Annotated in this window: 50 protein-coding genes and 2 pseudogenes; 32 read left to right on the top strand and 20 right to left on the bottom strand. The window is 71.4% G+C overall.

Annotation, left to right across the window (positions count from 1 at the left end):
• Positions 1-141: 141 nt before the first annotated feature.
• The gene (locus G3I77_RS11215) at positions 142-2148 is read right to left on the bottom strand and encodes an ATP-binding protein (protein WP_248502763.1); all 2007 of its coding nucleotides are present in this window, start codon (positions 2146-2148) and stop codon (positions 142-144) included.
• A 29-nt stretch (positions 2149-2177) separates the two neighbouring features.
• Entirely contained in the window at positions 2178-3917 is a 1740-nt protein-coding gene (locus G3I77_RS11210; protein WP_282572830.1) for a cytochrome P450, cyclodipeptide synthase-associated, read from the bottom strand.
• A gap of 463 nt (positions 3918-4380) precedes the next feature.
• On the opposite strand from G3I77_RS11210, the gene G3I77_RS11205 reads away from it, so the two are divergent.
• Complete coding sequence (locus tag G3I77_RS11205) at positions 4381-4701, top strand: hypothetical protein (protein ID WP_248502762.1); 321 nt, start codon at positions 4381-4383, stop codon at positions 4699-4701.
• Positions 4702-4884: 183 nt separating this feature from the next.
• Here the strand turns inward: G3I77_RS11205 and G3I77_RS11200 are convergent, their stop codons facing one another.
• Positions 4885-5445 carry a VanZ family protein gene (locus tag G3I77_RS11200; RefSeq protein WP_248502761.1) on the bottom strand — a complete coding sequence of 187 codons (561 nt, stop codon included), beginning with the start codon at positions 5443-5445 and terminating at the stop codon, positions 4885-4887.
• Between the two features lie 153 nt (positions 5446-5598).
• Between G3I77_RS11200 and G3I77_RS11195 the strand changes: the two genes are divergently transcribed.
• From G3I77_RS11195 to G3I77_RS11185, 3 genes are all read left to right on the top strand, one after another.
• Positions 5599-6804, top strand: a complete 1206-nt coding sequence (locus G3I77_RS11195; RefSeq protein ID WP_248502759.1) for a sensor histidine kinase — start codon at positions 5599-5601, stop codon at positions 6802-6804.
• Entirely contained in the window at positions 6786-7451 is a 666-nt protein-coding gene (locus G3I77_RS11190; RefSeq protein WP_248502757.1) for a response regulator transcription factor, read from the top strand. The genes G3I77_RS11195 and G3I77_RS11190 overlap by 19 nt, the downstream gene beginning before the upstream one ends.
• A 208-nt stretch (positions 7452-7659) precedes the next feature.
• Positions 7660-8049 (top strand): nuclear transport factor 2 family protein, encoded by a 390-nt coding sequence (locus G3I77_RS11185; RefSeq protein WP_248502756.1) that lies wholly within the window; start codon positions 7660-7662, stop codon positions 8047-8049.
• A gap of 21 nt (positions 8050-8070) precedes the next feature.
• On the opposite strand, the gene G3I77_RS11180 is transcribed toward G3I77_RS11185, so the two are convergent.
• A complete protein-coding gene (locus G3I77_RS11180; protein WP_248502754.1) occupies positions 8071-9072 on the bottom strand; it encodes a TIGR00341 family protein in 1002 nt (333 codons plus the stop codon).
• 97 nt (positions 9073-9169) lie between these two features.
• The gene (locus G3I77_RS11175) at positions 9170-11824 is read right to left on the bottom strand and encodes an AMP-binding protein (protein WP_248502752.1); all 2655 of its coding nucleotides are present in this window, start codon (positions 11822-11824) and stop codon (positions 9170-9172) included.
• Positions 11825-12011: 187 nt separating this feature from the next.
• Here G3I77_RS11175 and G3I77_RS11170 point away from each other — a divergent pair, with 187 nt between their 5' ends.
• From G3I77_RS11170 to G3I77_RS11160, 3 genes are read left to right on the top strand one after another with little or no spacing between them, the layout of a single operon-like run.
• Positions 12012-13055: an iron ABC transporter substrate-binding protein gene (locus tag G3I77_RS11170; protein ID WP_248502751.1), complete on the top strand. Its 1044-nt coding sequence runs from the start codon at positions 12012-12014 to the stop codon at positions 13053-13055.
• A 6-nt stretch (positions 13056-13061) separates the two neighbouring features.
• Positions 13062-14699, top strand: a complete 1638-nt coding sequence (locus tag G3I77_RS11165) for an ABC transporter permease (protein ID WP_374385384.1) — start codon at positions 13062-13064, stop codon at positions 14697-14699.
• The gene (locus G3I77_RS11160) at positions 14696-15739 is read left to right on the top strand and encodes an ABC transporter ATP-binding protein (RefSeq protein ID WP_248502750.1); all 1044 of its coding nucleotides are present in this window, start codon (positions 14696-14698) and stop codon (positions 15737-15739) included. Before G3I77_RS11165 ends, G3I77_RS11160 begins: the two co-directional genes overlap by 4 nt.
• A gap of 78 nt (positions 15740-15817) precedes the next feature.
• On the opposite strand, the gene G3I77_RS11155 is transcribed toward G3I77_RS11160, so the two are convergent.
• Positions 15818-17374: a PH domain-containing protein gene (locus G3I77_RS11155; protein ID WP_248502749.1), complete on the bottom strand. Its 1557-nt coding sequence runs from the start codon at positions 17372-17374 to the stop codon at positions 15818-15820.
• A 261-nt stretch (positions 17375-17635) separates the two neighbouring features.
• Here G3I77_RS11155 and G3I77_RS11150 point away from each other — a divergent pair, with 261 nt between their 5' ends.
• Positions 17636-17992: a hypothetical protein gene (locus tag G3I77_RS11150; RefSeq protein ID WP_248502747.1), complete on the top strand. Its 357-nt coding sequence runs from the start codon at positions 17636-17638 to the stop codon at positions 17990-17992.
• Between the two features lie 92 nt (positions 17993-18084).
• Here the strand turns inward: G3I77_RS11150 and G3I77_RS11145 are convergent, their stop codons facing one another.
• Positions 18085-20403: a PAS domain S-box protein gene (locus G3I77_RS11145; RefSeq protein ID WP_282572817.1), complete on the bottom strand. Its 2319-nt coding sequence runs from the start codon at positions 20401-20403 to the stop codon at positions 18085-18087.
• A gap of 407 nt (positions 20404-20810) precedes the next feature.
• On the opposite strand from G3I77_RS11145, the gene G3I77_RS11140 reads away from it, so the two are divergent.
• Together G3I77_RS11140 and G3I77_RS11135 are read left to right on the top strand one after the other, a co-directional pair.
• Positions 20811-21077 (top strand): CopG family transcriptional regulator, encoded by a 267-nt coding sequence (locus G3I77_RS11140; protein WP_248502745.1) that lies wholly within the window; start codon positions 20811-20813, stop codon positions 21075-21077.
• Positions 21074-21517: a PIN domain-containing protein gene (locus tag G3I77_RS11135; protein ID WP_248502743.1), complete on the top strand. Its 444-nt coding sequence runs from the start codon at positions 21074-21076 to the stop codon at positions 21515-21517. The genes G3I77_RS11140 and G3I77_RS11135 overlap by 4 nt, the downstream gene beginning before the upstream one ends.
• A gap of 355 nt (positions 21518-21872) precedes the next feature.
• Here G3I77_RS11135 and G3I77_RS11125 read toward each other — a convergent pair whose 3' ends face one another.
• The 3 genes from G3I77_RS11125 to G3I77_RS11115 all read right to left on the bottom strand — a co-directional run bounded on the left by G3I77_RS11125 (position 21873) and on the right by G3I77_RS11115 (position 23791).
• On the bottom strand, positions 21873-22328 hold the full coding sequence (locus tag G3I77_RS11125) for a tellurite resistance TerB family protein (RefSeq protein ID WP_248502741.1): 456 nt from the start codon (positions 22326-22328) through the stop codon (positions 21873-21875).
• A 151-nt stretch (positions 22329-22479) separates the two neighbouring features.
• Positions 22480-23475: a sporulation protein gene (locus G3I77_RS11120; protein ID WP_248502739.1), complete on the bottom strand. Its 996-nt coding sequence runs from the start codon at positions 23473-23475 to the stop codon at positions 22480-22482.
• A gap of 97 nt (positions 23476-23572) precedes the next feature.
• Positions 23573-23791, bottom strand: coding sequence for a hypothetical protein (locus tag G3I77_RS11115; RefSeq protein ID WP_248502737.1), 219 nt, complete (start codon positions 23789-23791; stop codon positions 23573-23575).
• 285 nt (positions 23792-24076) lie between these two features.
• On the opposite strand from G3I77_RS11115, the gene G3I77_RS11110 reads away from it, so the two are divergent.
• Positions 24077-24964 (top strand): universal stress protein, encoded by an 888-nt coding sequence (locus tag G3I77_RS11110; protein ID WP_248502735.1) that lies wholly within the window; start codon positions 24077-24079, stop codon positions 24962-24964.
• Here the strand turns inward: G3I77_RS11110 and G3I77_RS11105 are convergent.
• Both G3I77_RS11105 and G3I77_RS11100 read right to left on the bottom strand, forming a co-directional pair.
• Positions 24958-26169, bottom strand: a complete 1212-nt coding sequence (locus G3I77_RS11105; protein ID WP_248502733.1) for a cation:proton antiporter — start codon at positions 26167-26169, stop codon at positions 24958-24960. The two genes, G3I77_RS11110 and G3I77_RS11105, sit on opposite strands and share 7 nt — an antisense overlap.
• 3 nt (positions 26170-26172) lie before the next feature.
• A complete protein-coding gene (locus tag G3I77_RS11100) occupies positions 26173-26658 on the bottom strand; it encodes a cation:proton antiporter regulatory subunit (protein ID WP_248502946.1) in 486 nt (161 codons plus the stop codon).
• Positions 26659-27039: 381 nt separating this feature from the next.
• On the opposite strand from G3I77_RS11100, the gene G3I77_RS11095 reads away from it, so the two are divergent.
• Complete coding sequence (locus G3I77_RS11095) at positions 27040-28377, top strand: hemolysin family protein (protein ID WP_248502731.1); 1338 nt, start codon at positions 27040-27042, stop codon at positions 28375-28377.
• Positions 28374-29399, top strand: coding sequence for a hemolysin family protein (locus G3I77_RS11090; RefSeq protein ID WP_248502729.1), 1026 nt, complete (start codon positions 28374-28376; stop codon positions 29397-29399). The genes G3I77_RS11095 and G3I77_RS11090 overlap by 4 nt, the downstream gene beginning before the upstream one ends.
• 96 nt (positions 29400-29495) lie before the next feature.
• Here G3I77_RS11090 and G3I77_RS11085 read toward each other — a convergent pair whose 3' ends face one another.
• From G3I77_RS11085 to G3I77_RS11075, 3 genes are all read right to left on the bottom strand, one after another.
• Positions 29496-30719, bottom strand: a complete 1224-nt coding sequence (locus G3I77_RS11085) for a sodium:proton antiporter (protein WP_248502728.1) — start codon at positions 30717-30719, stop codon at positions 29496-29498.
• A 163-nt stretch (positions 30720-30882) separates the two neighbouring features.
• Positions 30883-31404 (bottom strand): hypothetical protein, encoded by a 522-nt coding sequence (locus G3I77_RS11080; protein WP_248502726.1) that lies wholly within the window; start codon positions 31402-31404, stop codon positions 30883-30885.
• Between the two features lie 179 nt (positions 31405-31583).
• Entirely contained in the window at positions 31584-32105 is a 522-nt protein-coding gene (locus tag G3I77_RS11075) for a nitroreductase family deazaflavin-dependent oxidoreductase (protein ID WP_248502724.1), read from the bottom strand.
• Between the two features lie 171 nt (positions 32106-32276).
• Between G3I77_RS11075 and G3I77_RS11070 the strand changes: the two genes are divergently transcribed.
• The 3 genes from G3I77_RS11070 (at position 32277) to G3I77_RS11060 (ending at position 34833) form a co-directional block, all read left to right on the top strand.
• On the top strand, positions 32277-33365 hold the full coding sequence (locus tag G3I77_RS11070) for a PP2C family protein-serine/threonine phosphatase (RefSeq protein WP_248502722.1): 1089 nt from the start codon (positions 32277-32279) through the stop codon (positions 33363-33365).
• A gap of 34 nt (positions 33366-33399) precedes the next feature.
• On the top strand, positions 33400-33936 hold the full coding sequence (locus G3I77_RS11065) for a MarR family winged helix-turn-helix transcriptional regulator (protein WP_248502720.1): 537 nt from the start codon (positions 33400-33402) through the stop codon (positions 33934-33936).
• Between the two features lie 192 nt (positions 33937-34128).
• A complete protein-coding gene (locus G3I77_RS11060; RefSeq protein ID WP_248502718.1) occupies positions 34129-34833 on the top strand; it encodes a hypothetical protein in 705 nt (234 codons plus the stop codon).
• A 269-nt stretch (positions 34834-35102) separates the two neighbouring features.
• Here the strand turns inward: G3I77_RS11060 and G3I77_RS11055 are convergent, their stop codons facing one another.
• The 3 genes from G3I77_RS11055 to G3I77_RS11045 form a co-directional block, all read right to left on the bottom strand.
• Positions 35103-35855, bottom strand: a complete 753-nt coding sequence (locus G3I77_RS11055) for a DUF4142 domain-containing protein (protein WP_248502716.1) — start codon at positions 35853-35855, stop codon at positions 35103-35105.
• A gap of 580 nt (positions 35856-36435) precedes the next feature.
• Entirely contained in the window at positions 36436-37689 is a 1254-nt protein-coding gene (locus tag G3I77_RS11050; RefSeq protein WP_248502714.1) for a beta-propeller fold lactonase family protein, read from the bottom strand.
• 192 nt (positions 37690-37881) lie between these two features.
• Entirely contained in the window at positions 37882-38238 is a 357-nt protein-coding gene (locus tag G3I77_RS11045; RefSeq protein ID WP_248502712.1) for a hypothetical protein, read from the bottom strand.
• Between the two features lie 340 nt (positions 38239-38578).
• Here G3I77_RS11045 and G3I77_RS11040 point away from each other — a divergent pair, with 340 nt between their 5' ends.
• From G3I77_RS11040 to G3I77_RS11005, 8 genes are all read left to right on the top strand, one after another.
• Entirely contained in the window at positions 38579-39118 is a 540-nt protein-coding gene (locus tag G3I77_RS11040; protein WP_248502709.1) for an O-methyltransferase, read from the top strand.
• A gap of 30 nt (positions 39119-39148) precedes the next feature.
• Positions 39149-39415, top strand: coding sequence for a hypothetical protein (locus G3I77_RS11035; RefSeq protein WP_248502707.1), 267 nt, complete (start codon positions 39149-39151; stop codon positions 39413-39415).
• A gap of 55 nt (positions 39416-39470) precedes the next feature.
• Positions 39471-39839 carry a hypothetical protein gene (locus G3I77_RS11030; protein WP_248502705.1) on the top strand — a complete coding sequence of 123 codons (369 nt, stop codon included), beginning with the start codon at positions 39471-39473 and terminating at the stop codon, positions 39837-39839.
• Complete coding sequence (locus G3I77_RS11025; RefSeq protein ID WP_248502703.1) at positions 39839-41290, top strand: FAD-binding oxidoreductase; 1452 nt, start codon at positions 39839-39841, stop codon at positions 41288-41290. The genes G3I77_RS11030 and G3I77_RS11025 overlap by 1 nt, the downstream gene beginning before the upstream one ends.
• Positions 41287-42060 carry an SDR family NAD(P)-dependent oxidoreductase gene (locus tag G3I77_RS11020; protein ID WP_248502702.1) on the top strand — a complete coding sequence of 258 codons (774 nt, stop codon included), beginning with the start codon at positions 41287-41289 and terminating at the stop codon, positions 42058-42060. The genes G3I77_RS11025 and G3I77_RS11020 overlap by 4 nt, the downstream gene beginning before the upstream one ends.
• Before the next feature lie 150 nt (positions 42061-42210).
• A complete protein-coding gene (locus G3I77_RS11015) occupies positions 42211-43173 on the top strand; it encodes a GNAT family N-acetyltransferase (protein WP_248502701.1) in 963 nt (320 codons plus the stop codon).
• A 55-nt stretch (positions 43174-43228) separates the two neighbouring features.
• Entirely contained in the window at positions 43229-44068 is an 840-nt protein-coding gene (locus G3I77_RS11010) for an ester cyclase family protein (protein ID WP_248502700.1), read from the top strand.
• Positions 44069-44112: 44 nt separating this feature from the next.
• The gene (locus G3I77_RS11005) at positions 44113-45762 is read left to right on the top strand and encodes an FAD-dependent oxidoreductase (RefSeq protein WP_248502698.1); all 1650 of its coding nucleotides are present in this window, start codon (positions 44113-44115) and stop codon (positions 45760-45762) included.
• Between the two features lie 102 nt (positions 45763-45864).
• On the opposite strand, the gene G3I77_RS11000 is transcribed toward G3I77_RS11005, so the two are convergent.
• Positions 45865-46353 (bottom strand): MarR family winged helix-turn-helix transcriptional regulator, encoded by a 489-nt coding sequence (locus G3I77_RS11000; protein ID WP_248502695.1) that lies wholly within the window; start codon positions 46351-46353, stop codon positions 45865-45867.
• Between the two features lie 121 nt (positions 46354-46474).
• Here G3I77_RS11000 and G3I77_RS10995 point away from each other — a divergent pair, with 121 nt between their 5' ends.
• The 8 genes and pseudogenes from G3I77_RS10995 to G3I77_RS10960 all read left to right on the top strand — a co-directional run.
• Positions 46475-48019: an FAD-dependent monooxygenase gene (locus G3I77_RS10995; protein ID WP_248502693.1), complete on the top strand. Its 1545-nt coding sequence runs from the start codon at positions 46475-46477 to the stop codon at positions 48017-48019.
• 65 nt (positions 48020-48084) lie between these two features.
• Positions 48085-49101 carry a methyltransferase gene (locus tag G3I77_RS10990; RefSeq protein ID WP_248502691.1) on the top strand — a complete coding sequence of 339 codons (1017 nt, stop codon included), beginning with the start codon at positions 48085-48087 and terminating at the stop codon, positions 49099-49101.
• 62 nt (positions 49102-49163) lie between these two features.
• Positions 49164-50141: a zinc-binding dehydrogenase gene (locus G3I77_RS10985; protein ID WP_248502689.1), complete on the top strand. Its 978-nt coding sequence runs from the start codon at positions 49164-49166 to the stop codon at positions 50139-50141.
• Between the two features lie 165 nt (positions 50142-50306).
• Positions 50307-51284: a zinc-binding dehydrogenase gene (locus G3I77_RS10980; protein ID WP_248502687.1), complete on the top strand. Its 978-nt coding sequence runs from the start codon at positions 50307-50309 to the stop codon at positions 51282-51284.
• A 216-nt stretch (positions 51285-51500) separates the two neighbouring features.
• On the top strand, positions 51501-53066 hold the full coding sequence (locus G3I77_RS10975; RefSeq protein ID WP_248502685.1) for an MDR family MFS transporter: 1566 nt from the start codon (positions 51501-51503) through the stop codon (positions 53064-53066).
• A 164-nt stretch (positions 53067-53230) separates the two neighbouring features.
• Positions 53231-54271, top strand: coding sequence for an acetylserotonin O-methyltransferase (locus G3I77_RS10970; RefSeq protein WP_248502684.1), 1041 nt, complete (start codon positions 53231-53233; stop codon positions 54269-54271).
• Positions 54172-55884, top strand: a complete 1713-nt coding sequence (locus G3I77_RS10965; protein WP_374385386.1) for an FAD-dependent oxidoreductase — start codon at positions 54172-54174, stop codon at positions 55882-55884. Before G3I77_RS10970 ends, G3I77_RS10965 begins: the two co-directional genes overlap by 100 nt.
• A 40-nt stretch (positions 55885-55924) precedes the next feature.
• Positions 55925-56419 (top strand): annotated as a pseudogene (locus tag G3I77_RS10960) (transposase); the annotation flags it as partial.
• Here G3I77_RS10960 and G3I77_RS10955 read toward each other — a convergent pair.
• Positions 56367-56573 (bottom strand): annotated as a pseudogene (locus G3I77_RS10955) (IS110 family transposase); the annotation flags it as partial. The pseudogenes G3I77_RS10960 and G3I77_RS10955 overlap by 53 nt on opposite strands.

The following is a 56573-nucleotide window of genomic DNA, read 5'->3' as shown; positions in this document are numbered from 1 at the left end:
TTGTCCACTCCTGTCCGCACCTGTCCACTCAGGCGGGCCGAGCCGGTGCGCGGGCACCCGCGCGGCGGAGTTCACCGCATCACGGCAGGGCGGCAGTGCCCCGGGGGGCGGCGAATACGCTCCGCCCCGTTGTACGGAGTTCTAGCGGTGGTGGCCGTGTAGTTCCCGCTGCCACAAGGCGTCACAGAGCAGGTCCAGCCCCTGGCGCACATGGCGCCGGTAGGTGCCGTACGGCAGGCCGAGCCGACGGGCGGATGCCTCCTGAGTGGGCGCGCCGGAGAAGTAGCCCGCCGTCAGTGCCTCGCGGGCGCGCACTCCGCGCGGGTCACGGGCGAGTTCGTCGACGGCCCGGCGCAGCAGGTCGCGCAGCTCCATGACGGGCTCCGTGGAGTCGGCCGCCAGCCGGCTGCGCAGCAGCGCGCAGGCGGCGAAGGCGGAGGGGTCGCGCCAGTGCGTCAGCGCCTCGCGTACGGCTTGGTCGAACGCGGTGCGCGAGAGGGGCGACGGTCCCGGCGAGATCGGCGCGTCGGCGGTCGTGGAGATGAAGTGCCACAGCCACGTCTCCACGGGTGTGCGGCGCCAGTCCACGCTGAACAGTCCGTAGGTGTGTTCGCCGACGCGCGGGCGCCGGCCGGTGTCGTCGAGGGTGCCCTTGACGCGCTCGGCCCAGGTCTCGGCGTCCCGGTAGACGGCGAAGCCGTAGGCGCGTCCGCGGGCGCGGGCGGCTTCCGCCTGGGCCCGGGAGCTGCTCAGGTCGGTGACGCGCGAGGGGACCTGGTATCGCTCGGGGTAGACCGAGAAGCGGCTGATGCCGATGTGCTCGCCGGGGTTCACGGGCGTGGTGGCCTCGGTGTGCTGCCATGCGGCGGCGACCACGGGATCGGTGGCCAGATCCTGGGGGTCGGGCGGGGCGGGCAGCGTGAGGCGGGCGGTGAACGCCACCGTCCGGCCCGTGCTCACGAGGCGGTAGACACTGAACGCCTGCGGCTGGCGCCGTGCCCAGTAGCGGACCAGTGCGGTGGAGGCGGGGCCCTCGGTCTCTTCGGCCATGCCCAGCACCGTGTCGAGGTCGTCCGGGTGGAGGGGGCTGTCGTGGACCTCGTCCTCCCGGGACCATGTGCGCAGCCGGGCAAGGATCTTGCTCTCCCGGAAGAGGTGGAAGAGGTCGTCGGTGACGGTCCAGACCCGCTCCTCCGGCGCCTCGCGCAGGATGCGGAGGTATTCGTCCGCGAGGCGCCGGCGCATCGTCTCGAAGGTGTTGGGTGCCCGCCAGCGCAGGTCGGCGGCGAGCGTCTCCCGTGCGGCGTCGTGCGGGTGGAGCCCTCGGGCCGTGGACTCCATGAACGGCAGGTCTCGCAGCCAGGAAAAGAGCAGGTGGGTGTCCTCTTCGGGGAGCACAGCGGCGAGCAGTTCCTCGGACGTCGAGTGTGCCTGCGCCGCCACTTCCAGGGCGCGACGGTGGGCGGCCGTGGGCACCTCACCGATCAGCCCCGCCAGCAGGGTGCGCAGGACATCCGCCGACGGGGCCCAGAACTCCTCTCGGCCGCAGCCCTTCGATCCCGCCGCGGCCGCGAGGGAGAGGGCCAGCGGGTTGCCGCCGGCGAAGCGCAGCACCCGGTCGCGCAGTTCGGGCCGGATCTGTGCCGAGGCCAGCAGTCCACCGGCCTGTTCCTCGGTGAACGGCCCCAGTTCGGTGACGTGCAGGAGCCCGGACCACGCCGGGTCGGCGGTCCACTGCGGCTGCGGTGGGTGCCGGCCTGCCAGGACGACCAGGGCATCGTCCGCGGCGCGGGGCAGGAAGCGGTGCCGCAGCCAGCTCTCCAGCCACTGGCAGTGCTCGAAGGAGTCCACCAGCAGCACCGTTCCCGGAACGTCGAGAAAGGGTGCGGCGGCCCGCTCGAAGTCGGCCGGGTCCCGGCCGACGAACCGGCCGTCGAACTCGACGAGCGGTCGGCCCGCCGTACTGGCGTGATCCGCCAGGCGCCGGAGCAGCGTCGACTTCCCGATACCGCCCGGCCCGCACACGAAGAACGCGAACGGGGACCGCGGATCACCGGCCAGGGCTTGCCTGAAACGCTCGAGTTCCCTTTCCCGGCCGACGAACGCCTGCACGCGCGCTCGGCTCAGTCTCTCCCCGACAGATGCCATCCTGGCTCCCGGATCCCCTTGTGCCCGCGTTACTTGACGAGTCCGAGGTTGCCGTCGTCGGGGTGGCCAGAGACCAGGAGGGTGGTCTCCTCGACCCGCCGGAAGCGGCCGTCGGGGGCCATCTCGGCAAAGAGGTAGACCTCGGTGACGGAGACTCGGCCGTCGTTGTGGGTCAGAGTGACGGTGTGACGGTCGGCGTAGCGCAGTCCGTCGCGCAGTTCGTCGTGGACCTCCATGTGCCCGTCGCGGATGAGGGAACGCAGGCGTGCCATGTGCTGGGTGAAGGATTCCCGGTCGCTCCACACGCCGTTGGTGCGCTGACGGTAGTCGGGGGCGAAGTGCCGGTCGACGGCTTCGGCGAGGTCGAGGCCCGGGGTGAACAGCAGGTCGTTGATGGCTCTGGTGATGTCGGTCGATGTCATCGTCTCGATCGCCTGGAGAAGTGTGGGTGCGGGGCCCGGCTCTCGGGACAGGGCAGGGCACACGGTGTACCCGTCCCCGTCCGGGGCCGTCGTGCAAGACGGCGCTCGGTCCCCGCAGGTTCCACCTGCGGGGACGGGCGTGAAGTCCAGCTGCAGGGAGACGGGGCCGCGGGTGTAGAGGCCGGTCTCCCGGTAGCGGAAGCCGGGGCTGTAGCGGACCTGGTCGAGCAGCGGCAGGAGCAGTTCGGTGACGGTCTCGATCTCGGCGCGGGCGAAGGCCGCGCCGACGCACTGGTGGAGTCCGACGCCGAAGGCCAGGTGCTGGGCGGCCGCCGTGAAGGAACGGGCGGTGCCGAGGTCGGGGCGGTTGATGTCGAAGGTGTCCGGGTCGGTGAAGACGCCGGGATCGCGGTTGGCCGCGCCGATCATGCAGAACACCGTGGCGCCGGCCGGGACAGTGGTGCCGGCGATCACCGAGTCCTTCTCCGCCTGGCGGGGAACGAGCTGGACCGGCGGGGTGTGGCGCAGCGTCTCGGCGATCGCGGCGGGCAGCAGGGCCGGGTCCCGGCGCACCTGCGCCATCTGATCGGGGTGGTCGATCAGATGCTTGAAGAGTAGGGCGAGGGTCTTGTCGGCGGGCTCGGTGGCGGCGGCGAGCACATTGATGATCAGAGCGATGACGTCCCGGTCGCTCATGGCGACGCCGTCGAACTCCGCGGTGCACAGCCTCGATATCAGATCCGCGCCCGGGCGGCGACGCCGCAGTTCCACGACGGGGACGAGGTACGCCTCCAGTTGCCCGGCGCAGTCCATGCAGTGCTGGCGGCGCTCGGGGGTGAGGGCCAGGCTCGTGATGAACTCGGCGACCCCACTGTGCCAGGCGGCCACCTGCTGCCAGTCCTTCCTGTCCAGACCGAGGACGTCCAGCGTCACGTGGACGGCGAAAGGCTTGCCGAAGTCGTTGACCAGGTCCATCCTCCCCCTGGCCAGAAGGGGTGCCAGGAGTTCGGCGGCGTTGGCGCGGGCGGCGCGGACCTGGTCGCGCAGGGCCTCGCCGGTCACACCCCGGACGACGATCTTGCGCTTGGCTGTGTGCTCCGCCCCGGTCATCTGGGCAAGGACCGGGCCGCGCATCACCGGCTCTGCGCGCGCCTGCAGCGTCTTGGTGGTGAATGCCTGATGGTCGGTCAGCACCCGCCTGACGTCCTGATGGCGGGAGAGGAAGTAGCTGTCGATCGCCGGTTCGTAGTGCACCGGGGCCTGTTCCCGCAGCCGGGCGAAGTGGCGGTAAGGGTCGGCGGCGAACCCGTCCGACAGGACGCTGAAGCCAGGTTGTACCAGTGGCATGGCGGGGACCTCTCGTAGGGTGCCGCCAGGGCCGCTGCCAGCACCCGCGTTGGACCCGAGACAGGCTATCGGTTGTTCGTCAACTCGACTCTGTCGGGAATCTTGGTTGCGCCGTGAGGCGCTGTGCTTCGAGTGGAGGTGCAAGGCCGTCACCTCTGGCCTGTCGCAGCGGGTCGGCGTAGCTGAGGGCAGCCTGATCCGGGTGTGGTGCCGGGGAGGGCGGGAGCGGCCCTGACAAAGCCGGGACGTACCAGGCCTTGCCGTCGCAGGCGAGGTGGACCTTGGTGGTTCGTCCTCCGCGGGATCGGCCGAGGGCGTGATCGTCTGGTTCGTCTCGGCGATGCCGCCCCCGCCCGGGCCTGTGCGAAGACTGAGACTCATCAGGTGCTCGCTTCTGCAACCCACTTCGATTACCCAGCGTCCAACTCCATGACAGACGGCTGTCGATCACCTGGGAGAGCACGTGACGAAGAAGGATCAGAGGACGGACGCCGCGAGGGAGAAGGACCGCGAAAGGTGGATGGCGCGCTTCCAGGTGCGGCTGGCCATGCAGCCGGGCGTGGACCGGGCAGTGGTGCTCCAAGCGGTCAAGGATGTCACGGCCCACTGCGGGGAGACGGCAGAGCACCCGCGGACCGCCTTCGGCGACCCGGACAGCTATGCCGTACAGGCCGCAGCGCGGCTGGTGCCGGCAGACCGGGCGGCGCGCGCGAGGCAGCACAACGCTGTGGTGGACGCGCTCGACTCCGTGCTCAAGAGGGGCGGGGACGTCGCCGGTCTGTGACCGGTTGAAGCGTCCGCAACGGCCTTGCACACCGGTCATTTATGCGAACCCAGCGCTTGATGTACCGCTCGATCGGTTCTTCCGGGTTGCACGAGAACCACCGGTATCCGTGCAGCGATCCGGCCGCTGATCAGCCCTTGCCTGATGCGGCAAGAGCGAGGCCTGCGCCTCTCGCTGGCCGGGTCAGACGGTGCTGGGCGAGGGGGACAACTTGTTCAGTACGTCGCGTGCGGCAGCGGTGCGCTGCGCGGTGCGCAGGGCGGCGTAGCCGAGGAGGCCGCCGAGGGTGTTGGCGATCAGGTCGTTGATGTCGACGGCGCGTCCGTGGGCGAGGGCGATGTACTGAAGCAGTTGTGCGAGCTCGATCCCGAGGCTGGCGAGGGCGCAGACCGCGACGGTGCGACGACTGGTGAGTCGGTGGGAAAGCAGTGGCAGGAGGAAGCCGAGCGGGACGAACATGACGACGTTGGGGATCATGGAGATGTCGGCCGTGAGTAGCGGGATCGGCTGGATCTGGCTGGTCCAGGGTGCTTCGTTGCGGTATCCGCCGCCGTAGATCCACAGGGGGAAGCTCGTGACGGAGACGACCCCTGCCGCGTAGATTGCCGTGAGGGCCCGGAGTACCAGCGGCCCGCCGCGCCACCCGGGGACGTTGCCTCGTCGACGGGCGAGGGCGAACAGAGCGAAGATCAGGAGCGCCGGGCCGAGAATGGCAGCGGTGGGGACCTGGGTCTGGAAGTTCACGTTCTACTCCTTCGGCGAGCTTGTGCGGATCGTCTTGAACGATCGTGTCCGTGCGGGGTGCCGCTTTGGATCTGTCGAAGGACGGAAACCGGGCGGTGTCACTACGACTTTCGGCAGAGGGGCCTGAGGTGCCCGGTTCCGTAGGCTGCGGGCATGCGTTCCGTGCTCTTCGGCCGTCGTTCCTCATGGGTGCGCGGCGTGCTGGTCTGCCTCGGCGTCACCGCCGTGGGGGCCGTCCTGGTGCTGGCACTCGCTGTCGACTACCACAGGGGTGTTTACGGGTCCGCTCTCGCGCCGCAGGTCCGCCTCTCGGCTGCGGCGCCGTTCCTGGTGGTGCCGGTCTGGGTGCTGCGCCGGTCGCGAGTGGGGCCGTGGGTGTTGGCGGTGGCCGGTGGGATCGCGGGTGCTGTGTCTCTCGGGTGCAGTGCGTGGATGCACATCGCGGCGGGACAGCAGGGAACGTCGGCCGGGCGTGCCGACGCCTACACCCTGTTCGAGGTCAGCGCGCTCATCGTGGTGCTGGGTCTCACTGTCCGGCACGGCGCTGCCTGGCCGGCTGCCGCGGGGGCCGTTGTGCTGTGCGTGGCGGTGGTCGTGCGGCCGGTGGCCGTGGAGGTGAGCGAGAACAGCCTTCTGGTGGCGTTGTTCTGCGCGTTCGCCACGTGTGCCGCACTCGTGGGGGCGCTCGTGGCCCGGCTGGTGGCTGTCGAGCGCCGGCGTCACACCGAGCAGGTGCGCCTTGAGCAGCGGCTCGCTTTCGCCCGGGATCTGCACGACTTCGTGGCTCACCATGTGACGGGCATCGTCGTACAGGCGCAGGGGGCCCAGGTGGTCGCGGCGTCCCGGCCGGAGACGAGCGCGTCCGCGCTGGGGCAGATCGAACGGGCTGCGGCGGAGGCTCTCGGGGCTCTGCGGCACATGGTGAGCGGGCTTCGTACCGAGGCCGGGCTCGGACCGGCGGGAGACGTCGAGCAACTGCGCTCTCTCGTGGCGGATTTCACCCTGCCCGGAGGTGGGCGGGCCCGTCTCGTGCAGGAGGGGCCTGTCGGCAACCTGCCCGCGGCGACCATGGTGGCCGTGCACCGGGTCGTCATGGAGTCGCTGACCAATGTGCGCAAGCACGCACCGGGTTCCCGGAAGGTGTCCGTGACACTCAGTGTCCATTCGGGGACCGTCGAACTCGACATTGTCAACGACCAGCCCGGTCCGGGCGCGGACACGGCGGGGTACGGTCTTGTCGGGCTCGAGGAACGCGTCACGGCCGAGGGCGGCACCTTCCGAGCGGGCCCCGACATCCAGGGACAGTGGCGGGTGAGTGCCCGGATTCCCTTCAGCAGCGTGTGGAGGGATCTTCCGTGATCCGCGTACTTCTCGCCGACGACCAGGAGATCGTCCGCACCGGCATGGCCATGATCCTCTCCGTCGAGAACGACATCACCGTCGTCGCTCACGCCCAGGACGGCCTTCAAGCCCTGGAGATGACCGCCCTGCACCGGCCGGACGTCGTTCTCATGGACATCCGGATGCCGCGCCTGGACGGCCTGGACGCGCTGCGCCAGCTCACCCGGCCCCACGCCGCGCACCGGCCGCAGGTCGTCATGGTGACCACCTTCGACGACGAGGAATACCTGACCCGTGCGGTGGAAGCGGGTGCCTGCGGATTCATCCTCAAGGACTCCGGGCCCCGCCTGCTCGCCGAAGCGGTCCGAGCGGCCGCGGCCGGCGACGCCATGGTCAGCCCATCGATCACCGTGCGGCTCCTGAAGCAGCTTCGTACCTCCTCCTCCCGGCCAGCGCCCGCCACCCGGCTGTCTCCGCGCGAGGAGGAGGTGGTCATGCTGCTGGCCCAGGGCATGACCAACGCCGAGATCGCAACAGCCCTGTCCATCACCACCGGCACGGTCAAAACCCACCTCTCCCACGTCCAGGCCAAGCTCACCGCCAGAAACCGCGTAGAGATCGCGGCCTGGGCATGGCGCACCGGACTCGCGGGACGCAGCACATGAGCCCTGCCGACAGCGCGGGGAAATGAGGTAGACCACCCGCGGGGTCGCGCAAGGGCCGCAGGGCACCGCCGACCGGAGTGGAGGACAGGCGGGCGATGTTCTCGCCCGGGATCTCGTGGCCCTCGGCGCGGAGCTGGGCGACGGCGGCATCGATGTACTTCGTGGTCCACAGGACCCGACGTAGAGCCGGCGACCACGGTGATCCGCAGTGCGTACCGCCGACGTGGTCCGCCGCCAGTACCTGGCCTCCGCGGCCGGCGACCTGGAGGCCCTGCGCGCCGCCCTCGCCCCGGACGCGGAGTGGACGGAGACGGCCGGCTTCCCTCTCGCCGGCACCTACCGCACCCCCGACGGGGTCACCTCCCACGTCATGGAACAGCTGGGCAGGGAGTGGGACGGCTGGACCGCGCACGACGACACGTACGTCGCCGAGGGGGAGAACGCCGTCGTCCTCGCCCGCTACACCGCGACCAACAAGGCCACCGGCAAGCCGATCGACGTGCGCGTCGCCCACCACTTCGTGGTCCGCGGCGGCCTGATCGTCCGCTTCGAGCAGTTCGTCGACACCGCCCTGGTCCGCGAGGTCATGCGCGGCTAGGCGCCTTCATGGGCGCGACGCTCAGCCGCCGACCACTCCGGCGTCGATGCGCTGACCACGCGACGTGTCCACGACGACGGGGATGCCGTCCGGGATCCGTCCCTGGAGCCGGTCGAGCAGCCCTTTGACCGGCGGGACGCCGGCAGGGGTGCGGACGTGGACGTACATGGTCCGGGACGTCGAGTCGACACTCGTGACGGACGCCCCCGGCTCTTCGGCGAGCCATTCTTCGGCGGTGTCCTTGGTCCGGCCGGTCCAGGTGTCGAGCAGGAGTGTGATCGTGGTGTTGGCCGCCAGCGGCACGAACACGACGGTGAACAGCAGGGCCATGGCCGCGTACGTCCTGCGGGTGGGCCGTCCGCTCGCCCTGTCGGCCTGGGTGCCGTAGCCGAGTGTGGCGAAGACCACCATGCCGCCGAAGACCAGCGCGAAGAAGTTGGACACGAACAACACCAGCGCCCCCAGCGCCAGCCAGCCCGACAGCTGTCCCAGGCACACTCCGGCCACCACCAGGGGCGGGACGAGGGAGATGGCGATCGCGACCCCGGGCAGCACGGCGGCGACGTCCCGTCGAGCGAGTGCCACCGCGCCGGCGAAGCCTGTCGCCAGGGCGGCGACCAGGTCCATGAGACCCGGTGACGTCCGTGACGCGATCTGACTGTTGGCGAGCAGGTCGTAGTCGCCGGGGAGCACCGTCGAGAAGAGCATCCCCATCACGATCACCAGCGAGCAGGCGAAGAGGACGATCCTGGCCGCTCCGGTGCGACGGCGCTGCACCGAGCCCAGCGCGATGCCCATGATCGGTGTGGCCAGTGGTGCGATGATCATCGCGCCGATCACGGTGGCCGTCGAGTCCGTGAGAACCCCACCGGCCGCGATGACCGACGACAGCGTCAGCATGGTCCAGAATGCCGAACGCTTGGACGTGGTGTCTCCGGACGACAGGTCCAGGTCCTGGGTCAGTTCGTTCAGCGTGCGGCGCTGGGCGGTCGGCAGAACACGGGCACGAACTCCGTTGAGCATGCCCTCAAGGAACCACGACCGGCGTGATCCCTCCCGGCAGGACACGCAACCGGGCTCCGCAGGCCGGCCGCGGGCACCTCGTGGTGCGGCGGCCCGGTCAAAGCCACCGGAGGGTCCGCGTCACCCGGGTCACGACCGCCGCGTAGCCGACGCCGACCACGAGAGAGGCGAACAGGGCGGTGAGGGGGAAGCCCTCCTGGAGGTAGGGGTAGACCTGGTAGTGCGTCAGGTAGATGTAGAGGGAGCTGCTCGCCAGGACGCCCGCGAGCGCGCTGAGCGGGCCGAGGCTGGGCAGGGCCGGTACCCAGATCAGCAGCCCCAGCCCGACGATCACGGTGGCCGTGCGCACGGGCTGGTCCTGGAACAGGCCGGGCACGGTGAGCACCAGCACCGCCGTCAGCAGTGCCCGTTGCCGCACGGTACCGGCCCGCGCGGCCGCCCACCCCAGTGTGAACAGCCAGAAGACCACGGTGGGGCTCAGCTGGGGGCGGGCGGACGCCAGGTCCAGCAGGTCGTAGCGCCCGACCAGGCCGACGGCCGTGAGTGCCATCGGCACACCGAACGCGTACCGCCGCTCCAGCCGGTTCAGCAGCGGTACGGCCAAGAGGGCGGCGAGCACGACGAGGAAGTAGACCAGGGCCTCCACGAACCAGTAGGCCCAGTCGAAGCGGTCGTTCCCCTGGTCGAGCAGGCTGTTGAGCAGCACGGCGTTGGCCGGGTCGAGGAAGTCGGTCAGGAGCACAGCGCCGGTGATCCACACCATGCTCGGTACGGCGATGCGGGCGATGCTGCGCCACAGGCGCCGTACGCGCTCGCGGCGTCCGGCGCCGGACAGCTGGAAGCGGGCGAAGTTGTAGCCCGCGACACCCATGAGGATGTGGGCGAAGCCCTTGATGTCGAAGACCTGGACGTGCGAGCCGGCGATGAGGACGATCCCGACGGCGCGCAGGGCGATGCCGGTCTCCAGCGTGCGGCGGGTCCTCCAGAACTCCGGGGTGGCCCAGGAACGCAGCGCCCCCCGCGGTCCCGGGGCCGGCCGGGCCCGCCGCGGCTTGGGCCCCTCCTGTTCTCCCGGTCCCGCCGCCGTGGGCGCCGCCATGGCCCGCAGCTCGCGGATCGTCCTCGTGTGCCAGTCGGCGGGCAGGTGGCCCAGGGCCTCCTCCAGGCGCAGGGACATCTCGACGTAGCACAGTGAGTCGCCGCCCAGGCCGGTGAAGCTGCTGTCCTCGGTGACATCGGTGCGGTCGAGGATCTCCTCGTAGAGGCGGCGCAGGTCCTCCCCGGCGTCGGGTGCCGCTTCCTCCACGGGGCGGGTCAACCGCCGTACGGCCTCGTAGTCGGGCTTGCCCGAGGCCAGGCGGGGGAGCCGGTCGAGGACCTGCACCCGTACCGCGCGGGACGGGAGCCCGCAGTCCTCCGTGACCAGCCGCCGGATCCTCGCCTGCTCACCGGCGCTCCCGAGCGCGGCCACCGCGAGGGCCTCCCCGTCCCCCGCGCAGTACGCGGTGACCCCGTGCTCCTCCAGCAGGGACTCGACGCGCTGCGGATCGATGCGCAGCCCGAGGATCTTCGCGAAGCGGCTGCGGCGGCCCACGATCTCGTACAGCCCGTCGGACGCGCGCCGGGCGAGGTCCCCGGTGTGCAGCTCCTCCACGGTCCGGCCGAGGGCGAGGTCGGCGGGGCTCCCGGCGTAACCGAGCATCACGTTCGGCCCCGAGTAGACCAGTTCACCGACGTCCGGACCGTGACCGTCGACCGGCAGCAGCCGGAAGGAGCCGCCCGGTATCGGCACCCCGACGGCCTCGGGGCGCTCGGCGGCGAGATGCGGCGGGAGGTAGGCCATGCGGGCCGTGGCCTCGGTCTGGCCGTACATCACGAACAGCTGCCAGCCGGAGCGGCGCCCCGACTCGGCGTACCGGGCGACGCGTTCCGGAGCCAGCCGGCCCCCGGCCTGGGTGACACGGCGCAGGTGCGGCAGTTCCATCCGCTCGAAACCGACCCGGTCGAGCAGGTCGAAGGTGTACGGCACTCCCGCCAGCGAGGTGCCGCGGGCGGCACGGAACTCCTCCCAGAAGGCCGGCGCGGACACCGACCGCTCGGTCAGGATCAGCCCGGCGCCGCGCAGCAGATGGCTGTGGACGACGGAAAGGCCGTAGCAGTAGTGCATGGGCAGCGTGGTGGCCGCCCGGTCGGTGTCACCGATGCCGAGGTACCCGGCGATGGACTCGGCGTTGGCCTGAAGGTTCTCGTGGGAGAGCCGCACCAGCTTGGGCGAGCCGGTCGAGCCGGAGGTGCTCAGCAGCAGGGCGAGGTCCGGGTGGAGGGTGTGGACGCTGCCGTGGTGCCTTTCCTCGAGGGTCCACGTGCCGTCGGCATCCGGGCGGGCCACGACGTCGGGGTCGTACGCCTGAGACAGCGAGCGGATCGTGCTCGCGCTGTCGCCGGGGACGAGCAGGACGGGGTGACCGGCGGACAGAGCGGCCAGATGCGTGACGAGCGCGTCGGTCCGATTGGCCCCGGCCAGCAGCACCAGCCGTCGTACGGGCCCGAGGCGCTCGGCGGTGGCGGCCACCCGCGCGGCCAGTTCGCGGTACGACAGCTCTCCCTCCGGCGTGATGAGCGCGACGCGATCGCCGTGGGCGGCGAGCCGGCGCGCGAAGGGCACGCCGTTCGGCCGCACGGGCCGCACGGGCTGCGCGGGCAGCAGACGCAGGGGGGACGGAGCCGGGAGGGGCTCGGAGGGGTGGAGCACGGGGCGCGCCCTTTCCGCGGCGGCGTCCGCTTCAGCACGGAACCCTTGACGATTAGGTAAGGATTACCTTATTCATAACAGGGTCATATTCAAGCCACAGAAGAGTCACAGGATCCGCTTCGCCGCCGCTTCCCGCCGACAGGACCGGCAGTGGCCCGAAGGCGAGCTCCGCAGGAAGGCACACACCATGCGACGCCCCTCGGTTCGCCGGACGACCGCGCTGGTAGCGGCCGCTCTGCTGCTCCCCGCCCTCGCGGCCTGCGGCTCCGGCGACAAGGACAGCGGGGAGGACGACGCCTCCTCCCTCGTCATCTACTCCGGCCGCAACGAGAAGCTGGTCAAGCCGCTTCTTGACAAGCTGGAGAAGGCTGTCGGCGCCGAGGTCGAGGTGCGGTACGGCGACAGCGCGGAGCTGGCCGCCCAGATCCTGGAGGAGGGCGACCGCACCAAGGCCGGGCTGTTCTTCTCCCAGGACGCCGGCGCGCTGGGCGCCCTGTCCAAGGAGGGCATGCTGCAGAAGATGCCCGCGGCCACCCTCGACAAGGTCGACGAGGCGTACCGCGGCTCCGGCGGTGACTGGGTCGGTCTCTCCGGACGCGTCCGGGTCATCGCGTACAACCCGGACAAGGTCGGCGAGGGCGACGTCCCCGACAGCGTCTTCGACGTGGTCGAGCCGGAGTGGAAGGACAAGGTCGGCTTCGCGCCGACCAACGCCTCGTTCCAGGCCTTCGTCACCGGCATGCGCGTCCTCGAGGGCGAGGACGCCACCCGCGAGTGGCTTCAGGGCCTGAAGGCGAACGGCGCCAAGACGTACACCAACAACCTCGCCACCCTGGACGCCGTCGAGTCCGGCGAGGTCTCCCTCGGCCTGGTCAACCACTACTACTGGTACGAGCGGGTCGCCGAGAAGGGCGAGGACGGGGTCGACGCCGAGCTGCACTTCCTGCCGGGCGAGGACCCCGGCGCGCTGATCAACGTCGCCGGCGCGGGCATCCTCGCCGACAGCGGGCAGAGCGAGACCGCGCAGAAGGCCGTGGACTACCTGCTGTCGGAGGAGGCGCAGACCTACTTCGCGGACGAGACCAAGGAGTACCCGCTGGCCGCGGGCGTCACCAGCACCGTGGAGGACCTGCCCGCGCTGGAGTCGCTGGAGTCCCCCGACATCGACCTCGGCAAGCTGGAGTCCCTCCAGGAGACGCTGGCCATGCTGCGGGACGTGGGACTGGTCTGATCCGCCGTGCCCACCTCACCGCCCACCTCGCGCCGCCCGGCCGGAGCCCCCGCCCCGGACGGGCGTGAGCGCGGGGCGGACCGGGGCCGCCCGGTCCGCCCACCGGCGACCCGCGCGCCCGGAAGGACGCGTACCGCCGGCCGCAGGCCACCTCTGGTCCTGCTCGTCCCCGCCTGCGTGGCCGCCCTCTTCGCCCTGCTGCCCCTCGGCTACCTCGCCGTCCGCGCCCTGGAACGCGGCCCGGCCTTCGCCTGGGACGTCGTCGCCGACGCACGCACCCTGCACCTCCTCGGCCGCAGCCTCGGCCTGACCGTCGTGGTCGTGGCGGCCTGCCTGGTGCTGGGAGTGTCGCTGGCCTGGCTGACCGTGCGCACCACGCTGCCCGGAGCCCGCGCCTGGTCGGTGCTGGCCACACTGCCGTTGGCCGTGCCCAGCTACGTCGCCGCGTTCGCCTGGCTGTCGGCCGTGCCGGGCCTCGCCGGGTTCGGCGGCGCCGCACTCGCCCTGACGCTGGTCAGCTTCCCGTACGTCCATCTGCCGGTCGCCGCCGCGCTGCGAGGCATCGACCCGGCCCAGGAGGAGGCCGCCCGCTCCCTCGGGCACGGGCCGCTGCGGACGTTCGCCAAGGTCACGCTCCCGCAGCTGCGACCGGCCGCCGCGGGCGGAGCGCTGCTCGTCGCCCTGTACGTGCTCTCCGACTTCGGCGCGGTGTCCCTCATGCGGTACGACACCTTCACCCTGACCATCCACACCTCGTACCGCGCCTCCTTCGACCGGACCCCGGCCGCCGCCCTCAGCGTGGTGCTGGTCGTGATGACGATCGCGCTGGTGGCCGCCGAGGCCCGTACGCGCGGACGCGCCGGGCACGCCAGGACCGGTACCGGCACCGCCCGCCCGGCTCTCCCGGTCGCTCTCGGCCGGTGGCGGCCGCCCGCCCTGCTGTGGTGCGGGGCGGTGGCGGCCACGGCCGTCGCCTTCCCACTGGCCACCCTCGGGTACTGGCTGGCCGTCGGCAGCTCGGCCGGCCTGGACCTCGGCGGGCTCGCGGAGACGGCCTGGGCGACGTTCGGGGTCGCGGCGGCGGGCGCCGGCCTCACCACGGTCCTCGCCCTGCCGGTAGGGGTGATCGCCGCCCGGCACCGGGGCCGCGGCGCCCGTCTGCTGGAGCAGGCGGCGTACGCGGGGCACGCACTGCCGGGCATCACGGTCGCGCTCGCCCTGGTGTTCTTCGCCGTGCGCTACGCATACCCGCTGTACCAGCGGCTCCCGCTGCTGGTCGGTGCCTACGCCGTGCTGTTCCTGCCGGTCGCGGTGGCCGCCACCCGCGCGGCCGTGCTCCAGGCACCGCCCGTCCTGGAGGACGTGGCCCGCTCGCTCGGGCGGCGGCCGTGGCAGGTGCTGCGCGAGGTCACCGTGCCGCTGGCCGCGCCCGGCGTGGCCGCCGGGGCCGCGCTCACCTTCGTGGTCTGCATGAAGGAACTCCCCGCGACCCTGCTGCTGCGCCCCACCGGCATGGACACCCTGGCCACCCGCTTGTGGACCGAAACCGGCGCCGGCTCCTTCGCGGCCGCCGCCCCGTACGCGGTCGCGCTGATCCTGCTGTCCGCCGTCCCCTCGTACCTCCTAGGCAGGCACCGGACATGAACGAACTGCACGTCGAAGGGCTCACCAAGTCCTACGGAGCGGGGGAGCCGATCCTGCGCGGGCTCGAACTCACCGTTCCCGCGGGCACCTTGGCCGCCGTCCTCGGCCCCTCCGGCTGCGGCAAGACCACCTTGCTGCGGATCGTCGCCGGGTTCCTGCGCGCCGACGCGGGCACCGTGCGACTCGGCGGCCGGCTCCTGAGCGGGCCGGGCGTCCACCTCCCGCCGGAGCGGCGCCGCATCGGCATCGTGCCCCAGGAGGGTGCCCTCTTCCCGCACCTGAGCGTGGCCCGCAACATCGCCTTCGGCCTGACCGGCACCGACCGGCCCGAACGGCGGCGCAGGACCGACGCCATGCTCGAACTGGTCGGCCTCGGCGGATACGGCGACCGCATGCCGCACGAGCTGTCCGGCGGCCAGCAACAGCGCGTCGCCCTCGCCCGCGCGCTCGCCCCGAGCCCTCAACTCGTGTTGCTCGACGAGCCGTTCAACGCCCTCGACAGCGCGCTGCGGGCAGGGGTGCGGTCGGACGTACGGGCCGCTCTGCGGGCGACCGGCGCCACGGCGGTCCTCGTCACCCACGACCAGCAGGAGGCCCTGTCCACCGCCGACCTCGTCGCCGTCGTACGGGACGGCCGGGTCGCGCAGTGCGGCACCCCGCAGGACCTCTACCGGCGCCCTGCCAATCCCTGGATCGCCGGCTTCGTCGGCGATGCCGTCCTGCTCCCCGGCACCGTCGACGCGGACGGCACGGCCCTGACCGCCCTGGGCGCCGTCCCCCTCGCCGCACCGCCCGAGGGGGTGCGGACCGGGACGCTCCTGCTCCGCCCGGAACAACTCGTCCTGACCGACGCGGACTCCGACGGCTCGGTCAGGGGCACGGTGACCGACGTCGCGTACTTCGGCCACGACGCCATGGTCACCGTGGCCGTCAAGGGCCACGACACCCCGGTCGGCATCAGGGTCGCGGGTCCTCTGTCCGTCCGCCCGGGGGAGGAGACGGGGGTCCGGGTCGTGGGGGAAGCCTGCCTCCATCCGTAGCCACGGTCCTCGCAGCCCTGCCCGTCCCTCTGGGAATCAGCGTCCTGGGCCGTCGCCGTCACAGGCCGCCGGAGGCGGTCACGGCTCGCGGTGCGTGGCGCTCGCGGGGGTCCTCGCAGGGCCCAGTGCGCGGAGGACGCGGGTCAGATCGGCAGGAGCGGCCGCGAGGCGGACCGGCTCGCCCGCGTCGTCGAGTTCGGCGATGTGCCAGCTTCTGGGGACGGCGTCGCCGTCGCTGCCGCGCAGCCGCCGCACGCCCGTGACGGTGAGCCGCTCCACCGGGATCCGGCGTGCCGCGAACCGGCCCGGGCCGGGGTGGGGCGTGATGGCGGGCGGGCCGCCGCCGAGGACGATGTGGGTGCCGAAGTTGTTCGGGTTGTAGTCGGTGGGCTCCAGGAAGCGGGCGGCCAGGAAGACCTCCTTCTCGGGGGGCTCCTGGACCGCTCCGGTCACCGCGCCGTCTCCGGGCGTACGGATGCGGGTCGCGCGCCAGGCCCAGGCGAAGAGGCCCAGCGTGGCCAGGGAGCCCGAGGCCGCCCACGTGAGTGCCACGGGAGAGGACGGCAGGGTCGTGGGGTGGAGGTAGCAGAGCGGCAGCAGCCACAGAGCCGTGGCGACGAGCGCGCCCGCGAACGGAAGCGCCGACGGCAGGACCTCGTCGTCGGGCAGCCGGCGCCCGCGCCGGCGCAGCAGCGCCCGGGCGCCGGGATAGCCGGCGCCGAGGGCGCACCCGGCCGCGATGACGGCCAGCTCCCCGGCACCGGTGAAGTGCTCGCGCCACACGTGGTGTTCTCCGGTGACCTCTCTCACCTGGCGGCGCCAGAGGGTGAGTTCGACGCGGTCGCCGGGCCGGAACCCCTGGGCTCCCTCCTGCGAGACGGAGAGCCGCTCCAGGGGCCGGCTGTCGGCGAAGTACAGCCGGCTGCGCTGTTTCCCTGTGCCGACCTCGGTCCGAGTGATCACGGCCGGCAGGGTGGTCAGGCACTGGCCGCGTTCCGCCGCGGGCGTCTCGGCCGTGCACGAGACAGCCGACGTCCACGCCTGTTTCTCCGACTCGACGACCGGCACGAACCAGGCGGCCAGGCCCGCGCCCGCGAGCAGCAGCGCGCACAGGCTCAGTGACACGGCCGAGCCGCGCCCGGCGGTGCGGTACGAGATGACGGGGACGTGGCTCGACTCCGGGGTTCCGTAACGGCGGTGCAGCGCGCGGAGTGCGTCGAGCTTCGCGTCGAAGTCCGGCCGGTCGTCAACGGACCCGCTCAGCGGCAGCGGAAGGCGCCGCGCACGTCCGCCGCGCAGCATCACGCTGATGCGGTGGAACTCCTGTCCGTGGCGCCCGTACTGCACGTATACGCGCAGGTCGGTGACGTCGCGCCACGGCACGCTCAGACGGCGCAGCAGCGTCCGCGAGCGCAGGCCGTACGCGTCGGCGCTCACCTGGACGGTGGCCCCGTAGAGGCACGCGAGGCCCACCAGTGCCACCAGCAGGCCCAGGTACGCCCACCCGTCGACGAGCCCGCCCCAGTACGCCATGCGCACCACGGCCAGGCCCGCCCCGGCCGCCCCCAGTCCGACGAGGAACCACAGGAGGCGCGTCTGCTGGGGACGGCAGGTCACTTCTCGGCCGCTGGTCATGCACGGAATCGTGCCATCGGCCGGGCTGCACCCGCTGGTGCGCTGCCCGGCAGCCTTCCGGCCCGCAACGCTGCCGGATCGGGTACGTCGTGAAGCCCGGTTCGTCGGGTGCCGCGGGAGGCGGCAGGACTCGCCGCACGGGCCGGACATCCGTCGACCGGCGGTCGCCCGGCCGGCCGGAGACTGCCGGGTTCCGGCAGTGACGGTGGACCGTGAATCGGGCAGAGTTCGCGCGGAGGAAGCACGGAAGGGGAGTGGGACGTGGTGGTTTTCCTGTGGTGCTGGATCGGCCTGTTCACTGCGGTGCTGCTGCCCCTCGGCATCGCCATGCTCCGCGGCTGGGCACCGAACAGGGCGCGCACACGGTGGTCCCCGGCGCGGATCCGGGTGCAGGGGGTCTCCGCGCTCGTGATGTACGTGGGAGGCCTGGTGCCCGCGGTGGCCGATCTGGCGGTCATGCCCCGTGAGGCCGCCGACATCCTGCTGTCCGCGACCGCACCCCACCTGGTGTTCCTGAGCCTGGGGCTGCAGGGCGGCGCGGCCCTCTCCGACTGGTTCGGACGGCGGACCACGCCGTGGAAGGTCCCGCCCGGGGCGCCGCCTCATCGACTCGGCTGACGCCGTCCACACCGTCGCCGTCTGGCTTGCCCGGGTGCTGTGGGCCGCTGCCGGAGCCGGCCGCGCGTGTGCGGGAGGCCGGGTTGCGCCGGTCAGAGCCGGAGGGCGAACCAGGTGGTCTTCCCCAGCTCGTCGGGGCGGACACCCCAGGTGTCGGCGAGGGCGTCGACGAGGATGAGGCCGCGTCCGGACTCCTCGTCCTGGTCGGCCAGCCGTGGCTGGGGCAGGTGCGGGCTGAGGTCGCTGATCTCGACGGCGAGTTCGGTGGCGGTGCGGCGCAGGTGGAGGACGACAGGGCCTTGCGCGTGCTGGACGGCGTTGGTGAGGACCTCGGAGACCAGCAGTCTCACGTCGTCGGCCTTGTGGGCGCAGCCCCAGGCGGTGAGGGTCTCGACCGCGAAGGAGCGGCCCGAGGAGACCGCGGAAGCGGTGGCCGGCAGTTCTGTACGGGCGATGTCCAGCGGGGCGGCGGGGAGCTGGGCCAGTAGGAGGGTGACGTCGTCGTCGTGGCCCTCGGCGTCGGGCAGCAGCGCGGCGAGTACGTGGTCGGCGGCATCCTCGAGGCCGTTGGAGAGCGCGAAGGCGTCGTCGAGGGCCGTGGTGAGCTTGTCGATCTGGAACTCGATGTCGCTGCCGGGGGTTTCGACCAGGCCGTCGGTGTACAGCACGAGGGCGGCGCCGGGTGCGATGGCGGCGCTGGACTGCTGGTAGAGGATGTCGCCGACGCCGAGAGGGGCGTTCACCGGCGCGGGCAGCCGGCTGACGCCGCCGCCGGGGGTGGCGACGAGGGTGGGCAGGTGGCCGGCGGAGCACAGGGTGACGGATCCGGCGTCCGGGGCGATGACCAGGTAGCAGCAGGTGACCAGCTGGTCGGGGACATCGAGGTCGGCGACGACCGCGTCCAGAGCCTGCATGAGCTGACGGGGCTGCATTCCGGTCTTGGCCAGGGCATGGGCGGCGGAGCGCAACTGGCCCATGACGGAAGCCGCTTCCAGACCCCGGCCCATGACGTCGCCGATGAGGACACCGACCCGGCCGGCGCCGAGCGGGATCAGATCGAACCAGTCGCCGCCCACGCCGGCGCCCTGGGTCGCGGGCCGGTAGCGGCTGGCAGCGGCCAGGCCGGGGATGGCGGGCGGGGTGCCCATGAGGCTGCGCTGCAGGGTGAGGGCGATGTGCTTCTGCTGCCGGTACAGCTCGGTGAGTTCGGCCTCGGCGCGCTTGCGGTCGCTGATGTCACGGACGATGGCGCAGGCGCCGACGACCGCTCCGGTGGCGTCCCGGGTCGGCCACAGGGTGACGTCGACGTCGAGCGTGGCACCGGTGCTGGTGACCCGCAGGGTTTCGAAATGCTCGATCTTCTCGTCCTGCCGCAGCCGCTCCAGCAGCTGGGTGATCTCGTCCTTGCGCTCCGGCGTGGCCAGCATGGACACGTGCTGCCCGACGGCTTCCTCGGATGTGTAGCCGTACAGCCGCTGGGCGGCGGTGTTCCAGTACGTGATGCGGCCGTCGAGCGTCTTGGCGAGGATCGCGTCCTGGGAGGACTCGACCAGGGCGGCGAGCTCGGTGATGCGCGCCTCGGCGGCCTTGCGTTCGCTGACGTCCCGTACGGCCGCGGAGACGAGGAGCCCGTCCACCGTCTCCAGGGGGCTGAGGCTGATCTCGACGGGGAACTCGCTGCCGTCCTTGCGCAGTCCGTGCAGTTCGAGCCCGGCCCCCATCGGCCGCACCTGCCGGGTGGCGGCATAGCCGTCCCGGTGCCGGGTGTGGTGGGTCTGGAACCGCTTGGGCACCAGCAACTCGACGGGACGGCCGAGGAGTTCGTCGCGCCGGTAGCCGAAGAGGGCTTCGGTCTGGGCGTTGACGAGTTTGATGGTCCCGGTGTCGTCCACGATCACCATCGCGTCGGGGGCCGCCTCCAGCAGTGCCCGGAACCTCTCCTCGGCGGCCTTGCGTTCGCTGACGTCGCGGACGGCGGCGGAGACGAGGAGCCCGTCGGCGGTCTCCAGGGGGCTGAGGCTGATCTCGACGGGGAACTCGCTGCCGTCCTTGCGCAGTCCGTGCAGTTCGAGCCCGGCCCCCATGGGGCGCACCTGCCGGGTGGCGGCGTATCCGTCGCGATGGGTGGCGTGGTGGGCGTGGAATCGGCTGGGGATGAGGATCTCGACGGGGCGGCCGAGGAGTTCGTCGCGGTGGTAGCCGAAGAGGGCTTCGGTCTGGGCGTTGACGAGTTTGATGGTCCCGGTGTCGTCCACGATCACCATCGCGTCCGGGGCCGCCTCCAGCAGCCCCCGGAACCGGTCCTCGACGGTTCCGGGCGTGCCCACACCGCCCGGGGTGCCGCGTCGGCGGCCGGCCTGCTCGGCAGCCCCTCCTCTGCCGGTCGACCCTGATGTGATCGTGTCGCTCATGGCGGCCCCAACTGACTGGCAGTTTGCGGTGAGTCGGCCCATCTCACCGCTTTTCGGCCATGCCCGCCCCGGCCTGCCCCTTACTGGCCCCGAGACGGCCGTACCTGCCCGCTTGTGACCGGATGCTGTTCTCCTCTGGTCGAGGAGTGCTGAGCCCGGGCACCCCACCTGACTGGTGGCTTTCGAACGTTTCGGTCGGGGCGCTCCTGCTCGCACGGCGCGTCAGGGACATGGGTCCGCCACTGCGCCTCGGTCGGCTTCGCCGGGGCGACGGGAAGGCCGCTGGAGTGACACCTGCCGGCCACCGCGGAGCCGGCGGCCGCTGTTTCCGCGGAACAGCCGGCGGCCGCGTAGCGGCGTCCCGCCCGACCGATACATCAATCCGGTACATGGACTGCTCTTGGTACATGTCCATGAAGCGCACCAACGTCTACGCGGACCCCGAGGACCTGGCCATCATCAAGGAGGCCGCCAAGCGTCGAGGTATAAGCGAGGCCGAGATCATCCGCCAGGGCATCCACCTTGCAGCCATGGCGAACCGGGTCTGGGACGAGCCGCTGTTCTCCCGCACCTTCGAAGGGCCGGGGCGCACGCTGTCCAAGCCGCAGGTCCGCGACACGGTCGCCGAAGCCGCCGGGCGTGAGACCGGCTCGGGTGCCGGATCCGCCGCGTGATCATTGTTGTCGCCGATACGTCCGGCCTGCTGGCGGCCCTGGACTCGGCTCATGCGGAACACCGGGCGGCGAACGAGGCGATCATGGCGGCGGGCCTGCTGGTCATGTCCCCGCTCCTGCTCGCCGAACTGGATCACGTGGCGACGCGTGAGCTCGGCAGGGAGGCTGCCCTCAGCGCGGTCGACGACCTGCGGCGCTGGATGAGCCGGGGTCGTGTCGTCATGCCGGAGATCACGGAGGACCACCTGGGCGCCGCCCAGTCTGTCCGTGTCCGCTACCGCGCGCTGGACCTCGATCTCGCCGACGCGGTGAACGTGGCACTTGCCGCCGACTACGACACGGACGCGATTCTCACCCTCGACCGACGAGACGTCCGGGCCGTACGCCCGTTGGGCCGCTACAAGGCGTTCCGGGTACTCCCCGAAGACCTCCCCCTCTGACGCAGGACCCCCGGTGGTCAAGTGCCCACCTCCGGCTCACCGGCTATGGCCGTGCCGATGAACGTGGCGACGATGCCCGGGGTGAGCAGGGTCTACGCGCCGCTGTCCTTCGGCGGCGTACCACCCGTGCGCTCGGTCCGTTCGGGCGTGGGGACCGACGGCCGTTCCGTGCCGGGGGCGGTCGCGCCGGTACCGTCCACGGACCGCGACGCGGTTGCTGACCGGGGTGGCGGCTTTGATGGCTGCCCGCAGCACGCTGTGCCTCGCCCCCTGGTGATGGTGGTCGGCATGCTCAGGACCCCTGACGGCGGGCCGGCGCCGGAGGGGCGTCGGCCCGCCGCACGGTCCGGGTCGGTCAGAGGTCGAACTCGTGGGGCGGCAGGTCGAGGGCGTAGCACGCCTCGCGGACCACGGCCTGCTCGTCCTTGTCGAAGTCGCCGTCTGCGCCGCCGATGACGATGCCGATCTGGATGACGGCCCGTGCTTCGGCGGGCTTCTTCTTGGCCTTGGCGATCTCCTGCATGACGCTCACCTTGCCGAAGTCGAAGTCCGCGGTGAGCTTGTTGAGGTTGTCCTCGAAGCGGCGGCGCAGGTCGTCGGCGTCGAAATTCTGCAACACCTCGTTGGTGGCGATGAGCTGGGCCACGCGCTGCCGCTCGGACGGGTCGACCGTGCCGTCGGCGGCGGCGACCAGCGCGCACATCGCCATGCTCGCGTCGCGGAAGGCGCCGCTCTTCAGGTCGTTCTTCTTCGCCATGAGCTGGGTCTGCATCGTCGATGCGGACTCCTTGAGGCGGTCCCACAGGGCCATGAGAACTCCGTACGGGTCGGGAGGATGCCCGGGCCGGGATGCTCCGGACAGCGCTTCTTCTACAACACAGTAGAAGTTATCAGCAGGGGGCGGAGAGGTGCGTCTGCCCACTCCTTGCTGGTGGTCCTTCACCGGCTGCCGGGGCCTGGTATCAGCTCTCGTCCTCCTCCTCGTCGCCCTCGAAGAAGTCCCCGACCTCGTCCACGACTTCGGCCGCGACCATGCCGCCGACGACGCCGACCGCGAGCCCGGCGGCACCCGCGGCGACGGCGGTGCCCATGCCGGGACCGGAGCGGTGGTGGTCGTGCCCGTGGTGCCCGCCGTGTCCGTGCCCTGGGTACGGGTCACCGTGACCGTAGGCGCCGTGGGAGCCGTACGCCGCCCGGTGCTCGACCAACTGGCGGATCCAGCCGTCGACTTCCGCGTGCCAGTCGCGGGAGTCGTGATGGCCGACGGTGAAGCGGGTCAGCGCGTCATGGCCGCCGGAGAGGAAGCCGCCGCGCTTGTCGGCCTCCAGGACGACCTCGATGCCGCCCGGGCCGGCCAGGAAGGTCACCTCGATCTCGTTCACCTGGTGCGCGTACTGCGGCGCCGGGGTGAGCTCGATCTCCTGGTAGAAGGGCAGCTGCTGGCCGCTGCCGCCGATGCGTCCGTACTCCAGGTCGGCGGACTTGAAGCCGAAGCCGAGCCGGCCGAGGGCTTCCAGGATCGCCTCCTGCGCGGGCAGCGGGGCGATGTTCAGCTGGTCCAGGTCGCCCTTGTCCTTCGCGCCGGCCACCGCCAGCTCGGTGCGCACGCCGAGGACGATGCCCAGGCCCTGCCCGTACAACTCGGTGATCGGCGTCTCCCACGGCAGCGTCAGGGTGAACGGGACGCTGTGCTGCTGCCCCGCTCCGAGCCGGAAGCCGCCGCCGACGGTGAACCGCTCGAAGGTGACGACGCCCTCGCTCTCGCCCTCGCTGTGCTCCGCCTCGACCCGGGCCACGAGTTCCAGGGTGATGTGCTCGATGTCGAAGTCGGCGTCCCCGCCCTTGAGGTGGACCTGTCCGGTCAGCGCGCCGCCGGGGCGGGCGGCTCCCGGGTCGAGAACCGTGTCGACGGTGGGTCCGCCCACGCCGAGTGATCCGAGCAGTCGTTTGAACACCATGGTGGCGTCCACTCCTTATGCGTGCGTGTGTCTCGTTCAAGTGCGGTGCCGCGCGCCGGGGCGGGCGCACGGCACCACGGCTGTGCGCGGGGGCGGGCTACCTGGCCGCGTCCAGCGCGGCCAAGGCCTGCGCCCAGCGGACGTACTTCAACTCGGCCAGGTCGGCTACGGTCTTGACCCCGAACGCCTCCCGCAGCAGTTCGCCGTCGCGGTCGGAGACCCCCTTGAGAGCGCCCACCGGGGCGGCCAGGATCTCGGGCAGGGGCTTGTCCGCCCACGCCTTGTCCAGCACCTTGTCCAAGTCGATCGAAGCCATGCGTGTCCTCTTCCGCGTGCGCGAGGCCCGGCCCTGCCGCGGGCCTTCTACAAGCGAGTAGAAGCATAGGACTGTTGCAGGCCGGGCGGGGCGGGGATCGCGCGGGCACGCGGGGAAAGGCCGAAAACGGGCCCTTGCACTGCTCGGAGGGCGTGTCCGAAGCGTGCTGGTGCGCCCCTTTGCCTGCCGTGGGGTCAGCCGCTGGACGCCCGGTTCTCTGGCGGTGACGCGAGGTCGGCGTGAAGCTGGAGGTGGGGGTCTGGCGTCCGGGATCCGGGAGGCGCGGTGGCCGGTCGGGTGGTGGTGGGTGTGGACGGGTCGGCGTCGGGTCTGGCGGCGGTGGAGGTGGCGGCGTGCGAGGCGCGGTTGCGAGGGGCGGAGCTGCGGGTGGTGCACGCCTTCCTGTGGCCGGCGATGCATCCGCCGCCGGGCCCGTTGCCGCTGGGCCCGCCGGCCGGCGGTGTGCGGAACATGGTCGAGCGTCTGGTGGCCGAGGCGGTGGAGCGTGCCAGGACCGCCGAGGCGGAGGTGCGGGTCTCGCACGCCGTGGTTCCGGGTGAGCCGCTGACGGTGCTGGAGGCGCAGTCGCGTGCCGCCGAGCTGGTGGTGGTCGGGTCTCGGGGGAGGGGCGGGTTCGCCGGGCTCCTGGCGGGCTCGACGGCGGTGCATCTGGCGGCGCACGGCCGGTGTCCGGTGCTCGTGGTGCGGGAGGAGCCGCATGCGGACGGCCCGGTGGTGGTGGGCGTCGACGGCTCCGCGGCGGGAGAGGAGGCGGTGCACTTCGCCTTCGCCGAGGCCGCGCTGCACGGGACCGGTCTGGTGGCCCTGCGCGCCTGGACCCTACGGAATGCGCCGATGCCCGCACCGTGGGACGCGTCGGTGCGGTACGCGAACCGGCCGGCCGGTCGCGCGCAGGGCGAGGAACGTCTGCTGGCCGAGGCGCTGGCCGGCCATCGGAAGCGGCACCCGGAGGTGACCGTGCGGCAGGAGGTGGTGCACGGCGGGACGCGCGAGGCGCTGATCGAGGCGAGCCGTTCCGCCCGCCGGATGGTGGTCGGCGCCCGGGGACGCGGCGGCTTCGCCGGGCTGCTGCTGGGATCGGTCAGCCAGGCCCTGCTGCATCACGCGCACTGTCCGGTAGCGGTGGTGCGAGGAGGCGGCACGGATCACTGACGGACGGCGGACTCCGGCCCGCGAGGCCCGGCAGGTCCCCCCGCGGGCCGGGCGCCCGCGGGCCGGGCGCCCGCGGGGCGGGTGGGCGTGAGTCGGGTGAGGACGGGACCGCAGACGGCGAGGAGCATCACGTAGGTGGTGACCAGGGCCCCGAGGCGCTGATCCGCCGTACCGGCGAGGCCGATGATGACGACGGAGAACTCGCCGCGGGCGATGAGAGCCGTTCCGGCCCGCAGCCGCCCCCGCCGGCCGGCGCCTTCGCGGGCCGCGGCATACCAGCCGGTGGCCACCTTGGTCGTTGCGCCGACCACCGCCAGCGCAGCGGCGGCAGGCAGCATCGGCAGCAGGTCGCCCGGGTCGACGGACATCCCCAGGGCCAGGAAGAAGACGGCCGCGAACAGGTCGCGCAGCGGAGCGAGGACGCCTCGGGCCCGGTCGGCGGCCTCGCCCGTCAGGGACAGTCCGATCAGGAAGGCCCCGACGGCGGCGGAGACATGGATGAGCTCGGCCAGGGCCGCGACGACCAGGGTGATGCCGAGGATCCGCAGCAGCAGCTGCTCGGGGTCGGGGTGGGACATGACCCGGCCGACGTGGTGTCCCCAGCGGTACGAGCCGGTGATGGCCGCGGCGACCGCCGCGGCGGCCACCGACACGGCGAGCAGTGCCTGCCACCAGGTTCCTCCGGAAGCCAGGACGGCGAGCAAGGGCAGGAAGCCGGCCATGGCGAAGTCCTCCACCACCAGCACGGACAGCACCGCCGGGGTCTCCCGGTTGCCGAGTCGGCGCAGGTCGCCGAGCAGGCGGGCGACGATCCCGGAGGACGAGATGTAGGTGGCGCCGGCCAGCGCCAGGATCCCCACGGCGTCCAGACCGAGCAGCCAGCCCGCCGCAGCGCCGGGCACGGCGTTGAGCACCACGTCCAGGGCGGCGGAGGGGCGGTGGCGGCGAAGGCTCGCGGTGAACTCCCGGACGGTGAAGTCCAGGCCGAGGACCAGCAACAGCAGGATCACACCGATCGAGGCGCCGATGTCGACGAACTCCCGGGCAGCCGGTACCGGGGCGAGCCCGCCCTCGCCCAGGGCCAGCCCGGCCACCAGGTACAACGGCACCGGCGAGAGGGCGATGCGCCGGGCGAGAGCGCCGAGCACGCTGAGCGCGGCAAGGATGAGCCCCAGCTCCAGCAGCAGAGCCGTAGGCGTGTGCAAGGGTCAGCCCTCGACGATGCGCTGGACGCCCGCGATGCCCTCGCGGGTGCCGACGACCACCAGGACGTCCCCGGCCCGCAGGAGCTGGGCCGGCCCGGGGGAGGCGATGACCTCCTCGCCGCGCACGATCGCCACGATGGAGGCGCCGGTGCGGGTCCGGGCCCGGGTGTCGCCCAGGACACGTCCTGCGTACGGGCTGCCGGGGTCGATCTGGATCTGTCCCGCGCTCAGGCCCGGCACCTCGCGGGTCAGATCGGCGAACCGCTCGGCGATCCGTGGGGCGCCCAGGATCTCCGCGACGGTGTCGGCCTCCTCGCTGGTGAACCGGAGTACAGGTCGGGCCTCGTCGGGATCCTCGCCCGCGTACACCATCAGCTCGAAGTCCCCGGAACGCCGGGCGACGATCGCGACTCGGTCGCCGTCACGGTTGACGAACTCGTAGCGCAGTCCCACTCCGGGCAGCAGGACTTCGTTGACGTCCACCCGCATCATCCCCATCAGTGCATCAGGTATCGGCCCGGACCGGGCCGCTGCCATGGATCTTCGGCACACACCGCTCGCGACTCGAGCCGCGGCGCCTTCGGCGGCCACGCCCTGGTCCGGTACAGGAGACCGCCAGTGTGATGACCCCGAAGCGGGCGCCGACAGGGCCGATCAGTCCCCGAAGGGCAGCCGGGTGGACCTGTTGCCCGCCCGGACCCGCTGCTTTGCGAGTCCTTTACAGTTGGTGTAGAGGCAGGCGATCCTGTTTTCACCCGGTTCCACCTGTGATTCGAGAAGGAGCGACGTTCCCCCGATGGGTGAGCCTCCCAGTACCAGCCGTGCCATGGCCCGCCGGACTCGCGTGATCGAGGGAGCGGGGGTGGCACGGTGACCGAGGTCCTGCTGCTCCTGCTGGCCCTCCTGCTCACACTGGCCTGCGCGGTGTTCGTCGCGGCCGAGTTCTCCTTGACCACCGTCGAGCGCGCTGATCTGGAGCGTGCCGCCGAGGCCGGCGAGCGCGGCGCGGACGGTGCGCTGAAGGCCGTACGACGTCTCACGCTGCAGTTGTCCGGCGCCCAGCTGGGTATCACCGTCACCTCGCTGGTGATCGGCATGCTCGCCGAGCCGTCCCTGGCCGCGCTGCTGCGCGGTCCACTGCGGGCGATCGGCCTGGGCGCCGCCGCCTCGTCGGTGGCGACGGTGCTGGGCGTGGTCGTCTCCACCGTCGTGCTGATGGTGGTCGGCGAGCTGGTGCCGAAGAACTGGGCGATCTCCCGTCCGCTTGCGGTCGCCAAGGTGGTCGCCGGTCCGCAGCGCGCGTTCACGGCCGCGTTCGGCCCGTTCATCGAGCACCTCAACGGCACCGCCAACCGCTTCGTACGCCGCTTCGGTCTGGAGCCGGCCGAGGAGCTGGCCTCCGCCCGCACCGCCGAGGAACTGGGCGCGCTGGCCCGGCACTCCGCCGCCGAGGGGGCCCTGGAGGCGGACTCCGCGGAGCTGTTCGTACGGACCCTGCATCTGAGTGAGCTGACGGCGCAGAACGTGATGACGCCCAGGGTCGACGTCAAGGCCCTGGAGGTCCACGCGACCGCCGCCGATGCCGCGAACCTCTGCCACGCGACCGGGCTGTCCCGCTTTCCCGTCTACCGCGACAGCCTGGACGAGGTGGTCGGGACCGTCCACATCCGGGACGTGCTCGCCCTGGAGCCGGAGAAGCGGGCCGCCACGCCGGTCACGGAGCTGACCACGGAGCCCTTGCTGGTGCCCGACAGCCTCCCCGCCGACCGGCTGCTGGAGCGGCTGCGCGAGCACCGCACCATGGCCGTGGTCATCGACGAGTACGGCGGCACGGCGGGCGTGGCGACCGTGGAGGACATCGTCGAGGAGGTCGTCGGCGAGGTCCGTGACGAGCATGATCCCTTCGAGGCACCCGACCTGACCCCCGCCCCGGCGACGCGGGACGGACGCGCGGTGTGGGAGGCGGACGGCAGCGTCCGCATCGACCAGCTCACGCACATGGGACTCACCGCGCCGGAAGGACCGTACGAGACGGTCGCCGGGCTCGTCGCCACCCGTCTGGCCCGCATCCCGGGCAAGGGGGATGTCGTGCACCTCGACGGCTGGCAGCTCGAGGTGCTCGAGGTCGAGCACCACCGCGCCGACCGGATACGCATCACCGAGTCGGCCGCCGCCCTGCCCGCCCAGCTCATGGAGGAGGCCCGATGACCGCGCTGCAACTGGCCATCGGTGCCCTGACGCTGCTGACCAACGCGTTCTTCGTCGGAGCCGAGTTCGCCCTGGTCTCCGTGCGCCGCAGCCAGATCGAACCGCGCGCCCAGGCGGGCAACAAGCGGGCCCGGATGACGCTGTGGGCGCTGGAGCACCTCTCCGCGATGATGGCCACGGCCCAGCTCGGTATCACCGTCTCCTCGCTGGTGCTGGGCGCGGTCGCCGAGCCCGCGATCGCGCACCTGATGGAGCCCGGCTTCGAGGCGGTGCACCTCCCGCACGGCCTGGTGCACCCGGTCGCGTTCGTCATCGCGCTCACCCTCGCCACCTATCTGCACATGCTGATCGGCGAGATGGTGCCGAAGAACATCGCGCTGGCCGCCCCGGTGTCCAGCGCGCTGCTGCTGGGCCCGCCCCTGGTGGCGCTGACGCGGGCGCTGCGGCCGTTCGTGTTCGGCATCAACGCCTTCGCCAACGCCCTGCTCAAACTGCTGCGCGTGGAGCCGAAGGACGAGGTCGAGTCGGTCTTCACCGACGACCAGCTCGCCCGCATGGTCGTCGACTCCAGTGCGGCCGGGTTCCTCAACCCGGCCGACGGCGAGCGGCTGCGGGACGCGTTGGAGCTGGGCACCCGGCCGGTCGGCGAGATCGTGGTCCCGGCGCAGCGGATGCGAACCGTCGACGACACGATCACCCCTGCCCGGCTGGAACGGCTGGCGGCCGAGGCGGGCTTCTCCCGCTTCCCGGTCACCGGAGCCGACGGCGTCGTCCTGGGGTACGTGCACATCAAGGACACCCTGGGCGTCACCGACCGCGACCGGCCCTTCCCGCGCACCGCGCTGCACAAGGTCACCCGTGTGCGCATCGACACCCCGCTGGACGACACCCTCACCGCCCTGCGCGCCGAGGGCAGCCATCTGGCCGCCGTCGTCGGGGAGAGCGGCACGGTCATAGGCTTCGTGACCATGGAGGACGTGCTGTCCGAACTGGTCGGACCGTCGGCTCCGGCCACCGCGTGACCGCCGGGCCGCTCCGCGCGCGCCCCCGCACGGAGCGGCCCGGTTCGGCTTGCGTGACCAGAAGGTGAGGGTGAGTCGGCGGACCGGGCCGACGATTCAGCGGGTGTCCCGGGCGGTGGCGGGAGCCGATTCGTCGCCGGGGATGCCGGCGATGTCCTCGACCTTGAAGAGACGGGCGATCGGCACATCGGTGGAGCTGTGGGCGATGATCGAGAAGGCGATGCACACGGCGATCAGGGTGAACGCCTCCTCGCCCTGCGGGATCCCGGCCTGGAGCACCAGCAGCCCGTACACCACGGATGCGAAGCCCTTCGGCCCGAACCACGCGGCCACCAGCTTCTCCTGCCGGGTGAACCGGGTGCCGACCAGTGACAGCAGCAGCGAGGCCGGCCTGATCAGCATGATCGCGAGCACCACGGTGACGTAGCCGCCGAAGGACAGGTCGCCGAACAGCTGCGGTGTCAGCAGCGCCCCGAACACCAGCAGCGCGGCGAACTTGGCCAGCTCCGCAAGCATCTCGCCGAGCGGCTCGAACGCCTCCTTCGCCTCCAGCGACCGCGCGGTGAGCACCGCGCCCGCGGAGAACGCGGCGAGGTAGGGGTTGGCGTGCGTGAGGTGGCACAGGGCGTACAGGGTCACGCCGATGGCCAGGGGCAGCAGCGGCTGAAGCTTGGGCTCGGCGCCCAGCAGCCTGAACCGTACGAGCTCGATCACCACGAAGGGCAGGACCACGCCGAAGACGAGGCCGAGCATCAGCTCCAGCGCGATCTTCCCGAGCGACGCCTCCGCGTGCCCGGAGGTCGGTCCGGCCGCGGCGATGAGGATGAGGACCACCGGCAGGGCCAGCCCGTCGTTGATGCCGCTCTCCACGTTGAGCAACTGCCGCAGCTTCGACGGGACTTCCTTGCGGCCGACGATGGCCGACGCGAACACCGGGTCGGTGGGCGCGAGCACCGCGCCGACCAGGAGGGACGTCGTCCAGTCCAGCCCCACCAGGAAGTGCGTGATCAGAGCCATCCCGACGAACGCCAGCGGCATGCCGAGCCCGAGCGCGCGGGCCGGGTTGCGCCAGTTCTCCCGCAGCTTGGGGAAGGAGACGTGCATACCGTCGGTGAACAACACCGCGAACAGCGCCAGGTCGGCCGTGACGGACACGATCCCGCTGTCCGGCGTGATGTGGATCAGCCCGAGGAACCCGTCACTGACGAGGGCGCCGCCGACGAGGAAGAGGAAGGACGTGGACAGCACGGTCCGGGCGGCGAGCCCCGACAACAGCACCGCTATGAGCAGCGCCACCCCGAAGACCACGATGAGCACCATGACCAGAACCCCCGATCGGCGAAGAAAGTTGTCCTCAGACCGCCGACCCGACTTCCCGGCACACCGCTGGGAACCTTACACGTCCTTGACGTGGCATTGACATGTTCTAGGCGGGCATCCGGACGCGCCGTTGGTTGCCGGGTTCCGGAAGGACGAGGCTCCTTCACCCGATGGCGGCGGTCGGTGTTGGCTCGACGGTGGTGGACCCGGGGCTGGTCGTGGGGATGGCGCCCGGCGCCTCCTCCACTTCCTGGACCGTGCTGCCGCCCGAATCGTCGCCCGGTGCACCCGCTGTGGTGGACAGGAGGGACCAGGCCCCAAGGGCCAGGCCGACGGCCGTGACCGTCGCGATCACGCGGCCGGCCCGGCGGAGTCTGGCGGGGCTGTCGAGTTCTCGCCAGGCCAGTCGTGGACCGTCGGGCTGCCACAGGTCGCCCACGGCCTCCGTCCGATCGTCCGCCGGTGTGCGACCCGGGCGAGGACGGCGCGGGTTCTGCCGGTCGGCATCGAGACGACGAGGTGGCCGAGCGGTTGCCCGTTCCTGTGCGGAGGGCTCCCTGGGGGCGGACTTGCGGATGGCGGGCTCGTTGTCCGCCAGGAACTTCAGCCAGATGTCACCGGCGTCGGACGGCGTGACATCCGGGTCGTCCGGTGTTCCTCGTCTGTCTGGATCTGGGGTGGTCACACCCTTTTCCTCCTGGGAAGGGTCGCGTGGCCGGCGGCCACCGCATCCTGTCAGGGGGCCGGCCGACGACCGGAGCATTGTCCTGTGCCGATCGGCCTTCGGCCGGCCCCCGACCCCCGACCCCCGATGATTGCACAGTGCAAAATGTGATCGCCAGTGTTCTCGAGTGATTTCCCGCGTCACGAGTGCCCGTGCGCGGCCCTGCCGTACCCGCCGGAGGCTTCGAGTCGCACGAAGGGAATGGCTTGTCCTGCCTCGCGGAACGACGCCTCGCCGCCGTCGGCGGGGAGTCCCATGAACGCGCACAGCCGGCGGGCGGTGCGAGGGTGCCGGCGACCGTAGTCGGCCATGATCTCGGCGCCGTCCTCGGACGGAAGGAAGTGCGCGGTGACCGCGTGCGGGCGGTTTCCGAACCGGATCAGGGTCTTGGGCTGGGCGCGCAGGTTCAGATACCAGTCGGCCCGCGGGCCGAAGCCGGAGGCGACCGTCCAACTCGCCTCGGCCGGGTCGTAGGACACGACCTCGAGGACCGTCATGCGGTCGAGGCCGGAGACCCGGCCGGTGTGGTGCAGCAGAAGGAGCCGCTTTCCGAAGAGGGGCCCGAGACCCGCCCGGTAGAGCAGGATCGGCAGGCGCAGGGCCAGGCGGCGCCAGCCGGTGGGAAGTCCGGGGCGGCCGTGTGCCGTTTCTCTGTCGGTCATGGTCGGGCCTCCCGTGTGTCGGGCATGTCGTCTGTCGGACTCGATTGGGTAAAGGACCCGGAGCGGAAGTCATCTCGCGCACAACACCTTTGCATAGTCTAAAGGTGGGGGAGGGGCGCCTGTGGGGAAGACCGGCGGCTCTCGACAGCCGCGACATCGCAGGAGTGCCGCATGACCGACCGGAAGCCGCCGTCGAGCTGGACGCTGCTGTCCTGCATGCCGGTCGTGGTGATGGCGGTGGTCACGGTGACGGACATCGTGGCGGGGCCGAGTGTCGGGTTCCTGCCGCTGGTCTCTCTCGGGCCGGCCTTCGCCGGCCTGGTCGGGGGGTGGCGCCGTACGGCCTGGTTCGGACTCGCGGCCCTCGTGCTGTGCGTCGCGCTCGGGCTGTACGACGGGCTGTTCGACGGGCGCCGGGGCTACACCGCGCTGGCCTCCGTGGCCGGTGTCACCGGTGTGGGTGTCGCGGCCGCGGTGATGCGCTCGCGCCGGGAGGCGGAGCTGGCCAGCGTGCGGTCGATCGCGGAAGTCGCCCAGCGGGTGCTGCTGCGGCCCGTGCCGCTGACGGCGGGTCCGCTGCACGCCGCGGTGTCCTACACCTCGGCGGTCGCCGAGGCCCGGATCGGCGGGGACCTGTACGAGGTGGTGTCCTCCCCGCACGGCGTGCGGGTCATCGTGGGCGACGTGCAGGGCAAGGGCCTGGCCGCGGTGGAGACGGCGGCCGTGGTGCTGGGTGCCTTCCGCGAGGCGGCGTACGACGAAGCCGACCTGTCGGGGCTGGGCGACCGCCTGGAGCGGAGCGTGGCCCGGGAGCTCGAAGGGGAGAAGTTCGTCACCGCGATTCTCGCCGAGATCGGCACGGATCACGAGGCGGTCTTCCTCAACTACGGGCATCCGGCCCCGATGATCGTGCACGAGGACGGCACGGTCGACTTCCCGCAACCGCACTCCTTCGCGCTGCCGTTGGGCCTCGGGGCACACGGGAGCGAGGGCCCGACACCTTACCGGGTGGGCTTCGCCCCGGGCGAGCAGCTGCTGCTGTACACCGACGGCGTCACCGAGGCCCGCGACGAGGACGGCCGTTTCTATCCCGTCGGTGAGCGGGCGCACCTGCTGAAGGACCCTGACGCGCACCGGGCCCTGGGGGCCCTGCGGGAGGATCTTGCCCAGCACTCCGTCGGACCGCCGCACGACGACGCCGCGATGCTCCTGCTGCGCTACCACGGTCATGGGAAAGGAAAATCTGTTCCCACTCCGTGAGTGAGCAGGCACTTCCGCACGGTAGAAAGGACCCATGCCGGAGCGTGAGACCCCTGCGGGGACGATGGACGACGTGGACGTGGTGACCCGGTCGGTGCTGACCGCGTCCCGCCTGCTGGTGGGGGTCTCCGCGCGCTCCCTCGCCGCGGTCGAGGAACGGGTGACGCTGCCGCAGTTCAGAATGCTCGTGGTGCTGTCCACACGCGGCGCCACCAAGCTCGTCACGCTCGCCGACCTGCTCCGGGTCGCCCCGTCCACCGCCATGCGGATGGTCGACCGGCTGATCGCCGCCGGGCTCGCCGACCGCCAGTCCAACCCCGGCAACCGCCGCGAAACGCTGCTCCAGCTCACGGAGGAAGGCCGCCGCACGGTCGCGGACGTCACCGCCCGCCGCCGCGCCGCGATCGCCGAGATCGTGGAGCGACTCACTCCGACGCAGCGGCTGGCGCTCATCGAGGCGCTGGCAGCCTTCAACGAGGCTGGGGGAGAGCCCCTCGCTCCGGCCCGGGACGACACGGAGTCGCACCCGCTGGGGTGGGCGATGGACGTTCCCGTGGCCGGCGACGCCTGACGGGCGCGGGTGGTACTTCTCACCCAGCCGACCGTTTTGCATAATGCAAGGGAATCGCGAAGGGAGCCGGCCCTGCTGCCGGGCCCCGGCAATGCGGGCGGTGCGTGCCTGTCCGGCGCCGGGCAGTGCGGAGCGTTCCCGCGCGCACCAGGATGGCGGGGTCGCAACACGAGGCGGGAAAGGGGTGGCCGCATGCTGCCTGCACAGCACTCCGCGACCGCCGCGGAACCGCACCTGATGGAGCGTCTGCGCAGCATGGTGTGGGGGCCGGCCGAGTTCGTCGGGCCGCCGCCGCTCCGGCTGACCGCGAAGGGAATCCTGGCCGGGTGTGTGGCAGCGGTCGCCATCATCGGCAGTTCGGTCGCCGGTGCCTGGTACGGGGTCACCGCACTGGCCGCCGGTGAGGGCGGTCTGGTGTGCGCCGCCGTGCTCGTCCTGTACCTGTGCGGGGTGCGGGCAGGACGTGCGCTGGTCGGTGCCGTCGCGGTGCTCGCGGTCAGCCTCGCCCTCCATACACCCCCGGCCGCGGCGGGGTTCGTGCTGGCGGAGCGGGGGCGAGCGGAGTCCGTGGTGGTGGTCTCCGTCGAGGGCGCCTCTGCCGACGCCCCGGGCAGTGGCCGCTACCTCTGCTCGGTGATCGACCGGGACGGCGTCCCCATGAAGATCCGTATCTGGCGCGGCTGCGAGCAGACCACCCGGCCTGGTGACGCGATCACCGTCGTGTACGACGCGGAGGGTCGGGTGCCGCCGCGCGGCGCGGAGGGAGGGGGGTCCGCCCTGGACGCCCTGAGCGGACTCGGCGGCTGGCTGGCCGGGCTTGTGCTCGCATGCGTGGTCGCCGTCGTGCGTTCCTATCGCCTCTCCGCTCCTGACCGAGGGCATCGCCCGTCGCCCTGAGGCCGACGGGCGGCCGCACCCCGGTTCGGTCGATCCCGTCGGGCGGGCCACAGCCTCACGTCGAGCGGCCGCTCCTCGACGGCCTCGACGACGACGCGGGCTTGGCTCGCGGTGACTTTCACCACCCGGTCCGCGGAGGTGACCCGGGGAGCGAGCCGCGAGGCCGCAGCACCCCGGGCGCCGACACCGAAACAGACGACTTCGGTCGGCCGGGTGTGAGGCGCGGATCCCGGCGCACTCCCGTCGCCGGTGTGTCAGCTCGCGGACCGTCAGCCCGCCGCCGGAGGTGGGGTGGGAGCACTCGGAGCGTTCGTCTGGAGGTCCTCCAGCTCTTTGGGGATGTCCAGAGTCAGGACCGGCGATCCGGGTTGCGGAGGAGGCGGCGTGGTCTGCTCCTGCGGCATCTTGGGCGGGCTGGTCTGCTGCAGGTTGACCTGCTCATGATTAACCAGGCCCGTCTTCTCCAGGACGGTGATGTGGTCGAGCACCGTGTCATTGGCCTGGTCGGCAAGCTGGCGCACCAGAGTGTTCCTGGTGTTGGCCCGGATCTTGGCGATGACGGGGAAGATCTGACCGTGCGTGACGCGCATGATGTTCACCGCCAGGGAGTCGAACTCCTTTCCCGTGCTGCCGTCCACGGTCGCCACGAACTGCTGCTGCTGGGGGGATGCCTGGTTGGGCAGGGTGATGTTCAGCTCCGGGGCGATCTTTCGGCAGGTGATGTCGAGCCGGCCGTGGCCGACGACCAGGTGCTCACCGGCTTCCTTCATCTCGGGTGACGTGCCCCGCTGCATCGCCAGCAGACCCAGTGGGTGTTCCCAGAGCCCGGCCGCGCGCACCTTGGCCACGAAGTCCCGGTCGGCCTCTGTGAGGGGACCGTAAGGGGTGTTGGCGATGATCCGGTCCGGCGAGGTGGCCGTGTTCTCCACCCCCAGCATCGCCGGGTAGGCCAGAGCAGCGATGGTCAGACCCAGGGCGCCGAGTGTGAAGACGCGGCCTGCCTTGGTGCGGGACATGCCCATGGTGCCTCCAGATGTAGAGCGGCTCGTACAGCAAGAGGTACGCATGGACGGCGGGATCGCTTCATTGCATCGAGCAAAAATTGCACTGGGTCAGAGGGGGGCCGGCATGTTCGATGTCGTCAAGCCATCCGGGCACGCCGGTTCCAGGTAGGTCGCGCGGGGGGCTGGTCCGCCGCGCACACCGACCGACCTGACGGCACGGCTTCAATGAGGGCCACAATCACCGGCTCAGGAACCGGCTGCGTACTCTCCGGAGGATCCGTGAGCGACGACCTGAGTCCGGCTTCGACGCCTCCGCCGTCGCCGGGTTCGCGGCCTCGGCAGGGCAGTTCGCCCGACGCTCGGAGCGTCGCGGGAACAGGGGGAAGCGCTACCCCAGCACGTCGAGGTGCCGCCCCTGGTGGAGTTCGGCTTCCATGAGCTGCTCCACAGCCGTCAGCCGAGCACTGTTCAGCCACGGCGGCGGCCGTCCGCATCTGCTGGGGTCACGGACGTCCCGCCAAGGGGGACAATCACCCTTCCAGCTTCCAGCCTCCAGCCTCCAGCCTCCAGCCCCCGGGCCGCATGCGTACGCGGTGTGTCACACCGCGGCGATGCCTTCCATGCCCGACTCGTCGAAGGCGGGCAGCCCCTCAGCGGTGGTGACCTTCGTGAGAGCGCCGTCGGACTCGACGCGGAAGCCGTCCACGGTGCCGGAGACGGCGTTCTGGACGTAGACGAACTTCTCGTCCTCCGTCACCGCGAGGTCGATCACGCCCTGAGAGTTCGCGGAGGGCGGCGTGGCTACGCCGACGTCGTTGGTCAGGGAGAGCTCGCCCTGCTCATCCATGCGGTAGCCGCTGACGGTGGAGTTGCCGGTGTTGCCGCCGTAGAAGTAGTTGCCCGCGCGCTCCAGCCAGCACAGGACCTCCTGCCCGTTGGCGAGGGGCTCCTGAAGGACCTCCAGCTTGCCGTCGTGCTTCACCTTGTAGGTGGTGACCGTGGACTTCTCGGCCTCGGCGACCAGCATCCGCTTCCCCGACTTGTCGAAGCTGATCGCGAACGGGACACCGCCCGCGGACTCGTTGACGACCGGTTCGGCGACGGCCGGCAGGCCGTTCTTCTTCAGCGGGAAGACCTCGACCGTGTTGGCCGCCTTGGTGGTGACCACCAGGTTGCGGCCGTCCGGGGTGATCTCGACCTCGCCGGGCGAGGTGTCGAAGCGCGGTACGTCCTCGTTGTTCAGGCCCAGCGAACGGTGGGAGCCGTGCAGCGGCTCGAGCCCCTTGCTGGTGATCTCGAAGCCTTGGACGGAGCCCTCACCGCCCGCGTTCATGACGTACGCGACCTTGCCGTGTACCGCGATGCTGGCCGGGAACTCCCCTCCGGAATCCACGATGTGGCGGTCTTTCAGTTCCTGTCCCTCGACGCGGAACGAGGTCACGGTGCCGCTGCCCGCGTTGACCGCCAGCAGCCTCCCCGAGGCGTCGTCGTAGACCAGCGACCCCTGGGAGGCGAGCGAGTCGGTGGGGGCGTCGACCTGGTCACCGCCCTTGCCGCCGGTCTCGTGGGTCCCCGCGGGTTCGAGCTTGCCGTCGTCATCTCGCGCGAACACGTGGATGGTGTTGCCGTCCAGCTCGTTGCCCTGGACGAAGACGGCGTGGTCGGCACCGGTGCTCCCGGAGTACTGACTGGCCGAGGCCAGGGACACGGCGACCGTGGCCGCCCCGGCGATGGCGAGGGCTCCGCCGCCGATCACGATGCGCCGCGTCCTGGACTTTCGCCGGTGACCGCGGCCCGCTCCGTCCTGGCCGCTCTGTCGATACCGATCACCGTGACCGCTGTGCACGCTCATGTTCCGTCTCCTTCAGCTTCGTTGCCCATGTTCGTTGCCCATGGCGCCCGTATCCGTCCTCCGTGGCTGCGGACGGGACAAGAATGACCAGCGGGTGGGGTGGGAGGAGTGGGGAACGAGCTCCGCGTCAGACTCTCGTAAGCAGTGGCTCTGCCCCGGGCGAAGGCTCGGCGCATGCGCTGCTCGGCAGTGTCAATGCGCCAGGGCGGCGACGAGGGGCAGAGGCACGGGACCCGCCCGGGCGGGCATGCGACCGCACACCGCACGGCACAGGGGGTGCCTTCGGCCCGCTGTCCGAGACCGGCCTCGGCCGTGGGGCCCGGTCGTCCAGGCGAGCAGGGCGAAGCCGCACGTCGTCCGGAGCAGGAGCAGACCCCCGAGGAGGGCCGAGGCCCCGCCGCCGGCCGCGCTGCCCGAGGCGTCGTCCGCCGTCCTGGCTTCGCGTGCGGCGCCCGCGCTCCGGGTCCCGGTGTAGGTCAGCGTGCCGTAGCCGAGGTGGTCCTGGCTCCAGCCGGCCCCGCCGCGCAGCCCGCCGCGGTCCTCGGGCATGAGCTTGTCCTTGTAGGCCGTGATGTTCGAGCACGGAGCAGCGAGAGCACCAGCAGCATACGACCCGTCGCCGGTGCGCGACGGCGGGCATCTGGAAGCGCAGGCCACCAGAGCGGCCGGCCCGCACCACTCGGCCAACCGGATCGTGGGGACCAGCCCGGCATGTGCGATCAGGCGGTGTCGTCGAACGCACGCCCACCGCACGGCCGTTGTAAGCCTGGGGCGCGGCTGAAGCCTCGCTCGGGAAGGCATCCAGGGCGGTCGCCCGTGAGGGCGGGTATTTGTCACGCTCGGGTCGAGCGACCTCGAATGTCTCGAGCCTCGTGACGGGGAGTTCCACATGCCCAACGCCGCTTATTCCACCGAATGCTCCGCCGTGCCTTCCGTCGAAGCCGCCACCGGAATCCTCCTCCGGCAGCTGGTGCTGGCGGCCGGACCGCTCAATGTGCTTCAGATCGGATGCCTGTACGAGTCGTTCACCGCCAGGCTCGCGGCGGCGATGAGCGAGAACGGGCACGGCCGGGTCATCTGCTGCGAACCGGACATGGTCCGCGCCCAGGCCGCCGCGGCGGCGGTCGAGAAGGCCGGACTCGGACAGTACGCGGAGGTGCGGGTGGGCGGTCCCGAGCGGTTGCAGGCGACCGTCCCGGGGCCTGTCGATCTGCTGCTGCTCGCCGGCCCGCCGGAGTCTTTCCTCCCGCTGCTGAAGCTGGTGGAGCCCCGGATGCTGCCAGGCGCGATGGTGGTGGCTCACGGTGTGCGGGACCTGCAGTCGCTGTGCGCGGGGTTTCTCGCCCACGTCCGGTCTTCCGGCAGCGGCTACGTGTCGCTGCCCCTTCCCATCGACGGCGGTGTGGAAATGGCCGTCCGCGCTGCTTGACGACTTCGTGCATCGACACCTAGGAGTGCCGTGTCCCTTCGTCCCTTCAATCCGGAGTTCCTGCCCGAGGGGCATCCCGACAAGATCGTCACCCCGCCCCGCGGCACCGCCCTGGGCGCACTGTGGCGAGGGCTCGTGCGTTTCCTCCTGCGGCCGTCATACCAGGCCCTGGTGGCGCTCGGGTCCATGCATGTGGCCGCGCTCTGGCTGCCGGAGTTCGGACCCCAGTGCCGTCCGCCGCAGGAGGAGCCGTCCAGCTACAGGACGTCTCGAGCGGGTCTTGAGAGGCGGCCGTAAGCCTGGCCGGGACATCCCACTCCCCCAGTTCCCCCGAGCATCGAGGAGATCTGTGATGAGCGACACACGGCTGGTCGGCACCTGGACCACGCAGTTGGACGACGACGGGAAGGCCGTTCCCGGGCTCGTCTGTTTCTCGGCGGACGGCTCGGTCGTCTCCACCCAGCTCAACACGAAGAACATCGGCATGGGCACCTGGCGTGCCACGGGCCCGGACAGTTTCGAGTACGGCTTCCACATCCTGGCCGCCGATCCCGAGGGCAATCATGTGGGGGAGGCGCATGTGCGGGTGTCGGGCGAGTTCGTCTCGAACACCGAGTGGCAGGGCACCGGCGGCGCCGAGTTCTTCGACCCGCAGGGCACCAAGCTGCGCGGGCACGCCGGCTCCAAGGTGACCGCGAGCAAGTTCGGCATCGACGACTGATGCGGGCGGCGGCGCTGCGGGACCGGCTCGTCGGGGACCTGGTTCTGCCGGACGAGGCGAGCTTCGCTCTGGCCCGACAGCTCCAGAACACCGAGTACGACACGATCGAGCCGTACGCCGTCGCGTACTGCGCCTCCGAGCGGGATGTCGCGCTGTGCGTGCGCCACGCCCGGGAGGAGGGGGTGCGGCTGCACGTCCGGGGCGGCGGTCACAGCTTCAACGGCTGGTCGACCGGTGAGGGGCTGGTCGTCGACCTGTCCCGGATGAACCACGCCGAGGCCGAGGGTCCCGTGGTGCGGCTTGGGGCGGGCGTCCAGTCGTTGGACGCGCTGGACGCCCTGCGGACCCAGGGGCGGCAGATCGTCACCGGGACGTTTCCCACGGTGGCCGCGGGCGGATTCCTGACCGGCGGCGGGATCGGCTGGCAGACGCGGAGGTTCGGGCTGGGCAGCGACCGGGTCATTGCGGCGCGCGTGGTGCTCGCGGACGGCAGGACCGTGCGCTGCTCGCCCACCGAGGAGCCCGATCTGTACTGGGCGCTGCGCGGTGGCGGCGGAGGCACCTTCGGGGTGGTCACGGAGTTCGAGGTGCGCTCGATCGACGCGCCCGCGATGACCGGCTTCGAGACGCTGTGGGCGTACGACGACGCGGTGGATGTGCTGACGGCCTGGCAGGAGTGGGCCGTCGACGGCCCCGACGAGCTCGGCACCTCGCTGGTGGTGCTGCCGGGCATGTTCGGACCCGGCGGGCGTCCCGTGGTCCGGGTCTGGGGGGTGCACCTGGGCACGGACGAGGCGCTGCGGGCCGGGCTGGACGAGCTCGCGGAACGGGCCGGGAGCAAGCCGTTGAGCAGGACCGTCGGTGCGCGGGGCGGTTACGCCGAGGTGATGCACGAGGCGCTGTGCGGCTCGAAGTCGGTGGCACAGTGCCGTCGTACGGGAACCGGTCCCGAGGCCGAGGGGCATCGGCATCCGTACACCCGGCAGAGCTATCGGCTGACCGGCCGGGCCGCGACCCGGGCGGAGTCGGCGGCGCTGCTCGACGCCTGGGGACCCGCGCTCGACGCGGTGGGCCAGGAGCGCTATCTGCTGTGCATCGCGCTGGGTGGTGTGGCGAGCCGGGTGCCGAGCACCGCGACGGCCTACCCGCACCGGGACGCGAGGTTCCTGATCGGTTATCAGTTCGCCTGTCGTGAGGTGGCCGAGGATCCGGCTGCGCCGGCGCGGCTGACCGCGCTGGCCGACCGTGCGGCGGCGGCCCTCGTGCCCCTCTCCTGCGGCTCGTACATCAACTTCCCCAGCTCGCGGGTGGGCGGGGACTGGGAGACGGAGTACTTCGGCGCGAACCGTCTCCGGCTGCGCGCGGTGAAGCGGGACTACGACCCGGAGGACTTCTTCCGGCACGCGCAGAGCATCGGCCACCGTGCCCCGACGACCGAGGTGGAGTCATGAGGACGGATCTGCGGAACAAGGTGGTGCTGGTCACCGGCGCCTCCTCGGGCATCGGCCGGGCGACGGCCGTGGCGTACGGGGAAGAGGGGGCCAGGGTCGCGATCACGTATCACAGCAATGAGGACGGGGCCCGGGAGACGGCGCGGCTGGTGACCGAGGCGGGCGGCACACCGCTGGTGGTGCGCTACGACCTCGCGGACGAGCGGTGTATACGGGACGCGGTGGGGCGGGTCGCCGAGGAGTGGGGCGGCATCGACGTGCTGGTGGCCAACGCGGTGGTCTGGAGCGAGGCGATCCCGCGGCCCGGGCAGCCGGTGCCGCGCTTCGAGGACGTACCGGCGAAGCAGTGGCAGGAGGTGCTGCGAACGTCCGTCGATGCCGTGTTCCACACGCTGCAGGCGGTGTTGCCGTGGATGCGCTCGCGGCCGTGGGGCCGGGTGGTGCTGCTGGGCGCGGGCCTCGCGGACACCGGCAAGGCCGGGGCGGGTGCCTACGGCGCGGGCAAGTCCGCGCTCTTCGGACTGATGCGGAGCCTTGCCTGGGAGCTGGGGTCCGACGGGATCCTGGTCAACATGGTGGTGCCGGGCCAGACCAGCACCGAGACCGTACGGGCGCACGTGCCCCCGGGCTTCCTGGAGGAGAAGGGCAGGACGTTGCCGTCGGGTCGGATGTCCGCGCCCGAGGACGTGGCCCGGGCCGTCGTCTTCCTCGGCTCGGCCGCCAACGGCAACACCAACGGCGAGACGCTCCGCGTGACGGGCGGCGCTTGACGGGTCCGGTCAGCGCCCGCCGTAGTACCGGGCCGCCGCATTCCAGGGATGGTGGAGCGCGGCGGGGCTCGTCCCTTTCCGCGCCGGTGCCCGCGCCGGTGTCGAGTTGTCCTCGACGGCGTTTCGAGAGGGGCGGGCCACCGTGTGGGCATGGAGATTCGTAGCCTCGACGGCGATGAGCCGGCGACCATCGCCGCGCTGCTTCCCGGGTTCCGGGAGACCATGAGTCTGGAGCTGCCCGGTGATCCGCCGGTGACGGAGGCGCTGCTGGCGCGGTTGTTCCAGCGGCGGCACGGGACGGAGCGGATCGTGCTCGCCGCGTTCGACGGCGGCACGCCGGCCGGTGTGCTGAAGCTCGGGCTCGACCTGGGGGATCCGGGTGGCCCTGGCCACGGTTCGCTGTGGGTGTTTCCCGGCTTCCGGCGGCGTGGTGCCGGGCGGGCGCTGGCGGCCGCGGGGCTGGCGGCGCTCAGGGAGCGGGGACGGGGCCTGCTGCTGGCCGACGCTCCCCGGGGGGTGCCCGGTGAGCGGTTCGCAGCGGAGCTCGGTGCGGAGCTGATCGGCGAGAGCGTGCGCAACCGGCTGCGCCTGGCCGGCCCCGCGCGTGCGGTGCTGGAGGCCGTGGTGACCCGGCCAGTGCCCGGGTACCGGCTGGTGGCGTGGCAGGGGCCCTGCCCCGCCGACCTGGTGGAGTCCTACGCGCGGGCCTGGCTCGCGCTGGAGGAGCGGGTCAACGGCCAGGCCCGGGTGCGGCGTCCCTCAGCCGATGACGTACGGGCGCGGGAGGCCGAAGCAGAGCGGGCCGGGCACGTGCCCCACGTGGTGGCGGCGCTGCCCGAGCACGGCAGCGCGATCGTCGCGTACGCCACCTTGTTCACGCGGAACAGTCCGATGGCGGACGTCGGCGAGACGCTGGTGCTACCGGAGCACCGGCGGCGTGGTCTCGCCACCTGGCTGAAGGCCGAGCTGCTGCTCGGGGCGGCCCGGGAGAACAGCCGTCTGGCGCTGGCCCAGGTCTTCAACGACACCGCCGACACCGCCGTGGTCGCGCTCAACCACAAGCTCGGTTTCGAGACCGACTCCCACTGGTCGACGTACGCGCTCAAGGCCTGAGCGGTCACCTCACCCTGACCCTCCCCCTGATCAAGAGCCGAGCCGAGAGGAACCCATGACCATCGTGACCCCCGCCGGGCAGCGCACGCAGAACGCCGAGCTGGTCCGCGAGCTGTACGGGACGCTCTACCGCGAGCGCCGCTTCGAGGAGGCGGGCCGTTTCTTCCACGCCGACTGCGTCGAGCACGACCCGGCGGACTGGCGGACTTCGGACCGTGATTTCCCGGCGCTGCACGCGGAGATCGACCACCTGGTGGCCGACAACGACCGGGTGATGCTCTTCGCGACCTGGACCGGACGCACCGCCTCGGGAAGCGAACTCCGATTGCACACCGCCGAGTTGTACCGCTTGAGGGACGGCAGGGTCGACGAGCACTGGAACGTGGTGGACCGGGACGTGCTCGCCGCGCACGGCGTGGACGGCGGGCCGGAGCGGAGCGGTCAGCCGGCCGCCCCCGGTCTGCACGGCCCGCACAGCGAGACCGAGCGGGCCAACGCGGAGCTGGTGCTCGGCGCGTACCGCGACGTGTTCAGCGAGCACCGGCTGGACCTGGCCGAGCGCTACTACCACCAGGACTACCGGCACCACAACATGCGTACGGACGCCGTGCCGGACGGGCTCGACGCGTTCAAGGCGTTCTTCGCGGACAACATCGCCGCCTTTCCCGACCTGGTCACCACCGTGGACCACATCGTCGCCGCCGACGACCGGGTGATGGTCTTCGTGACCTGGACCGGCACGCTCACCGGCGCGTGGAGCGGGGGCGGCCCCTCTGGGCTGCCCCTGGAGATGCGCACCTGCGACCAGTTCCGGATCGAGCGCGGAAAGGTCGCCGAGCACTGGGAGGTCGTGGACTACCTGGCGCTGGGCAAGGCCGGACTGCCGACGCCGTGAGCAGGCCCGATGTCCGTTCCGAGGACCGAGAGAGGGACGTTGTGATGACTTCCGCTTCCGACAGCGCACCCGTACTGATCGTCGGCGGCAGCCTCGTCGGGCTGTCCACCGCTGTGTTCCTCGCCCGGCACGGGGTCCGCTGCACCCTGGTGGAGCGCCATCCGGGCACTTCCATCCATCCGAGGGCTGTCGGCTACTACCCCCGGACCGGGGAGTTGCTGCGGCAGGCCGGCGTCGAGGACGCCGCCGTACGGGAGGCCGCAGGGTTCGCCACGCACCGCACCCGTGCCGGGGTGACCTCGCTGGCGGGTGACGTGCTGTTCAGCAAGGAGGAGCTGGAGGGCGACGACGAGCTGGGCGACCTCACACCGTCCCGGCTGCTCCTGCTGCCGCAGGACCGGCTGGAGCCGCTGCTGCGGGACCGCGCCGAGGAGCTCGGCGCCGACCTCAGGTTCGGAACGGAGCTGTTGTCCTTCGCGGAGGGCCCGGAGGGGGTGACCGCCGTCCTCGGTGACGGCGCCGGCGGCACCCGTACCTTCCGCAGCTCCTATCTGGTGGCCTGTGACGGGCCGCGAAGTACCGTGCGGGAGGCTCTGAAGGTGCCCTGGCACGGGCGCGGGGTGCTGTCCCGTCATGTGAGCATCGCGTTCGGCGCGGATCTGCGCCCGGTGCTGGGGGAGCGCCGTTACAGCGTGGTCCATGTGAAGAATCCCCAGGTTTCGGGCATTCTCGTGCATGACGACACGCTGACCGGGGGCACGCTGATCGTCGGGTACCGGCCCGAGGACGGCGAGAGCCTGGAGGATTTCACGGACGCCCGCTGTGCCGAGCTGGTGGGCGCCGCCATCGGAGCGCCCGATGTCGAGGTGACGATCCGCTCCCGCTTCCCCTGGGACATGGCGGAGCAGGTGGCCGAGGGCTTCGTGCACGGGCGGGTGCTGCTCGCCGGGGACGCGGCGCATGTGGTGCCGCCGACCGGGGGCTACGGAGCCAACACCGGTATCGCCGACGCCCACAACCTCGCCTGGAAGCTCGCCCTGGTGGTCGGTGGCGTTGCGGGGGCCGGGCTCGTGGAGACGTACGACGCCGAGCGGCGGCCTGTGGCGGTCTACACGGCCGAGCAGGGCTCCCTCCAGCTCGCCCTGCGATCCGGAACCGCTACCCCGGAGCAGCGGGCCGCCGTCGCGGACGCGGTGACGGTGACGTCGGGCCAGGCGTACCGCTCCGCCGCGGTCGTCGAGGAGCCCGGTGGCGCGGACCTTCCGGTCTCCTCCGATCCGCGGGCGCTGCGCGGGGCGCCGGGGACCCGGGCGCCGTATGCGGTGCTGTCGCGAGGCGGCGAACCCGTCTCCACGCTCGACCTCTTCGGGGAGACCTTCGTGCTGCTGGCCGGGGAGCACGGCCGCGAGTGGATGTCGGCCGCCGCCTCCGCCTCCGCCGAGCTGGGCCTGAAACTCATGGCACGCCGGGTGGTGCCGGGCACGGGTGGCGGGGCGGGCACGCTGGCAGACCCGGACGGCACCTGGCCCGAGCGCTACGGCGGTCTGCGGCCCGAAGGCGCGGTGCTGGTACGGCCGGACGGTGTCGTCGCGTGGCGGTCCAGGGGTGCGGGCCCCGGGGGCGAGGAGACCGCGATGCTGTCGGCGGTACTGCGGAGGGTTCTCGTGCGGGAATCCCGTACGGGGACGAGGTAGCGGGTCGGGGTCCGTGGCGCTCGTCGCCGCGGGCCCTTTCCCGTGGGCCCGGCGGAGGGCCGGGTCGCGGACCCGATGCAGGTCCGGCGGTGCGCCGGACGGTCAGGCGGAGCCCGGGTCGTGCTGCAACTCGCTCACGGAGTCGACGTACTTGATGAGCAGGCGCGCGAACTCCAGGCGTTCCTCCTCCGGCCAGTCCTGGGTGATGCGCTCGAAGGCCGCGCGCTGGTGGCGGCGGAAGCGGGCGAGCGTCTCGTGCCCCTCAGGGGTGAGCTGGAGGATCGTACGGCGGCCGTCGCGCTGGGAGGCCGCGCGGATCAGATAGCCGGCCGTGATGCAGTCGGAGACCATTCGGCTCGCCACGGAGGGGTCGACGGCGAGGCGCTCGCCCACGACCCCGACGGTGATCTCCTGGCCCTCCTCGTCGGGCCCGTCCTGAACGATGTTGAGGACCAGCGTCCTGGTGAAGTCCTTGCGGGACACCTGCTTCTCCACGTTCAGCGCCTGCGCGCGCCGCAGTCGGGAGAAGGCGGGGCCGACAGCGTCGAGCAGATCCGCTGCCCGCGGCTGGGGCTGAGTCGAAGTGTCCATGTACGCATTCTAAGCGAGTTGATAACCGCAGACGAGCATCTGTATGCTCGCAATCCACTGCATGACGTAAAGCATATACTTGATAGCTAACATCTAGCGACTATCCACAGAGGGGCAACCCATGTCCACCGAGACGTCCGACCGTGACTACGAGATCACCTACGACACCGACGTCGAGTTCGACGTGCTCATCGTCGGCGGCGGCCCCGTCGGCATGCTGCTCGCCGCGGAGCTCCGCATCTCCCGCGTCCGTGCCGTAGTGCTCGAACGACTGTCCGAGCGCACCCCACACTCCAAGGCCTTCGGACTGCACGCCCGCTCCCTGGAGTCCCTCGACCGGCGCGGCCTGCTCAAACGGTTCCGCGAGGGCGCCCGCTCCTGGAACAACGGGCACTTCGCCGGCCTCGACGAGTGGGTCGACTTCTCCACCCTCGACAGCGCGCACGGCTACGCCCTGCTCTCCGAGCAGACCAGGACCGAGCGCCTGCTGGAGGAGCGCGCCGCCGAGTTCGGCGCCGAGATCCGGCGCGGTCACGAGGTCACCGCGATACGCCAGGACGTCGACGGCGTCGAGGCCGAGGTGTCCGGCCCCGGCGGCTCGTACACCCTGCGCGCCCGGTACGCCGTGGGCTGCGACGGCGGGCGCAGCCTTGTCCGCCGGGAGGCCGGCATCGCCTTCCCCGGCACCGGCGGCAGGGTCACCGCCCGGCTCGGCGACGTCATCCTCGCCGACCGTGAGAACGCCCCCATGGGCATGGAGCGCACCGAACGCGGCCTGCTGTTCTGCGTGCCGCTCGACGACACCTACCACCGGGTGTCCACGTTCGACTTCGCGGCTGAACGGGAGCCGGGCGCGGAACTCACCCTGGACGAGCTGACCGCGAGCCTGCGCGAGATCTGGGGCAGCGACCTCGGGGCGCACTCCCCGCGCTGGCTCTCCGTCTTCACCGACTCCGCGTGCCAGGCCGACCGCTACCGTGAGGGCCGGCTGCTGGTCGCGGGCGACGCCGCCCACACCCACTTCCCCGTCGGCGGCCAGGGCGTCAACCTCGGCCTTCAGGACGCCTTCAACCTCGGCTGGAAGCTCGCCGCGGAGGTGCACGGCTGGGCTCCCGAGGGCCTGCTCGACAGCTACGACCGCGAGCGCCAGGCGCCGGCCCGCAAGGTGCTGGCCAACACCCGTGCCCAGATCGCGCTGATGAACCCAGACCCGTATGTCACCCCGCTGCGCGAGCTGTTCACCGACCTCATGCGCCAGGAACAGGTGAACCGGTACCTCGCCGAGATGCTCAGCGGCGTCACCGTCCGCTACCCGATCGACGGCCCCGAGCACCGGCTGCTCGGTGACTTCGCCCGCGACCTGGAGCTGAAGACCGAGGACGGTGTCAGGCCCCTCCCCAAGTACCTGAAGCGCGGCACCGGTCTGCTGCTCGACCTGACCGGCGACAGGCAGATCGGTCAGGTCCACGAGAAGTGGGCGGCGGGCGTCTCCTGGGCCGGCCGGCTCCAGCACGTCCGGGCGGAGTGCGCCGAGGAGCCGCAGCTGGCCGGGCTGCTGGTCCGCCCCGACGGTTATGTGGCCTGGGCCGCGGACCGGGACATGCCTCAGGCGGAACTGCGGGAGTCCCTGACCACGGCCGTCACCACCTGGTTCGGCACCGCCTGACGACAGGTCAGCTCTACACGCCCTCGTGCGGATCTGCCCCACCTCCCCCCACAGCGTTTGTGCACATGAGAGAGGACGAAGTGAGCAATCCCCCCTGGTCGCAGGAGTTACTGGAGAAGAGCGACCTGATCACTCCCATGGCCATCAGAGTGGCCGCCACCCTCGGCCTCTCGGACCACATGGCCGCCGGAGCGGTCACGGTCGAGACGCTGGCCCAGGAGGCGGACGTGGACGCGGCCGCGCTGGGCCGGCTCCTCGGCCACCTGGTGAACGCCGGAATCTACCGCCCGCTCCCCGAAGGCGGTTACGAACCGACCGAGCTCGGTGCCCTGCTGCGCGACGACGTCCCGGAGTCGGGCCGTGACTGGCTCCGCCTGGACGGCCCGACCGGCCGGGGCGAGACCGCGGTGTTCCGCTTGCTCGACGCCGTGCGCTCAGGCGCCCCCGTCTACTCCGCCCTGTACGGGCGGGAGTTCTGGACGGACGTCGAGTCGGACGGCGCCCTGACGGAGTCCTTCGCCCGGCGAATGGCGGCGAGCATGCGCTGGGTCGTCCCCGAGCTGCTGGCCCGGGGCGAGTGGCAGGCCGTACGGCATGTCGTCGACGTGGGCGGCGGGAGCGGTGACCTGCTCGCGGCCGTGGTCGGCGCCACCCCGGGCGCGCGGGGGACGCTGCTCGACCTGGAGGGGCCCGCGGCGGCCGCCGAGCGGGACTTCGCGGCCGCCGGCCTCCAGGAGCGCTGCCGAGCAGTGGTCGGCAGCTTCTTCGATCCGCTGCCCGCCGACGGCGACGTGTATCTGCTGTCCAACGTCCTGCTCAACTGGCCCGACGACCAGGCGGCCGAGATCCTTCGACGCTGCGCCGAGGCCGTCCGTCCGGGCGGGCGGGTCATGGTCCTCGAAGGCCTGCTCGACGTCCAGACCGACCAGACCGATCTGGACCTGCGGATGCTCGTCTATCTGGGCGGGCGGATGCGCACCACCGAGCAGCTGCGCGAGCTGGCGGCCAAGGCCGGGCTCGCCCTGCGCCGGGTGGTCGGCCTGGGACCGGTGCGCTCGCTCGTCGAGCTCACACCGGCCTGATCCGGGTTCGACTCCGTAACTGAAACCCCCGTAACGCACGCAATACACAGAGGAGTACGTCCATGCGCATCGTCCGACACCACGAGTTCGGCGCCCCTTCGGTGCTGGTGCTGGAAGAGGCCGACACCCCCGTCCCCGGTCCTGGCCAGGTGCTGATCCGCACCGAGGCCGTCGGGGTCAACTTCGCCGAGTGCCAGCGCCGTCAGGGCATCCCGGTCGGCGGTCCCGCCACGCTCCCCGGCTCGCCGGGCGGCGATGTCGCGGGCATCGTCGAGGCGCTCGGCGAGGGCGTCGACCAGGTGAATGTCGGTGACCGGGTGGTCACCGGTGTCGCCGCCGACGGGTACGCCGAATACGTCATCACCCAGGCCGACTGGCTGTTCGCCGTCCCCGAGGGGATCGACGCCGGTCAGGCCACCTCGCTGCCCATCCCCGGCCAGACCGCCTACCACGTGATCGTCACGGCAGCGAAGCTCCAGCCCGGTGAGTCCGTACTGATCACCGCCGCTGCGGGCGGTATCGGCCATCTGCTGGTCCAGATGGCCAAGGCGCTCGGCGCGGGGCAGATCATCGCCGCGGCCCGCGGGGCGGAGAAGCTGGACTTCGCCGCCTCGCTCGGCGCGGACGTCACCGTCGACTACGGCGAGGACGGCTGGGACGAGAAGGTGCGCGCCGCGACCGGAGGCCGGGGCGTGGACGCCGCCCTGGAGACCGTCGGTGGGGACATCCTCACCAAGTCCGTGAAACTCACCGCCCCGTTCGGGCGCACGGTGGTGTACGGCGCGGCGGGCGGCGAGCTGCCGGCCATCGAGGTCGGCGACATCTTCGACAACCGCATCGTCATGGGCTTCAGCATGTGGGGCGTGATGGGCGAGAAGCCGGACGTCATGGCCAAGGGCGCCCGGGAGCTGCTGGACATGGTGACCTCCGGCAAGGTCCGTCCCGTCGTCCACGCCGAGCTGCCGCTGAAGGACGCTGCAGCCGCACACGAACTGATGGAGTCGCGCTCCCAGCTCGGCCGCGTGGTTCTCGTTCCCTGACCCTCTTTCGGCCAGTGCGTCGGGACATTGATGTGCCGATAGACAAGTGCATGCATGATGGCATATAATTGCTGTCGATCATCCAATCATGTAACCCGGATCCCTGGGCGGAGCCGCGCGGCGACCATCCGCGGCTCGACACCACTTCCTAGTTGGGAGAACACCATGCGAATCGTCCGCCACTACGAGCACGGCGCCCCCTCGGTGCTGCGTGTCGAAGAGGCGGAGAAGCCGCAGCCCGGACCGGGCGAAGTGCTGATCCGCTCCGAGGCCGTCGGTGTCACGTTCGCCGAGGTCCAGCGCCGCCAGGGCATCCCGATCGGTGGCCACGCCACGTTGCCCGGCGCCCCCGGCGGCGATGTCGCCGGCGTCGTCGAGGCACTCGGCGAGGGCGTCACCACCCTGAGCATCGGAGACCGTGTCGTCGTCGACGTCGACCACAGCGCCTACGCCGACTATGTGACCGCCGACGCCGCCTGGGCCATCACCATCCCGGACACCATGGATGCCGCCGAGGCGACCCTGCTGCCCAGCCCGGCCCAGACGGCGTATCACGCCATCAAGGAATCCGGTCAGCTCAGGCCCGGCGAGTCGATCCTCATCGACGCCGCCTCCGGGGGCGTCGGCCACCTTGCCGTGCAGATCGCCAAGGCGATGGGCGCCGGCAAGGTGATCGCCACCGCCAGTACGCAGGCGAAGCTGGACTTCGTCCGTGACCTCGGTGCCGACGTCACCGTCAACTACACCGACGACGACTGGGACGAGCAGGTCCGGGCCGCGACCGACGGCCAGGGCGTGGACGTCGTCCTGGAGACCGTCGGCGGCGACATCCTCACCAAGAGCGTCGCCCTCACCGCCCAGTTCGGCCGGCTGGTCTTCTACGGTTCGGCCAGCGGCGACATCCAGCCCATCCACCCGCTGATGCTCAGCCGGATGAAGACCGTGGCCGGATTCGCCCTGTACGCCATGCTCTACAACAAGCCCGAGGCCATCGCCGCGGGACAGCGCGACCTGCTCGACATGATCGCCACCGGCAAGGTGCGCCCGGTCGTCCACGAGCGGCTCGGTCTCGACGAGGCCGTCAAGGCGCACGAACTGATGGAGGCCCGGGCCCAGCTCGGCAAGGTCGTCCTCGTCCCCTGACGGGGACCGGCGACCCGCCGCCTCCCGACCGACGTGGCCGGTCCCGATCATCCCCCGCTCAGGACCGGCCACCCGCCGTGCGGCACGAGGTGCACTCGTGCCGTACGGCGCAGTCCACAGCAATCCCCTGACGGATCCCACACCGCAGACGACGCGGGCCGACCACGGCCGGCGGGACGGGGATGGCACCCACTCCAGCCCGAAAGGCGAATCACTGTGCCCTCCCGGACCACAGGGACAGACGGCCCGCTCACCGCCGTCGATTCCCCACCCCAGACCCGGATCCGACCCGTCATCACCGCCTGCCTGCTGGCCGTTTTCCTGGCCATGCTGGACTCGCAGATCGTGGCCACCGCGCTGCCCCGCATCGTCGGGGACCTCGGCGGTCTCGACGTGTTCGCCTGGGTGACGACCGCGTACATCATCGCCGCCAGCGTCACCACGCCCGTCTACGGCAAGCTCGGCGACCTCTTCGGCCGGAAGAAAATCTTCCTGATCGCCGTCGCGGTGTTCCTCGCCGGCTCCGCGCTGAGCGGAGCCGCCCAGTCCATGGACCAGCTCATCCTGTTCCGCACTGTGCAGGGCATCGGCGCCGGCGGCCTCTTCGTCTCGGTACTCGCCATCATCGGTGAGCTGTTCAACCCGCGCGAGGCCGCCAAGTACTTCAACCTCTTCGGCATCGTCTTCGCCCTCGCAGCGCTCGCCGGGCCCGCCGTCGGCGGTGCTCTCACCGACCTGCTGAGCTGGCACTGGGTCTTCCTGATCAACCTGCCCGTGGGCATCGTGATCCTGGTGCTGGTCTCCACCTGTCTGCACCTGCCCCGCGTCGGCCGCTCCGCGCACATCGACTACACCGGCTTCGTCCTGCTCAGCGCCGCGATCGTCGCGCTCACCCTGGCCGCGAGCTGGGGCGGAGTGAAGTACGAGTGGCTGGACTGGCGGATCCTCGGGCTCGCCGCAGGAGCGGTGCTGCTCGCCGTGGGGTTCGTCGCCGCCGAGCGCCGGGCCGCCGAACCCGTCATCCCACTGCACCTGTTCCGCGACTCCACCTTCAGCGTCAGCGTGCTGGTGAGCGTCGCGGCGGGCATCGTCTTCCTCGGCTCGGTCAACTTCCTGGCGATCTACATCCAGGTGGTGACCGGCGCCAGCCCGACCATGTCCGGTGTGGTGCTGCTGCCCATGATGTTCGGCCTGGTCGCCTCCTCCGTCGTCAGCGGCGCGGCGATCAGCAAGACGGGGCGCTACAAGTGGTACCCCGTGCTCAGCATGGCCATCGGCATCGTGGGGGCGCTGCTGCTGGCCACCATGGACACCGGGACCTCCCGTGCCGTGGTCATCGCCTACATGCTGGTCTTCGGCGTCGCCGCCGGACTGAACATGCAGGTCCTCACCATGGCCGCGCAGAACACCGCGCCCCGCGACGACATCGGCGCGGTCCACGCCACCGTGTCCTTCGCCCGGCAGCTGGGCACCACCGTGGGCATCTCCTTATTCGCCTCGATCTTCTACAACCGGCTCACCGAGGAGATCGCCGACCGGACGCCCGCGGACGCGCTGCGCGGCATCGACCCCGACGCGCTGTCCTCGACCGAGACACTGGACCGACTCACCGAGCCGGTGCGCAACGCCGTGGAGCAGTCGTACGCCGCCGCGCTCACCCCCGTGTTCCTCACCGCCGTGCCGGTCCTCCTCCTGGGCCTGCTGGCCGCCCTGACGATGAAGAACCTCCCGCTGCGCGGTGAGGACCACCAGGGTCACGAGGCGGCCTCCGAAGGGAACTGACCTCTCTTCACCTGCCGCCTGCGAGCCGCCCTCCCGCACGGGAGGGCGGCTCTCGTACATCCGCCATCAGGCCTTCAGCGCCCTTCGAGCCCGAATCGACGGCTCGCCGACATCGTCGGCACTGCATAGCCGTAGGACAGGCAGAGGCAGACCAGGAGGCTCGTGTGACGACGACCGAAGACCCCAAGGCGGCCCCGGCGGTCGACCCCGGACCGCTGATCCGGCTGACCATCGCCGACTGCGCCGCCAAGGTGCTGCACAGCGCCGTGACGCTCGGCGTTTTCGGCGCGCTCGCCGACAGCCCCGCCGACGCGGCCGAGCTCGCCGCGCGCACCGGGACCCACCACCGGATGGTGCCGGACTTCCTGGACGCGCTCGTCGGTCTCGGGCTGCTGGAGCGTGAGGAGGGCCGCTATCGCAACTCACCGCTGGCACAGGCCTATCTTGTGCCGGACTCCTCCTCGTACCTCGGCGGCTTCGTCGAGCTCACCAACGAGACCCTGTACGGCACCTGGGGCCGGCTCACCGAGGCGCTGCGCTCCGGCGAGCCCCAGCACCTCGACCCGGACAAGGGCGGCTTCGTCGGAGACCGGCACAAGGACCCCGCCAAGATGAAGCGGTTCCTGGCCGGACTCGACGCGTACAGCGACCGGATGGGCGCCGAACTCGCCCGACGCCTCGACTGGGGCCGCCACTCCTCGTTCGTCGACCTCGGTGGGGCGCGCGGCAACCTCGCGGCGGTACTGGTGCGGGCGCACCCGCATCTGGAGGCGACCTGCTTCGACCTGGAGCGAACCCGGCCGCTGTTCACCGAGCACATCGGCGGCCTGGGCCTGACCGACCGGGTCGCCTTCGCCGGCGGCGACTTCTTCACCGACCTGATCCCGCAGGCCGACGTCGTCGTCCTCGGCCACATCCTGCACGGCTTCGACACCGCTCGGCGGCGCGAGCTGCTCGGCCGGGTCTTCGAGGCGGTGCGGCCCGGCGGCACGGTCCTCGTCTACGACCGGATGATCGACGACGACCGCAGCGACCCGGAGCGGCTGCTCAGCAGCCTGCACATGCGGCTGGTCAGCCCCGACGGTTCCGAGTACCGGGTCGCGGACTGCCAGGCCTGGCTGCGCGGGGCCGGCTTCACCGACGGCGACGCACAGCCCATGCTCAGCACCCACACCCTGGTCACCGCCCACAAGGAGGCAGCATGAAGCCGCACCGGACCCCAGTTCTCATCGTCGGAGGCGGGCTGACTGGACTGTCCGCGGCCGTCTTCCTCGCCCACCACGGCGTGTCCGCCACCTTGGTGGAACGCCACCCCGACACCTCCACCCACCCCAAGGCCCGCGCCATCAACCCGCGGACGATGGAGCTGTACCGCGCGGTCGGCATGGAGGAGCGGGTGCGGGCCGGGCGTTCCCCCATCTCCGGCAACACCGACCTGGTGCACGTCGAGAGCCTCGCCGGCGCGGAACGCGTACGGATGCCCAACGCCTCCCCGGAGGACATCGGCCGGATCAGCCCCACCCAGTGGACGCTGATCGACCAGAACCAGCTGGAGCCGATCCTGCGGGAGCGGGCCGTCGAGTCCGGCGCGGACGTCCGCTTCTCCACCCGGGTCGACACGATCGAGGAGTACGACGAGGACGGGCCCGGGGTGCTGGTCCGCACCACCGATCTGTCCACCGGATCGAGTTCGGAGATCCACGCCCAGTACGTGATCGCGGCGGACGGCAGCCGCAGCCCGTTGCGCGAGATGCTGGGCATCGGCGCGCACGGCCGGGGCACCATAACCAACCTCGTCAGTTTCTTCTTCGAGGCCGACCTGACCGAGGCGCTGCGCGGCCGCCGGATCATCGCGGCGTACGTCAACAACCCCGAGGTGCGCGGCACGATCATCCCCCTCGACAACGACCGCCGCTGGGTCATCAACGTCTCCTTCTTCCCCGAACAGGGCCAGCGCGTCGAGGACTTCACCGAGGAGCGCTGCACCGCCCTGGTGCGGGCCGCGGTCGGGGTGCCCGACCTGCCGTTGAAGATCGAGTCGGTGGACGTGCCCGCCTGGGACATCTCCGCGCGCGTGGCGGACACCTTCGCGACCCGCCGCGTGTTCGTCGCGGGCGACGCTGCCCATGTGATGCCGCCCACCGGGGCGTTCGGCGCCAGCACCGGCATTCAGGACGCGTACAACCTGGCCTGGAAGCTGGCCCTGGTGCTCTCCGGCACGGCCGGCCCCAAACTGCTGGAGAGCTACGACGTCGAGCGTCGGCCGGTGGCCGAGGAAACCGTCCGGCAGGCGATGCTACGGTTCGCGGTCCGGGAAGGCAGGCAGTACCAGGAGGTCGCCGCGGAGCTGTTGGACGAGACGACCATGACGTTCGGGTACTGCTACCGCTCCGGGGCATTCGACACGGAGGACGGAGCGCCGGATACGAGCGTGGAGGACCCCGCACACCCCTCGGCGCGGCCCGGGGCGCGGGCACCGCATCTTCAACTCGACGGGCCCGAAGGAGCGGTGTCCGTCATCGACCTGTTCGGCGACGGGTTCACGCTGCTCGTCGACGAGGTGGCGGGGCGGTGGACCGGGGCGGTGGAGCGGGAAGCCACGCGGCTGGGGGTCGGGCTGAAGGTCGTGCGGATCGGAAGGGGGACGCGGTTGTGGGACCAGGACGGGTCCTTCCGGCGGAGGTACGGGCTGTTGGCCGGAGGCGCGGTTCTGGTGCGGCCTGACGGGTTTGTGGGATGGCGAACAACTGCTGGACGCAGCGGGCCTGTTGATCAGGCGGCGATTGCTGCGCTGCGGGAGATTCTGGACAGGGCCTAGTCTAGAAGGTCGATGAAGATCTTGGTGAGGGGCTGTCCGGCGGCGGTTCCGCCATCCTGGGCGCAAGCGGATCGATGACCGCAAGACGCTGCACGGTGTGCTCTTCGTTCTCTACACCGGGATCCAGTGGGATTACTTGCCGCAGGAGTTGGGGTTCGGTTCCTGTCCTACCTGCTGGCGGCGGCTGGCCGAGTGCCAGGAGGCCGGCGCGTGGGAGGAACTGCAGCGGGTGCTGCTGGACCGGCTTCGTGCGGCGGACCGCCTGGACTTCTCCCGTGTCACCGTTGATGCCTCGCACGTGCAGGCCAAGCGGGGCGGAGCAGCCCAAAAGTCAGCCCGAGCCCCGTTGACCGCGCACGACCGGGCTCGAAACACCACGTCCTGACCGACGCTCGCGGCACTCCGCTGCCCCTGACCGACGGTTGGGCCGGTGCGGGGCAAGCGGGGGGGTGCCTCTATGTCTTTCGTCAAGCCTGAGCTGGTCATGCGGCGGTTGCTTCGGGGAGGCGTGGTTCGTAGAAGGTGCCGTCGCGGAGCATGGCGAACAGGACGCTGATGCGGTGGCGGGCGAGGCGGAGGAGGGCCTGGGTGTGAGTCTTGCCCCGGGCCCGGCATTTGTCGTAGTAGGTGCGGGAGGCGGGATCGTGCAGGGCTGCGAACGCGGACAGGAACATGGCGCGTTTGAGCTG

This window comes from Streptomyces sp. D2-8 (assembly GCF_023184515.1).
Taxonomy (GTDB): Bacteria; Actinomycetota; Actinomycetes; order Streptomycetales; family Streptomycetaceae; genus Streptomyces.
The sequence above is the reverse complement of the archived record's forward strand: the minus strand, read 5'-3'. Positions and strand labels throughout refer to the sequence as shown.

Bases quoted from the DNA above. Each gene is read 5' to 3' on its own strand.
- G3I77_RS11010 (WP_248502700.1), top strand. From the start codon at position 43,229: ATGACCATCGTGACCCCCGCCGGGCAGCGCACGCAGAACGCCGAGCTG.
- G3I77_RS11215 (WP_248502763.1), bottom strand. From the start codon at position 2,148: ATGGCATCTGTCGGGGAGAGACTGAGCCGAGCGCGCGTGCAGGCGTTC.
- G3I77_RS11070 (WP_248502722.1), top strand. From the start codon at position 32,277: ATGACCGACCGGAAGCCGCCGTCGAGCTGGACGCTGCTGTCCTGCATG.
- G3I77_RS11025 (WP_248502703.1), top strand. From the start codon at position 39,839: ATGCGGGCGGCGGCGCTGCGGGACCGGCTCGTCGGGGACCTGGTTCTG.
- G3I77_RS11160 (WP_248502750.1), top strand. From the start codon at position 14,696: ATGAACGAACTGCACGTCGAAGGGCTCACCAAGTCCTACGGAGCGGGG.
- G3I77_RS11195 (WP_248502759.1), top strand. From the start codon at position 5,599: ATGCGTTCCGTGCTCTTCGGCCGTCGTTCCTCATGGGTGCGCGGCGTG.
- G3I77_RS11140 (WP_248502745.1), top strand. From the start codon at position 20,811: ATGTCCATGAAGCGCACCAACGTCTACGCGGACCCCGAGGACCTGGCC.
- G3I77_RS11060 (WP_248502718.1), top strand. From the start codon at position 34,129: ATGCTGCCTGCACAGCACTCCGCGACCGCCGCGGAACCGCACCTGATG.
- G3I77_RS11005 (WP_248502698.1), top strand. From the start codon at position 44,113: ATGACTTCCGCTTCCGACAGCGCACCCGTACTGATCGTCGGCGGCAGC.
- G3I77_RS11180 (WP_248502754.1), bottom strand. From the start codon at position 9,072: ATGCTCAACGGAGTTCGTGCCCGTGTTCTGCCGACCGCCCAGCGCCGC.
- G3I77_RS11125 (WP_248502741.1), bottom strand. From the start codon at position 22,328: ATGGCCCTGTGGGACCGCCTCAAGGAGTCCGCATCGACGATGCAGACC.
- G3I77_RS11155 (WP_248502749.1), bottom strand. From the start codon at position 17,374: ATGACCAGCGGCCGAGAAGTGACCTGCCGTCCCCAGCAGACGCGCCTC.
- G3I77_RS11085 (WP_248502728.1), bottom strand. From the start codon at position 30,719: ATGGTGCTCATCGTGGTCTTCGGGGTGGCGCTGCTCATAGCGGTGCTG.
- G3I77_RS11065 (WP_248502720.1), top strand. From the start codon at position 33,400: ATGCCGGAGCGTGAGACCCCTGCGGGGACGATGGACGACGTGGACGTG.
- G3I77_RS10980 (WP_248502687.1), top strand. From the start codon at position 50,307: ATGCGAATCGTCCGCCACTACGAGCACGGCGCCCCCTCGGTGCTGCGT.
- G3I77_RS11030 (WP_248502705.1), top strand. From the start codon at position 39,471: ATGAGCGACACACGGCTGGTCGGCACCTGGACCACGCAGTTGGACGAC.
- G3I77_RS10995 (WP_248502693.1), top strand. From the start codon at position 46,475: ATGTCCACCGAGACGTCCGACCGTGACTACGAGATCACCTACGACACC.
- G3I77_RS10985 (WP_248502689.1), top strand. From the start codon at position 49,164: ATGCGCATCGTCCGACACCACGAGTTCGGCGCCCCTTCGGTGCTGGTG.
- G3I77_RS11050 (WP_248502714.1), bottom strand. From the start codon at position 37,689: ATGAGCGTGCACAGCGGTCACGGTGATCGGTATCGACAGAGCGGCCAG.
- G3I77_RS11000 (WP_248502695.1), bottom strand. From the start codon at position 46,353: ATGGACACTTCGACTCAGCCCCAGCCGCGGGCAGCGGATCTGCTCGAC.
- G3I77_RS11100 (WP_248502946.1), bottom strand. From the start codon at position 26,658: ATGCGGGTGGACGTCAACGAAGTCCTGCTGCCCGGAGTGGGACTGCGC.
- G3I77_RS11145 (WP_282572817.1), bottom strand. From the start codon at position 20,403: ATGAGCGACACGATCACATCAGGGTCGACCGGCAGAGGAGGGGCTGCC.
- G3I77_RS11075 (WP_248502724.1), bottom strand. From the start codon at position 32,105: ATGACCGACAGAGAAACGGCACACGGCCGCCCCGGACTTCCCACCGGC.
- G3I77_RS11210 (WP_282572830.1), bottom strand. From the start codon at position 3,917: ATGCCACTGGTACAACCTGGCTTCAGCGTCCTGTCGGACGGGTTCGCC.
- G3I77_RS11040 (WP_248502709.1), top strand. From the start codon at position 38,579: ATGCCCAACGCCGCTTATTCCACCGAATGCTCCGCCGTGCCTTCCGTC.
- G3I77_RS11055 (WP_248502716.1), bottom strand. From the start codon at position 35,855: ATGGGCATGTCCCGCACCAAGGCAGGCCGCGTCTTCACACTCGGCGCC.
- G3I77_RS11090 (WP_248502729.1), top strand. From the start codon at position 28,374: ATGACCGCGCTGCAACTGGCCATCGGTGCCCTGACGCTGCTGACCAAC.
- G3I77_RS11170 (WP_248502751.1), top strand. From the start codon at position 12,012: ATGCGACGCCCCTCGGTTCGCCGGACGACCGCGCTGGTAGCGGCCGCT.
- G3I77_RS11045 (WP_248502712.1), bottom strand. From the start codon at position 38,238: ATGCCCGAGGACCGCGGCGGGCTGCGCGGCGGGGCCGGCTGGAGCCAG.
- G3I77_RS11115 (WP_248502737.1), bottom strand. From the start codon at position 23,791: ATGGCTTCGATCGACTTGGACAAGGTGCTGGACAAGGCGTGGGCGGAC.
- G3I77_RS11015 (WP_248502701.1), top strand. From the start codon at position 42,211: ATGGAGATTCGTAGCCTCGACGGCGATGAGCCGGCGACCATCGCCGCG.
- G3I77_RS11020 (WP_248502702.1), top strand. From the start codon at position 41,287: ATGAGGACGGATCTGCGGAACAAGGTGGTGCTGGTCACCGGCGCCTCC.
- G3I77_RS10990 (WP_248502691.1), top strand. From the start codon at position 48,085: ATGAGAGAGGACGAAGTGAGCAATCCCCCCTGGTCGCAGGAGTTACTG.
- G3I77_RS11120 (WP_248502739.1), bottom strand. From the start codon at position 23,475: ATGGTGTTCAAACGACTGCTCGGATCACTCGGCGTGGGCGGACCCACC.